The organism is Acinetobacter sp. YH12117 (genome assembly GCF_013418865.1).
Classification (GTDB): domain Bacteria; phylum Pseudomonadota; class Gammaproteobacteria; order Pseudomonadales; family Moraxellaceae; genus Acinetobacter; species Acinetobacter indicus.
This window is the reverse complement of sequence record NZ_VPBF01000001.1, coordinates 57,672-115,342: the sequence shown is the minus strand read 5'-3', so window position 1 is coordinate 115,342 and position 57,671 is coordinate 57,672. Positions and strand designations below refer to the sequence as shown.

The window sequence follows — 57,671 nt, the reverse complement described above, 5'->3', positions numbered from 1 at the left end:
CACGTCTTAAATGTAAATGCTCACCAACAAAGTCTAATGTATGTTGATTTATAAGTTTTGGTGACTGGGTAATTAATACAATGTCATAACCATTATGCCGATGGTAATCGAGATCCCAAGCAATATTGGCTATGTCTTCTGCCCTATCCTTTGGGTATTTTTTTAACATATCTCTCTTGGCAAATGCTGGGTGCTTTTGTGCTTCATCATAAAGAACGACAGAGCCATGATCCAATTTACGCCAATCAAATGGATTCTCTAAATCATCTTCAAATTTACGAACACCAGAGATATTAATGCCGTCAATGTTAGTCCATACATTGCGACCATCATTTAGAAAGTCGAAGATGATAGCTAAAGCCTTTAATGTCTTACCCGAACCTGGAGTTGCCGTAATCAGTGTTAGCATAGTACAAGCTCATCAAACCAATTGAAGTGATATATTCCCATTGCTCAATCCTCCTCATGCTTCGTCGTCATTCGCAATGGGATTCATTACATTTCTCTAGTTAATACAAATCTCATAGAGCGCAAATAAGTCACAGTGACAAATGTACCTAATACAATAGATAAATATTTATCAAAGCCAGCAAGCCCAAGAATGCCAAGTACAGCAGGAGGTAAACCTGTAACAGCATCTCTCATAGAATCAATCAAGGAAGAAGTAATTTCGTTTAAGAAATACATTGAGAAGATGCCAATACCAAAGGCAGATAAGGCTTGAAAGACTAGACCGGATGCAAACCAAGTTAATACACGTACTAATAAACCCGCCATTTTATGACCTCACGAAGCCAACGAAGATATAACAGGCATGCAGCCATGCTGCGAGAATCACAAATGGACGTATATCATTTGCAAATGAACAGAAGTAGTCATAAGGAAGTGATATTTGAGTAGATGCCATACCTAAATTTAAATTAAATGTTTTAGGTGCTGGGCAATTACCTCTAAAGTTAAATTCAGGTGAAGTCGGCAGTTTGTTTTTATCAAATTCACGGACTTCATATTTTTCAGGTTCAGGAATGGCAGAGTCGTCTTTAAACCAGTCGAGAAATGAACATATAGGCGTAGCCCAATTACAGAATTCAGGGATAGCAGTATTTGTCGTTGATGTTGTCTGATTACCTGTAGCTGTATCTGTTGTCGTTGTTGTAGAAGTTACATCAGTCTGTGAAGGATAAACCGCCTGTTGATCTAAGGCAGTCGAAATATCAACATAAGGCTCAAATGTAGATGGTGTTTCACCGTTTGCAACATCAGGTGTTAAGGCTTCAGGGATTGCAGTAGCCTGAGTATTTACAGCAGGATTAGTCAGGATGTCATCTAATATTTCAGGAGTTAATGTTGTAGGTTTAACTTCTTCATCTTCATTCGTAATTGTGCCTGTGTTCGTAATAACAACAGATTGTTGATATGACGGCAAATTAGGTGCGGTTTTGTCAAATACAACACGGACTTTCTCTTTATCATTTTCAATTGTATTGATCGCAAAGTCGTATGTAGGGTTTTGCTGTTGAAGCACACCAAGCATACAACTTGCATACGATGCTGGTGAATTATGTTGTATTCCACCGCATGTCCATACATATTTTTGACTGGCACCGATTACATATAGTCCTGTAAGCGTATCTAAATACCAACCTTTTGTATGTAAGAATCCAGCTACAGCAGCAACGCCTAATCCAGCAGTTCCAGCCATTAAACGACGATACATCGTTCGACCAATTAAGCCATTTTTAGGTTTGAAGTCTTTGATGGTTGAAGTAAGCGTTTTAGGTTGACCATTGACGGTAATATTTTTTGAGCCACTAATATTCGTTTTTTTTGATCCATCTTGTGTAACCGTATAGTTCCAAGAACCAGCAGTCGTAGCTGGCGAAGATGCATAGCTTTGATTTAACGTAATAAAAAAAGAAAGCATAAGCACATAACGATAAAATAAATCCACACGTCCACCCTATTACCTCATTCTAAATTTAGTCATGACTAAAAGCTTAGAACCCCATTACTGGATGTAATGGGGTTTTGTGAATTAACGAATTAACGCAATTACACGTTTAATGACCCAAACACCAGCAACAACACCAATGATGGCAATACCTACAGTTTGAAGTGTTCCTGAGCCACCACTAATTGCAGTAGTTGCTCCTGTTGCTAGATCACCCTCCGCAAATGCAGAACCAGCAGCAACCATCAGTCCAGTACCTAAAGCAACTGGTAGTGCCTTGTTTTTTTGTTGAACTTGAGTTTTCATATAAACCTCATTATTTGAGCAAGCTAATAACTTGCTTAACGATGAATACAACGGCAAGGCAACCCACGATTGCGATTAGTAATTCATTGGCTTGCTGTACCGTTAAATCAGGCAAGAATGATTTAATATCCTGCCACTCCAAGCATGTTTGCAGACCTGATTCATTTGGCTGTGATAAAGTCTTGCAAACGTGCATTTCTTAAATTCCTACATCCGTTCAGCTTGATGGTCTACTTTCCAAATCAATGTTTTTAAATCATTAATTTCATCATTTGTCGTAGTATCAATGCTTTGCTGTTCTTCTAAATAAAGATTAAGAATTTGCCTAATCTTTAAATAATCCTCTTTACGCAACTGCCCTACTTTTCTGTCATAAGTTGTTGTTCTGTAAATGGGATTTTTTCTATACATGATCAAATAACATCTTGTTCTGATACTTGAATATCTTTTAGAACTGGTTTTGGCGGTGTGCGAGTAAAATCGAACTCAAATTCGAGATCAAATTTACAAGGCAATTCAACATCTTTAAAACGATAGTAATTACCTGAACCTTTTAATTTAAATATCTGTTCCGACGATCCTTTAGCTTCCATATTCGCTTCGGGGAAAGGAATCGAAGCATAAATATTTAGGTTGTCATAAGGCTGTGGAATGCCTTTGTTTTTGCCATTTTCAGGGGTAAATTCACCGTGTGACATTTTTAAACCTGTGACGATAACAGTCTGTATTTGTGACATTTTTTAGCTCCTAAGCTATTTTGTAGTTAAATTGCGAGTTTGGCTCTACATACCATTCTGGCAATTGCTGGTTGAAATCAATCTCAATGAGCTTGATAAAAGGAATAATGTTGTTAGCTTTATCTGTATGTAGATTCTGTAAATAAGCTTTTGAGAAACCACATAAGCAAAGTTCAGCAATCAATCGATGAAATGAAGCTTTGGAATAATTTGTTTTCAATTCCTCAATGCCCTTTTCTCTGATCAGGCAGTACATTGCGAATAGATTTCTGACTTTGGTTGGTGAAGGCTTACCCGATTTAGTCATGACTACTTCTGACCGTTCGATAGCTTCAAGTACACTTAAATCGTCAGTTAATTTCATAGTTTGACCTCTAAGAGCTTCAAATATGCTGTGCGTGGCTTTTGTCCAAAGTGTTTGAAGTAAGTTAGGATTTTGTTTTTGGAAACGAATTAATTCGAATAGGTTAGTAGGAACATTATTTCGCTCTAACCAGCGTTTTTTTAAACGTGACTCAAAGCGTAAAAGCCCGATTGTCCAATCAATAAGTTTCTGATTAGACATGACCTCAACAACACGCATCGCTGATTTATCCATTTTTTTCGCAAGTTGTTGTTGTTCAGCAAATTGCGCCATGAACTCATCATGTTTTAAATAACATTTATGGTTGAGCAACCGAGAAGTTTCACCGCCCCAGTAGCGTGAAGTGTCATAAGCCTTTTTACTTACTCGTGTCTGACCATTACTAACATTCCCTAAATATTCGAGAACTTTTTTTGCTGTAGTTTGGTCTTTAAGACGAGTTGAGTAAGTCACATCAATATGTGACACCCATGCTTTTTGGAAATCGAGCATTCTTGCTAATAATGGATATGCTTCATACAAGAAGCCGATCATTTCCATAGCACCTTGCTCGATATTGTCTGATCCGAATACGTTATGCCCTTGTAATAGCTTTGCTGGACTCGCTTTGATCTGAACATAAGGCTCATAGTAAGAATCGAAAAAAACTTTAACGGCCATACCTGTGTAATGCGTTGGGACTGATTCGTACGGATGAAATAAGGCTGATGCTGAGATAGTCCCATCATCATTTTTGTGAACAGATCGTGACGCTAAAGGAATTTCAATACTGTGTAGATCAACATCAATGAAGAAATAACGTCCTTCAGCATCTACAGAATAGAAGCTGCTCTCAAAGGGCGCATTTATACAAAGATGATCCAACATAAAACGTAATATCGTTTATTTAAAACATTAATTCGTTTTATAAAACAATTTAACGTTTAAATCAATAAAATAATCCACTATTTCGTTTCAAATGCGAATAAAGTATATATATATGCATCTTTAGAACGGAATACTGGATTAAATGAGCGTTTCAGCAAACATTAGAAGGCTTTGTAAAGAGCTAAACATAAGTCAGAAAGACTTAGCTAAGTTAGCGAACTTGCCTGCCAGTACAATTAGCAGCGCATTAAAAGAAGGCAGTGATCCGAGAGCATCAACTATCAAAAATATAGTAATAGCCCTTGGAGTAAGTTCTGATATGGTTTTATTTGACGATGAAGAATTGGGTCTGAATGGCGACCTTAAAATCCTATTTCGTGAAGTTGAGCGTTTTGAAGGTAAAGAACGAGAGCAATTAAAAGATATGCTTCGCATGATGATTGTTCATAACAAAAGCAAAGAATTGATGAAGTAATTTTTGATAAAAGTCTTAAATTTGAGACTAGAGTCCACCATTAGAAGACGTGGACTCTTTTTTTACATTATTTAATTCTTTTGACTTTCCCACCCTTGCTATCATTAAATCTAAATGTGCCTAAATAAGTTGTTGTTGAAGATTCAGCTTGAGGTGCATCTTCCATATCTGGAATTTGACTTTTGAAATCTGAATCGCCCTCTTTCTCTGTTGATTTTTTTTCATATTTTAAAGATTTTTTAACAACTGATTTTAGTTTATTAAGCATGTCTACTATTGTCCTATTCTAGAGAAAATAAATAAAAGTATAGAAATGATAAAACTGATACCTGATAGTAATATAAAATTATAAGCTTTTTTTACAGATTGATATTTTATAACACCTATTTTTCTATAATCATCAACTAACCCCATGAAAATTTTAGAGGAATGAACATAAAAAGACGGTAAAGAAGATTTTTCAAAGGATACAATAAACTCTTTTTTTGAAGGTAGCCTATCAGTACCCATAATTTTAAGCCCCATAAACGTGTGATACCACGCAATACTAAATAGAACTATGGTTATTATAATTAATAAAATATTTAAATAGTAAAAACAATTACTTATACCACTATCGTTAAACAAATAAAACCTAATAAAAATAAAATAAGTTGAAGATAAAATAGCAAGAAAAGTTAAAAACTTTGTAGATTTATCCTCTAGTCTAGAATATCTAGATTTTTCATCTTCATATAAAAATTTGTAGTACTCATACAAAACTTTAAACTTATCTATTTTCTCCTTCAACTCTTCAGGAGATTCCTTTTCATCTTCGGCTAGTATATTTTTTAAAAAATTTTTCATTAATAAAAGTCATTCTGAAGTCGCATAACTTCATTTTATGTTAAATAACATCTCTACGACAGCACCCTAACTTAGTTGCGTTGCCGCAACCCATTTCAATTGTTGGTGCTGTGCTTGACAGCTTATGTAACCAGTGACATCGCTGTCAAGCATCTGTTAATGAACATAATATAAGTTATGCAGAAATCAGATCGCTACTCGATTTGCGTCCAAGCAAGCTTACGCAAATCTGCGTGGCTATGACATCAAGATAGTTATTGATAAGACCTGATCTCAGACATGATTTTTTGAATAGAAGTTCTATCGTGGATTTGTAAATGATCTCTTATGTAGATGAGTTTACTTATATTTTTTTGAAGTATTTCTTGTTGTTCAGAATCGGCTAATTTCGCCTGTCTACTTAATTTAAATATCAAGCTACAAATACTTTCCCTGACTATCTCATAGTCAATAATTTGATTATATTCAATATCTTGTTGATTTATTAGAGTCTTATCTAAATGATCTAAATTAAACTGAATGAGTTGCATGACATGATCTCAAGTTGAGGATCGAAACACTGGCGCGTCTGTACTTATGGTAACGATAGCAAATATTCCCCGTCCTTGCCTGCTCCTTAAGCCACTATAATTGTTAAAACCCTATCAATCACAGATTGATGGGTTTTATACAATTACATGCGTTTAAGCAGCTCAAATTACTATTGACCGAAGGTTAGAATGCGAAGTTGACGAACTTGTTTGGAAAGCTCCCGAAGAACAGGATCATTTTCAATATTTAGCTTTCGCTGCTCATGGATTTTGTCATAAAGCTGTTTAATAATATCTTGATTATCAATAGCAAGCTGCATCTTTAATGCTGTATCACTGCCTTTCAATTTGCTAAATTCAGAGTAAATAAAGCGGTAAACAGCATTGATTTTTAAATCCGTAATACCAAGCCAGTCTATCTCGCCATCAGTTATAGGGTTATCAATATCCATTAATCTTTTAGTTAAATATTGATAATCCTCAATTAAACTCTTAAATTCTGTTTCAATTGAACCAAGATCAGAGCCTAAAATATTGTACTCATTATTATCATATACAGGTTCAAAGCGTTTTTCAGTCATATTCACTCCTAGTGATTAAAGATTCGGATACGTTGGCGGTTTATAATCTATATTTTCATTACTATTTACAGAGACATTTTCTTGTAAATACTGTTCTTTTTTCACTTTAGAGAAAGACATCCTATTATTTTTCGTTGATAAAGCTCGGCATTCATTAATCGTAATATCAACAATGTCACCATAAGAGTTTTTGGCGTAACAATCAGTAGATGAATCTATAATCATGGCGATTCTTGATAATTCTTGTTGCTCCAAATCTACAGCTTTAACCTCTTTTTCCGTAGTTGATTTTACTGGGGATGTGTCAATTGGTGCTTGCGCTTTAACAGGCTGCTTTGAATCTTCTATGACCGTATTTTGACTATTTAATATTTTATCATCCTTCCACTTTGAATAAACATAACTGGGTATCCCTATAAATACAGCTATAAGAATAGCTATATATTTCAAAGGTATTTTGGTCTTGTGAGTATGCTGAGTAGCTGATTTATAGAACTTAAATAAGTGCTTGGGGAATTTAAATGTTTCTTTATTAATTGCTTCATCACGAACACTTCTTGTATTTGGATTTAGCTTATGTTCAGGGAAATGGAAGATTGTAGCCTGTTTTAAGCCAAAGACACGTCTTAAATGTAAATGCTCACCAACAAAGTCTAATGTATGTTGATTTATAAGTTTTGGTGACTGGGTAATTAATACAATGTCATAACCATTATGCCGATGGTAATCGAGATCCCAAGCAATATTGGCTATGTCTTCTGCCCTATCCTTTGGGTATTTTTTTAACATATCTCTCTTGGCAAATGCTGGGTGCTTTTGTGCTTCATCATAAAGAACGACAGAGCCATGATCCAATTTACGCCAATCAAATGGATTCTCTAAATCATCTTCAAATTTACGAACACCAGAGATATTAATGCCGTCAATGTTAGTCCATACATTGCGACCATCATTTAGAAAGTCGAAGATGATAGCTAAAGCCTTTAATGTCTTACCCGAACCTGGAGTTGCCGTAATCAGTGTTAGCATAGTACAAGCTCATCAAACCAATTGAAGTGATATATTCCCATTGCTCAATCCTCCTCATGCTTCGTCGTCATTCGCAATGGGATTCATTACATTTCTCTAGTTAATACAAATCTCATAGAGCGCAAATAAGTCACAGTGACAAATGTACCTAATACAATAGATAAATATTTATCAAAGCCAGCAAGCCCAAGAATGCCAAGTACAGCAGGAGGTAAACCTGTAACAGCATCTCTCATAGAATCAATCAAGGAAGAAGTAATTTCGTTTAAGAAATACATTGAGAAGATGCCAATACCAAAGGCAGATAAGGCTTGAAAGACTAGACCGGATGCAAACCAAGTTAATACACGTACTAATAAACCCGCCATTTTATGACCTCACGAAGCCAACGAAGATATAACAGGCATGCAGCCATGCTGCGAGAATCACAAATGGACGTATATCATTTGCAAATGAACAGAAGTAGTCATAAGGAAGTGATATTTGAGTAGATGCCATACCTAAATTTAAATTAAATGTTTTAGGTGCTGGGCAATTACCTCTAAAGTTAAATTCAGGTGAAGTCGGCAGTTTGTTTTTATCAAATTCACGGACTTCATATTTTTCAGGTTCAGGAATGGCAGAGTCGTCTTTAAACCAGTCGAGAAATGAACATATAGGCGTAGCCCAATTACAGAATTCAGGGATAGCAGTATTTGTCGTTGATGTTGTCTGATTACCTGTAGCTGTATCTGTTGTCGTTGTTGTAGAAGTTACATCAGTCTGTGAAGGATAAACCGCCTGTTGATCTAAGGCAGTCGAAATATCAACATAAGGCTCAAATGTAGATGGTGTTTCACCGTTTGCAACATCAGGTGTTAAGGCTTCAGGGATTGCAGTAGCCTGAGTATTTACAGCAGGATTAGTCAGGATGTCATCTAATATTTCAGGAGTTAATGTTGTAGGTTTAACTTCTTCATCTTCATTCGTAATTGTGCCTGTGTTCGTAATAACAACAGATTGTTGATATGACGGCAAATTAGGTGCGGTTTTGTCAAATACAACACGGACTTTCTCTTTATCATTTTCAATTGTATTGATCGCAAAGTCGTATGTAGGGTTTTGCTGTTGAAGCACACCAAGCATACAACTTGCATACGATGCTGGTGAATTATGTTGTATTCCACCGCATGTCCATACATATTTTTGACTGGCACCGATTACATATAGTCCTGTAAGCGTATCTAAATACCAACCTTTTGTATGTAAGAATCCAGCTACAGCAGCAACGCCTAATCCAGCAGTTCCAGCCATTAAACGACGATACATCGTTCGACCAATTAAGCCATTTTTAGGTTTGAAGTCTTTGATGGTTGAAGTAAGCGTTTTAGGTTGACCATTGACGGTAATATTTTTTGAGCCACTAATATTCGTTTTTTTTGATCCATCTTGTGTAACCGTATAGTTCCAAGAACCAGCAGTCGTAGCTGGCGAAGATGCATAGCTTTGATTTAACGTAATAAAAAAAGAAAGCATAAGCACATAACGATAAAATAAATCCACACGTCCACCCTATTACCTCATTCTAAATTTAGTCATGACTAAAAGCTTAGAACCCCATTACTGGATGTAATGGGGTTTTGTGAATTAACGAATTAACGCAATTACACGTTTAATGACCCAAACACCAGCAACAACACCAATGATGGCAATACCTACAGTTTGAAGTGTTCCTGAGCCACCACTAATTGCAGTAGTTGCTCCTGTTGCTAGATCACCCTCCGCAAATGCAGAACCAGCAGCAACCATCAGTCCAGTACCTAAAGCAACTGGTAGTGCCTTGTTTTTTTGTTGAACTTGAGTTTTCATATAAACCTCATTATTTGAGCAAGCTAATAACTTGCTTAACGATGAATACAACGGCAAGGCAACCCACGATTGCGATTAGTAATTCATTGGCTTGCTGTACCGTTAAATCAGGCAAGAATGATTTAATATCCTGCCACTCCAAGCATGTTTGCAGACCTGATTCATTTGGCTGTGATAAAGTCTTGCAAACGTGCATTTCTTAAATTCCTACATCCGTTCAGCTTGATGGTCTACTTTCCAAATCAATGTTTTTAAATCATTAATTTCATCATTTGTCGTAGTATCAATGCTTTGCTGTTCTTCTAAATAAAGATTAAGAATTTGCCTAATCTTTAAATAATCCTCTTTACGCAACTGCCCTACTTTTCTGTCATAAGTTGTTGTTCTGTAAATGGGATTTTTTCTATACATGATCAAATAACATCTTGTTCTGATACTTGAATATCTTTTAGAACTGGTTTTGGCGGTGTGCGAGTAAAATCGAACTCAAATTCGAGATCAAATTTACAAGGCAATTCAACATCTTTAAAACGATAGTAATTACCTGAACCTTTTAATTTAAATATCTGTTCCGACGATCCTTTAGCTTCCATATTCGCTTCGGGGAAAGGAATCGAAGCATAAATATTTAGGTTGTCATAAGGCTGTGGAATGCCTTTGTTTTTGCCATTTTCAGGGGTAAATTCACCGTGTGACATTTTTAAACCTGTGACGATAACAGTCTGTATTTGTGACATTTTTTAGCTCCTAAGCTATTTTGTAGTTAAATTGCGAGTTTGGCTCTACATACCATTCTGGCAATTGCTGGTTGAAATCAATCTCAATGAGCTTGATAAAAGGAATAATGTTGTTAGCTTTATCTGTATGTAGATTCTGTAAATAAGCTTTTGAGAAACCACATAAGCAAAGTTCAGCAATCAATCGATGAAATGAAGCTTTGGAATAATTTGTTTTCAATTCCTCAATGCCCTTTTCTCTGATCAGGCAGTACATTGCGAATAGATTTCTGACTTTGGTTGGTGAAGGCTTACCCGATTTAGTCATGACTACTTCTGACCGTTCGATAGCTTCAAGTACACTTAAATCGTCAGTTAATTTCATAGTTTGACCTCTAAGAGCTTCAAATATGCTGTGCGTGGCTTTTGTCCAAAGTGTTTGAAGTAAGTTAGGATTTTGTTTTTGGAAACGAATTAATTCGAATAGGTTAGTAGGAACATTATTTCGCTCTAACCAGCGTTTTTTTAAACGTGACTCAAAGCGTAAAAGCCCGATTGTCCAATCAATAAGTTTCTGATTAGACATGACCTCAACAACACGCATCGCTGATTTATCCATTTTTTTCGCAAGTTGTTGTTGTTCAGCAAATTGCGCCATGAACTCATCATGTTTTAAATAACATTTATGGTTGAGCAACCGAGAAGTTTCACCGCCCCAGTAGCGTGAAGTGTCATAAGCCTTTTTACTTACTCGTGTCTGACCATTACTAACATTCCCTAAATATTCGAGAACTTTTTTTGCTGTAGTTTGGTCTTTAAGACGAGTTGAGTAAGTCACATCAATATGTGACACCCATGCTTTTTGGAAATCGAGCATTCTTGCTAATAATGGATATGCTTCATACAAGAAGCCGATCATTTCCATAGCACCTTGCTCGATATTGTCTGATCCGAATACGTTATGCCCTTGTAATAGCTTTGCTGGACTCGCTTTGATCTGAACATAAGGCTCATAGTAAGAATCGAAAAAAACTTTAACGGCCATACCTGTGTAATGCGTTGGGACTGATTCGTACGGATGAAATAAGGCTGATGCTGAGATAGTCCCATCATCATTTTTGTGAACAGATCGTGACGCTAAAGGAATTTCAATACTGTGTAGATCAACATCAATGAAGAAATAACGTCCTTCAGCATCTACAGAATAGAAGCTGCTCTCAAAGGGCGCATTTATACAAAGATGATCCAACATAAAACGTAATATCGTTTATTTAAAACATTAATTCGTTTTATAAAACAATTTAACGTTTAAATCAATAAAATAATCCACTATTTCGTTTCAAATGCGAATAAAGTATATATATATGCATCTTTAGAACGGAATACTGGATTAAATGAGCGTTTCAGCAAACATTAGAAGGCTTTGTAAAGAGCTAAACATAAGTCAGAAAGACTTAGCTAAGTTAGCGAACTTGCCTGCCAGTACAATTAGCAGCGCATTAAAAGAAGGCAGTGATCCGAGAGCATCAACTATCAAAAATATAGTAATAGCCCTTGGAGTAAGTTCTGATATGGTTTTATTTGACGATGAAGAATTGGGTCTGAATGGCGACCTTAAAATCCTATTTCGTGAAGTTGAGCGTTTTGAAGGTAAAGAACGAGAGCAATTAAAAGATATGCTTCGCATGATGATTGTTCATAACAAAAGCAAAGAATTGATGAAGTAATTTTTGATAAAAGTCTTAAATTTGAGACTAGAGTCCACCATTAGAAGACGTGGACTCTTTTTTTACATTATTTAATTCTTTTGACTTTCCCACCCTTGCTATCATTAAATCTAAATGTGCCTAAATAAGTTGTTGTTGAAGATTCAGCTTGAGGTGCATCTTCCATATCTGGAATTTGACTTTTGAAATCTGAATCGCCCTCTTTCTCTGTTGATTTTTTTTCATATTTTAAAGATTTTTTAACAACTGATTTTAGTTTATTAAGCATGTCTACTATTGTCCTATTCTAGAGAAAATAAATAAAAGTATAGAAATGATAAAACTGATACCTGATAGTAATATAAAATTATAAGCTTTTTTTACAGATTGATATTTTATAACACCTATTTTTCTATAATCATCAACTAACCCCATGAAAATTTTAGAGGAATGAACATAAAAAGACGGTAAAGAAGATTTTTCAAAGGATACAATAAACTCTTTTTTTGAAGGTAGCCTATCAGTACCCATAATTTTAAGCCCCATAAACGTGTGATACCACGCAATACTAAATAGAACTATGGTTATTATAATTAATAAAATATTTAAATAGTAAAAACAATTACTTATACCACTATCGTTAAACAAATAAAACCTAATAAAAATAAAATAAGTTGAAGATAAAATAGCAAGAAAAGTTAAAAACTTTGTAGATTTATCCTCTAGTCTAGAATATCTAGATTTTTCATCTTCATATAAAAATTTGTAGTACTCATACAAAACTTTAAACTTATCTATTTTCTCCTTCAACTCTTCAGGAGATTCCTTTTCATCTTCGGCTAGTATATTTTTTAAAAAATTTTTCATTAATAAAAGTCATTCTGAAGTCGCATAACTTCATTTTATGTTAAATAGCATGTCGGGGATTGTGCCCTATACAAACTGTATGTTGGCACAACTTCACTGGAGAGATCCACCGATAGTTTAATCTCTCCAGTGAAGCATCCTAAGGAACATAATATACGTTATGCGGAAATCCGGGAGCTAAACTTATCCTGGCATGAATATATTCTTTTATCCTGGTGTGGATACAAACTTATCCTGGCATAAATATATATAAAAGCACCCTGTTGTTTTAATTTTGGTCAATCGTAACCCGCATATTATAGAACGCTACACCGGATTAAAGCCTATCAATTGTATGATCAAGTTTAGGGTCTGTTGACATTTCATAATGGTAGCCAAATAAAGATACAAGCTAAGGCAACAGAATTTTCATAGCTTTGCTTTAGCTTGTCATAGCGTGTGGCAATTCCTCTAAATTGCTTTAATCTAGCAAAAGTATTCTCAATTAAATGCCTGATTTTATAAAAATACCAATCCACATGATCATTATTTGAAAGTGTATTGGATTTCTTGGGAATATTAGCTTGAGTTCCCGTTTTTTCTATCTGTTCTCTCAAGGATTCAGAGTCATAACCCTTATCGGCACAGAGAATTTCTGTCTCGTGCAGGTCTATATTGTTAACTAATTTCGGTGCCACTTTTACATCATGGGTCGTACCATCCTCTATCAAAAACTGAACAGGGTTCCCATGAGAATCAACTGCCAAATGAATTTTAGAACTATTTCCACCGATACTTTTTGAGATAGCCTGATCCTTGATTCCTGTAGCATGCTGATGAGCCCTCACATGGCTAGCATCAATAAATACCCACTCTAGATCAGCATCAGATGAAATTAACTTAAATATTTTTAATAACTTATTATCTTTCGACCACCGGGAAAATTTCTTGAATATGGAGTTTGGCTTTCCGAAGGCAGCAGGTAAATCCCGCCACGGGCAGCCTGTACGGATTCTATAAAGAATAGCTTCAATAAAATTTCGAAGATTTTGTTTGAGATAAATACGAAAATTACGGAAAATGTTTTCTAACTTAGACCAGTGTTGATCAGTCAACATTGTACGAGGCATAGCGAGGAGTAGATTTGGTTTGGCGATTAAATTCTACTTTTTCGCTATTTTTTTTTGCACAGTAAATGTCAACAGACCCTAATATTTATTGTTCTATTTTTTAATTGAGGTAACCGACTTCTTCTAAGTAAATTAAGTAATCCAAATTGAACAGGAAGCTCCTTCTAAAGATAATTATTTAGATCATGAATCTGCTGAGAAGCATACGCTCTATAATCAAACCACTATTATGAGCGTATTCGTTATCTTCCAATTGCCTTCAGCTTAACCCAAACCCTTAACCAGAAAGAAACAGCCCACAATCACCAATAACACGGCGAAACATTTTTTCAGGATTTGTGGCGATAATGCATGTGCTGTTTTCGCCCCAAGTTTGGCAGTAAAGAAACTCATAATGCTAATACCAAGAAAAGCATAAATATGAACAAAGCCAATAGTATTGGGCACATTGACCTGCGCATGCATCCCAAAAATCATAAAGCCTAAAGCGCCAGCAACTGCAATGGGTAAACCACAGGCCGCAGATGTGCCTACCGCTTGTTGCATGACCACGCCATAACGGTTGAGATACGGTACGGTCAAGCTGCCACCGCCAATCCCAAAGATGGCTGAAGCAAAACCAATTCCTGAGCCTGCAGCGATTTGTTGACCGGTTGAGGGTAAGGTTTTCCCCTGCTCTACCGGCTTTTTGCTACCTATGAACATGGTATACGCTACCCAGATCAGAAAGATTCCTACCACAATCTGCAAATGTAAGCCTGAAATTAAACCGGCAATCCCTGCACCGAAAAAGCATCCAATGGCCATAGGCGGAGCTAGATGTCTAAAGACTGGCCACAGCACTGCCTCGTTCTTATGGTGCGCCATCAATGAACTGATAGAGGTGATCACAATAGTTGCTAGCGATGTACCTAAAGCCAAATGCATAATCACATCCGGGCTATAACCCATCTGCATAAACACGATATATAACAGTGGTACAATGATTGTTCCTCCACCGACCCCAAACAGCCCAGCGGCAAAACCTGCGCATGCCCCGATAATTAAAAAAATGATAATTTCCACGAAATACTGACTGAATAATTTGAAATTAAAGACAAGGCGCCTTAAGCAAGTTCCAGCTCACCAACCTGATGATAGGCACGATTAAAATACACCAGACCATGTCCTTGCTGACTGTGCTGAATGGCCAGCACACGGCACATAAAAATGCTATGCGTACCCACCTGCTGAATCTGCTCAATCTCGCAATCAAAGCTGGTCAAGGCATCTGTTAACACCGGCGCGCCGGTTTCCAGCTCAGTCCAGGTTCCATATTGAAAGCGCTCTTCAGACTTCATTTTGGAGGCAAAGACATTGGAGATTTGTTGATGCTGCGCGCCTAGCACATTCACGCTCAAGATTTTATTTTCAATAAAATGGGCGTGTGAGCGTGAAGCCTGATTCATGCAAACCAATAAGGTCGGTGGTGTATCGGTTACACTACACACGGCAGATGCGGTAAATCCATGCACACCAGACGCCCCTGCCGTGGTCACCACATTGACCGCGCTGCTGAGCAAAGACATGGCATTTCTAAAGTCTGCTGCTTCAATCATCACCGGATTCCTTCATTTTCTTGGGTTATGCTTGAAATGGTTGTTAAGCGGATGGGCCAGATGTTTTCCATCCATTCCCATCAGCTCTGCCACATGATGTGCCTGCGCGTTAAGCACTCAATTCTTGACGCACAATATCGGCGCCAGCGCTTAAAGCACGAAGTTTACCTTGCGCCACCTGACGCGATAACGGCGTCATACCACAGTTGGTCGATGGATAAAGCTTGTCGGCATCAACAAACTGCAAAGCTTTACGCAAGGTATTGGCCACTTCTTCTGCGGTTTCAATCTGGTTGGTGGCCACATCAATAGCGCCAACCATAACTTTTTTGCCGCGGATCAGCTCAATCAGGTCCATCGGTACGCGTGAGTTCTGACATTCCAGCGAAACAATATCAATTTTGGATTGTTGCAGTTTCGGGAACACGGCTTCATATTGACGCCATTCAGAGCCTAAGGTTTTTTTCCAGTCAGTATTGGCTTTAATGCCATAGCCATAGCAGATATGCACGGCGGTTTCGCATTTCAGACCTTCCAGTGCGCGTTCCAGCGTGGCCACACCCCAGTCATTGACTTCATCAAAGAACACGTTAAAAGCAGGTTCATCAAGCTGGATAATATCGACCCCAGCGGCTTCGAGTTCCCTTGCCTCCTGATTCAGGATTTTGGCAAATTCCCAGGCCAGTTTTTCACGGCTTTTGTAATGACCATCGTACAGGGTATCAATCATGGTCATTGGACCCGGCAAAGCCCATTTAATTGGCTGAGTGGTCTGGCTGCGTAAAAACTTGGCATCTTCCACAAACACCGGCTGTTTCCGGGCCACCTCACCGATCACCGAAGGTACGCTGGCATCATAACGGTTACGAATACGCACCGTTTCCCGTTTTTCAAAATCCACACCTTCGAGATGTTCAATAAAGGTGGTGACAAAATGCTGACGGGTCTGCTCACCATCGCTGACAATATCAATTCCGGCCAGTAACTGTTCATGCAGTGACAGGCTCAAGGCATCCTGTTTGGCTTCACGCAGTGCATCGCCTTCAAGTTTCCATGGCGACCAGAGTTTTTCCGGTTCTGCCAGCCAGGATGGTTTCGGTAAGCTGCCTGCGGTTGAGGTTGGGAGTAAAATGCTCATCTTTAATCTTCTATCTCTATACGTTGAATTAAGCAGCGTTGGTTGCTACGGCGTAGCTGGCAGCCCACTGTTCCAGAATGTGCTGATACGGTTTAATAAAGTGTTCTTCTGTCCATTTGCCCTGTTTTACGGCCAGCTGGCTACGCTCGACACGATCATAGACAATTTGCGTTAAGGAATAATCCGGGTACTCAAGACTAGGTTGATAGACCTGACCTGCAGTCGAGTTGGCATTATAAATTTCAGGACGATAAATCTTCTGGAAGCTTTCCATGGTGCTAATCGCGCTGATTAATTCAAGATCGGTATAATCCGCCAATAAATCACCGCTAAAATAGAACGCCAAAGGTGCAGCACTATTTTCCGGTTTAAAATAGCGAACAGTTAAACCCATTTTTGCGAAATAATGATCTGTTCTTGAGTATTCATTTTGCTGATATTCAACCCCTAACACCGGATGAATATTGGCGGTACGATAATAGGTTTTGGTGGTCGATACGCTCAGGCAGATCACCGGCTGTTTATTAAACTGTGACTGGAACGCCTCGGAATTCACCACGTACTGATACAGCTTGCCGTGCAAATCACCAAAGTTGTCAGGCATTTCCCCGGCTTTATGGCCTTGGGACAATAAAAGCACGCTAAAGTCATAATCACGTACATACGATGAAAAACTGTTTCCGATCATGCCTTCAATACGCTGATTGGTACGATGATCAACAATCGTTGATTTCAGCATTTCAATGGCTGGAAAGGCGTTACCATTGCCTTCGACATCAAGATCTGCAGACACAATATCAATTTCCAGTGAATAACGGTCACCCTTCGGATTATCCCAATGTGCCAAGGCATTAAAACGGTTATTGATCATGCGCAGCGTGTTACGCAGGTTCTGTTCACGGCTTTCGCCACGCGCCAGATTGGCAAAGTTGGTTGTTAAACGGGTACTGTCCGCTGGTTGATAGTTTTCATCAAAACGAATACGTTTAATTGAACATGCAAACTGTTGACTCATCTGTTCCACCGCTTTAAATATCTAAAAATAAAAATCTGAATGTCTTTCTGGTTTTAGTTATACGTGAACCCTAAGATGAATAAAAATGATTTAATCTAAGTTAATAGTGAATTAAATTCATGTTTTGATTTGAATAGCGTTATTTAAGGCGAAAATATAGAAAAATAGACTGCCCTATGAGTCATCAATCGAGTCCAATTTTTCTTGCTGGAAAAAGGCCAAAAAGCTAGATTTAGAATCAAAATAGATTTTTTTAATTTTAATAAAAACAATTATTTATAATTTTTATTGTAGCTAAATATCTTCACATTTTGTTGAAGAAAATGAGCTTCTTGATGGAATAAAAAATTGGCTCGCCTAAATATTTGGATCTGGTCTATTTAGGTCAAACGGCGCTTATATAAAAATGTCTATAAAAGCATCAACATGAATTTGGCTCAGTTGAAGATGAGGAAAAATCAAGGGGTTTAGCTTGTAAATGATCAGTGATTTACCTTCCTATTAAACGAATAGATGCAGTGATCTTCTGTAGCCCTATCTTCTTGAGAGGCGACTTAGCGACGCTCAGCCTCTATAAAAAATGAAAATTTAAACCGGCTCAGCTATACTACTTAAAATACAAGCAGAATATTAAGATCAGTAAAATAAGGAAATATCCGATGACTTTTCAAAAAACAATCTTAGGCCTAAGTTTAGGTTGTGTACTGACACTGTATGGCTGTGCCAAACCCACTTCTGATCAGGCTGAAACTGAAGTCAGTACTTCTGAAATCACATCAGATTCAAATGAAACTGCCAAAGCCAGCTCAGATTTTGATCTGAATAACATCCCCATTTCGACCGCAGTGCTTGGCGAGTTTCCTTATATTGAGTTACCACAGGGTTATCGCTATCAGAATGATGAAAATCGAAAGTTTGAACGTGTGCCGTTTTGGACAGGACATGACTTTCACTGGGTTGAAGGAAAACTGTTTAGTTCGGGTATTACCGCTAAATCAGATTATAAAGAAGGCAGTTATTTAGAAATACAGCGTAATCTTGATGCGGTAATTAAACAGCTTGGCGGTGTAGAAGTTGCCAATAGTCAAATCCCCAAAGAGCTTGCCAACAGTCTGCCTGATGCCATTCGGGTGCAACATGGTTCAGGTTTGGCTGATATTTATAATTACCCTGCGCAAACGTATGTGATTCGACAAGCGGATAAAAATATTTGGTTCCATTTGGCGCAATCTGGTCACTATATGGGTTTAATGGTAGCGGAAAGTCAGCCCTTAAATATCACTGCCAAAGCACTGACGTCGAGTGCACTGAAACAAAGTCTGGATCAGAACAGTAAAGTGAGTGTGCAAATTAACTTTGCCACAGATCAAGCCGATATTTTGCCAGACTCACAAGAACAAATAGATCAGATTATTGCTTTACTGAAAGATAACGATGATTTAAAACTTGGCATTTACGGACATACTGATAATACAGGCGATGCGGCGCATAATTTAAAATTGTCTGAGCAACGTGCGCAAGCTGTGGTGACTGCTCTAACCAAAGCAGGCATTGATACAAATCGTCTGACAGCCAAAGGTTTTGGGGATACTCAGCCTGTTGCAGATAATGCGACTGAAGATGGTAAGGCGAAAAACCGTCGGGTGGAGTTGGTGAAATTATAAAAGTCTAAATACTAAAAAGACCGCAATATAGCGGTCTTTTTTACATCTTTTTATAAATGGTGTCACGGCGGTCAACGTCTAAGACAAGCACCACAATTTTGGCGTCAATGACTTGATAGACTAAGCGATACGCGGTTTCAGCTTATCAAACTTTTAAGTGCGGTTTTTGTGAACTCGAACTCTTAAGTCAGCTAAAGTTATCCTGATAGTTTCTTCACTTTTCGCTTTTTCTGCTAGTTGTAATAAATAAACCTCATCCATAACACAATCTTTTAAGATTATTTTTGTATTTTCCAAAATGCGATTTTGACGATCAGGGCTACGACCTTCTAAAAATTCTGGTATTTTTTTTACCATATTTCATAAGCTCCAAATAGGATGTTCTTCCCAATTATCAGGAAAACCCATCGCAACACGCCAATTTTCATCTTTCACAATAGGTTTTAAGAGTTTATTCAATTGATAGCACCACTCTGAATCAAATCCTGTCGGTCTTAGCAAGGTTTTTAAGATTAAGAGTACATAGAAGATACGTTTATTCGTCGGTGTAATCGGTGATTGCCAATTTGGATCTTTGTCAGCTTTAGATTTAATTGCTAATTCTTTATTCCATAACCGTCCATGATGGGCACAAATATTTCTTACATAGGTCAATATATGCAACCATTCAGCTAATTTTTCATGATGCAAAGAAAAATACTGTGCGATTGCTTTCTTATCTTCTTTATTATTTGCCTTATTATTTATTAAACCACTATATAAAAATGACAATGAACCAAAAACTTAAAACTTCTGTCAGCATCCAAATTGGGATTTGAGGAAAACCATCATAATTTTGTTGAAAATGCTGAATGAAAGTATCTTTAGAGCGTCCAACTTCTTTGTTGCATGTTTCTAAAAATTTTCTATGGTTAAATTTGGGATAAAAATTTTGTGCATTGTAGATACCAAATGCACCATATTGATGACCGAGATAATACGTTAATTTCGTTCGTAAAAACGTTTCTATAATTTCGATAGCACCGAATATTTGTAATCGTAATTCAGTATCAAATTCATATAATTGCACAATTTTTTCAAACGAAGTGCCCGGCTTGAATCGATCTAAGACATTATTTCCTGACCTTATTCGGTAAGGATACCAATATGCACTTAAGCGATAATAACCATATTTTGCCAATATTCCTTCAGCCCAAGCAACATTATGAATACTCAATCCTTTAGACTGTAGATGATGCACTTGCTCAGCATATGATAAAGGCTTTTTATTATAAGGTTTTAACATAATTCACTAAAATCGAGGCATAAAAAACCGCCAAGGTTGCGCGGACTTCAAAAGAAGAACTAAGCGTGGCGGCTGTATTAAATACATAATAGCGACAATTGTCATTATTAGCAAGTTATGATCAAAAACTGCCCTTAGCGACGGTCTTTTTTATATCTAATCTCCTCTCCCCCCTATTTATTAAAGAGGTGAGGAACAGCATTCCGCAAGGGGAGAATTTTTAAGCCACAGGTGATAACCTAAACAACATCTGCCATTGTTCATGAACCTTTTACTTCTCAAAAATCTCTCTTAAATCCTCCGTCATCCCTTGGGCGGACTTAAACTCGCCTTGCTGGTTTTTCCACACCATTGACGGCGTGGCAAAGAAACCATATTTAGCCATCAGTTCCTGATTGGCATCTATTTTTGCAGCAATATCAGCAGGGATATTTTTGGTAATTTTTAACTTGTTTTGCCCTTTGTTGGCATTGTAACTGGTAAACACCTGCTGTGGATTTTTAGCCATCAGCATGGTCGCCACTTGCCCGCGACTCTCATCACGAATGACTGCCACCTGAATATGTCTAAGCTGTACCTTCCCCGCCTTCACCCACGGACGTGCCTTTTGCCAGAAGGTATGGCAATACGGACAATTCGGGTCTGAAAATACATATACAATCCGCGGCGCATCTTTTTGTCCGTCCTGAATCCAGGTGGAGTTTTCCAGACTTTTCCAGACATCATCCAGCACGGCGTCTTTGACATGGGTTTCAAGCGCTTTGATGGTCAGGTTCTCACCCTTGGCATTGTGCAAATCGCCAATAATGTAATATTTCTGGTCATTGGAAATAAACACGGTTGCCGGACTTTGCTGCATATGCCCGGCCCATCCGGTCATTTTTTCTGGCGCTTCAATCTGTTTGATAAATTTAAAGCCTTCCTGCTCAATCTGTTTTTTCAGATCAGTCTGGGCAAATGCTGTCGTATTTAACAGCAGCAGGAACAACGCAGCGGGATAGATCATTTTCATGAGAATTTCCTGTTATTTTGAAGATGGAGCAGAAAGATCATTGATATAGCGACGCAGCATCGGCTGGGTCAGTTCTCCCATATGCCGATGCACGAGCTGTCCTTGCGCATTAAAGAACAAGGTGCTTGGCAAGCCATACATATTCATCTGGGTGGCCATGTCACCTTGAGGATCAAACAGGACATGCTGGAAATTAAAACCATGCTGACGCAGATAATCCTGTACGGTGTCAGTCGTTTCGCCCTGATTCAGCATTACAAAATGAATGTCCGGATAATCCTGCTGGGCCTGATGTAAAACCGGCATTTCCCGGTGACACGGCGGACACCAGCTGGCCCACAGGTTGATGACGGTCGGTTTGCCAACCCAGTGCTGTAGCGGCACCTGTTGCTGCTGTAAATTTTGAAATTGCAGGTCAGGATACTGATTCTGCTGTGGCAAGACTGATTGAATACCCCAGTTCAGACAAAGCTGGATCGCAACAAATAGCGCGATCAATATCGCTTTAGGCAGATTGGCCAATGCCCGGTTTTTCCATAAAAACCACCCAATGCCGGCAATCAATCCACCATAAAAATGAAAGCCTTTGTCCTGAATCTTGATTATATCCAGTGGTGTCGCCAGATAATGATCGGCATGCATCAGCACAAAAACCAGTCGTGCGGCAATTAATCCCACCCAGAATGACGTCCACAAGCTGTCACTAAAGATGCGCCAGCTAGGTTCAGGCCATTGCTGTTTCTGTCTGAAATATCGCCCTGTCCCATACACCAGCACTAATCCGGTGAGCAGCAGCACAATCTGCCACGGCAACATCAGTGGGCCTATATGCAGCGCCGTTGCAGAAACCATCATGGTGTTTTTGCCTGCTGAAGTTGCTGTAAGCGCTGAATAAGTTGGGTCGCGCTAAAGGTACCAGTTAAACGTAAAGTACGCTGTTCCTGCTGCTGACTGTCCAGGAAAATCATGGTCGGTGGACCAAGAATCTGCCAGTCACGCAGTAATTCATCTTGAGATGGATGATACTCGGTTAAATCCAGTTTAATCCGTACCACATCCTGCAAGGCGGCCTGTACATCGGTACGGGGCAGGACTTCATTTTCTACCGGTTGACAGCCCACACACCAGTCGGCATAGACATCAATCACGATACTGCGTCCACTGTTTTGCTGTAGCAGCTGTGCCAGTTCCTGCTGGGTATGCACCTTTTGCCAGCTGAGTGTTTGTTGGGCATGGACTGCACCCATCTGCTGAAGGCCATGTTGAATATGCCAAATACCAATAGCGGTCATGGCCAGCGCCAGCACAATAACGCCAACACGCGAAATTTTCCCTTGCAGATGTCTGCGGATTAAATCGAAGCAGTAAATCGCCAGTGCCAGGAAAATAATGCCCATCAACAGGAAATAGGCCACAGTCGGCAGCAATGGGCGGGCGAAATAAACCGCCAGCGCCAGCATTAAAAAGCCGAAACTGAATTTCAACCGGTCCATCCACAAACCTGGTTTCGGTAAATATTTGGCGCCAAATACAGCGGCAATAAATAAAGGAATCCCGAGGCCCAGACCCAGTACAAACAGATAGGTCGCGCCGAGTACCGGCTGATCCAACTGCGATACGAACAGCAAAGCACCAGCCAAAGGCGCGCTCATACACGGACCTACAATCAGCGCGGAAATCATCCCCATTAACGCAGCACCCACCAGCGTACCGCCCTGCTGTTTTTGCTGCCATCGGTCCAGTCGTTGTAATAAACCTTGTGGTAAGGACAGCTGATACACCCCAAACAGGTTCAAGGCAAACAAGATAAATAGCACCGCAAAGATGCCAATAAAGATCGGGCTTTGGAACCAGCGCTGGAAACTATAGCCCAGTTGTGCAACCGCCAGTCCCATCACCGCATACACTGCGGCCATACCCAGTACGAAAGCCAGCGCAATCAACGCAGCACGATAACCACGATGACGCTGTACCAGAATGCCAGACAAAATTGGAATCAGTGGCAAAGAACAAGGTAAAAAGGCCAGTAAAATACCAAAACCTAAAAAAATCAGCAGATTAAAAAATAAATGATGTTCCGAGAGTAAATTGAAAAAATACTGGTCGTTGTTCCATTCAGATTGTAATGACGCGGCGGCTGCCGTTTGTGTCTCGCCTGCGATTTCACTGGCCGGCACCGGATTAGACGCTACGACTGAAATTTCTGAAGCCGCGACAGCATCAGTGAGTTTTGTCGGCTCTGTATTCTCTACTGCGGCAATCGACTCATTTTCAATGACTGCTTCTTCGGCGGCAGCAGATGTAGTTGTCAGTACTGTTTTTTCAGGTTTACTTGGTGCCGCTTCAATTTTAGCCGGTGCATCCAGCGCGACCGGTTTGGCGGCACTTAATAAACGCCGTTCGCTTGAAGGCGCATCTGACTGGGGCAACAAGCCTTGCGCATCGGTCTGAATGGTGGCGCGTTGCACCGGATAACATAAACCGCTTTCGGCACAGCCCTGCCACTGAATTTTAAATTGCTGGTTTGGCGCGACCGTAATCGTGGTCTTGACCTGATGATAATGCACCTTGGTCTGGCCAAAGGTCGGATCGTTCTTATCTTCCGGCACCGGCAGCTGTAATTTTAGCGCACCAGCATCGCTACGCACCTGTAGCTGATCATGATATAAATAATAATCTTCGGCGATGGTCCAGCGCAGTTCCGCCTGATCATCGCTAATAGAACGCGCCTGAAACTGAAACGCCTGATCGGATGGCAAGAACTCCTGCGCCTGTGACCAGACTGGCCAGAATGCACAAAGAACCACAAGCAAAGCACTTACACGCGTAATCATGACGTCCATTTTTCTGTAGAAAACCCGATTCATTATTAAAAAGATTAAATTAAGAGAACATTAACATAGCTCATTATTTATAAAATAGGATTTCAGGTGGAGAGTAACTATGTTTGTGGTTCTGGTCGAAGATGATCCTTATATTGCCCAAAGTATCTGTTCAGCGCTGGACTATTTAAATATTTCAGTCGAGCATGTGGCCACTGCGCGTGCTGCCGATTATTTTATCCGGCAAAGTGCGGTCGACCTGTGCCTGCTGGATTTGGGCCTGCCCGATCAGGATGGTCTGGAACTGCTGCAGCAGTGGCGTCAGGATAAAATTCATCTGCCGGTACTGGTTCTAACTGCCCGGCATCAAACCCGGCAATGTGTAGAAGCCTTAAATCTGGGGGCCGATGACTACCTGACCAAACCCTTTGAACTGGATGAGCTGATTGCCCGTATTCATGCGCTGGCACGGCGTAATCGAGGTTTTTCTTCCAATCTGTTACAACTGGGCGATTTGCAGTTAAACCGCGATACCCAGGAAGTGACGTTCCAGCAGCAGCCGGTGACTCTGTCACGGCGTGAATACAGCCTGCTGGAAACCCTGATGAGCCATCCCAACCAGATTTTAAAAAATGAACAGCTGCTCGATAAACTGTATGGCTATCAGGACAGTATCGAGAGCAACGCGCTGAATGTGCATATTTATCATTTACGCCAGAAACTAGAGCCGCAGCTGATTCAGACCATTCGTGGTGTGGGCTATATGTTTAAAGTGCCGGAAACCGAGAGCTGAATATGCAGAACTACAGTTTAAAATGGCGGCTGGTTAGCATGTTTATGGTGGTGTTTCTTAGCCTGTGGAGTCTGGTGTTTTGCTGGCTATATTATGATTTGCAGCAGCGGCTGCAAGATACGCTGGATCAGCGCCTGTTTGCCTCTGCACAAATGGTGGCGCGGCTGATTCAGCATTTGCCGCTCCAGGAAATTAATCCCGATTCCTTAAAACAGGTGGCCGAACAGTATCATGCGCAAAACCTGATTGCCTGTGAGGTGTCGGTGTTTAGCTCGGATATTACCTTGGGGCCGTATGTGGTGGCTCGCACCCGCGGTGCGCCGGCGCAGCTAACCGGACAGCAACCGGGCTTTAGTACCTGGCAGGAAAATGGTGTGGAATGGCGCAGTTATGTGCTGCGTAAAGGTGATATTCAGGTGGTGGCCGCAGAACGGCTGGTGCTTAGAGCGTCGTTATTGCAACAGATTCTGCAATCGGTGCTGATTCCGCTGGTGTTATCGCTACTGATCTGTATGGCGCTGGTGATTCATATTCTGCGTAAAGAATTCCGCCCTTTAGATGATATGGCCCAGCAACTGGCAGATAAACAGCATTCGCTGTCAGATGCGGCGCATTATCTGCAACATCTAGATGCGCGTAAAATTCCCAAAGAAGTCCAGCCCTTTGTCGATAATTCCAATCAGCTGATTCAGAACCTGCACCATAGTCTGGAAAATGAAAAACTGTTTACCGCCTATGCCGCGCATGAACTGCGTAGCCCTTTAACCGCAATTAAAACTCATGTACAACTCAGCCGGATGATGGTTGAACAGAATCCGGCGCAGGCCAGCAAGCTGATTGAAAACCTGAAACAGGCCGAAAACAGTATCTGGCGCTATCAGCAGTTGCTGGAACAGTTGTTATTACTGAGCCAGACCGATCATGACGCTGCGCAAGCCGCCCCAGATTCGGAAACCACCGAAGTCGCACCAGTTTTGAGGCAAGTGATGGAAGAATTAAGTCTGGTTTATCCACATTTAAACACTATCTTGCAGGTCGATTGGGAAAGTCTGCAGACCCTGCAACTACCACCGCTGAGCTTGCAGACGATTCTGAAAAATCTGCTGGAAAATGCCCTGCTACATGCCCAAGGCTTAAGCCGAATTGCAATTACCATGCATAATCAGCAACTGCTGGTACAAGATGATGGTCAGGGGCTGACTGCCGCTGAACTGACCCAGATGACCCTGCGCTTCTGGCGTAAATCTGCCCAGCAACAGGGACATGGTTTAGGGCTGGCTTTGGTCAAAGCGCTGCTCCAGCATCATCACTACCAGATGGATTTAAGCCTGAACCCGCCTCAGGGTTTAAGCATTCGCATTCGGCCGGAGCAGCCCTCTTCCACGCTCAATTAAAGGGTTGATGCTTGGGGACTAGATTAGAAGCTATATCTTAGGCCCCAAACCGCCTGATTTTTCTGTTTGATTTTACTGCGGTCATAGCCACCCAGAATGAAGTCGGAAAAGACATTCACATTCGGCGCAACTGCATAATCCAGCCCGACCGAGGCAAAACGAAAAGCAGTATCGGTCTGGGTATCTAAAAATTCCTGGCCTTCATATTTGCCGGAGTCATTAAAATAGGAACCGGCAACGGCCAGATTTCCAGTTAATTTGTCGCTGAGCTGATGGGCATAGTTCAGGCTGACATAGGTATCACCCTGATTCATATACACCACATCATATAAATAGGTCGACACGCCGAAGGTTAGTGTAGCTTGCTCATTCAGGTTTTTACTGACACGCAGGCCCAGTTCATTGGAGGTGGTGCTGTCCCCACCCGGATAATAATAGGTCGCATTCCACAGATCCCAAGTGAGGCCTTTAAAATCTGACACATGCCCGACAATAAAATCATGTTCCATTTTATCGGTGCTGTATTGCCGGCCTTGTTGTAAATCGCGGTATGAATAACCCAGTGTACTGCCCCAATAAGCAGCATAAAAATTTCCGTAACCCAGGGTTAAAGAGGCCTGCAAAGCCAGGTCTTCATTTTCTGGTGCATTGGTCAGACCGCGCGACACATATTTAGATACTGCGGTCAGCTGACCAGACACATCAATAGAGGAAGACGATGCATCATTGGCCCAGCTGGACATGCTGATACATGACAGACACCCGGCGGCGACCACCGTTCTTGTAAATGGAATCATTGTTTTAAAATTTAACCTGATTAAATGTAAAAAATCCCAGCCAACCATCGGACCGTGAGCTGTGCGGATGGTTGGGTATCTGGTTTTAACTAAGAAAAAGGATGTGTATAAAAATGCACATCAAAATGATCTAAGAGATCAAAGCGTTCTGTTGCGGCTAGATTGACCGGACTGGCGTATTGGCCCGGTAAAATGGCGCCGTAGATTTGGCCAGCGCCGGTTTGGCACGAATATGATCGGCCAGTTTTTCGGCCATCATAATGGTGGTGGCATTCAGGTTGCCGGTAATAATCAGCGGCATGATGGAAGCATCAATCACTCGCAGGTTTTGCAGTCCATGTACCCGCCCGTAGCCATCGACCACGGCCATATCATCTTCACCCATTTTGCAGCTGCAAGATGGATGGAACGCAGTTTCAGCGTGGTTACGGATAAATTCGTCCAGCTCGGCATCACTTTGTACCTGTTTGCCCGGGCTGATTTCTTCGCCGCGATAGGCATCTAAAGCCGGTTGATGCATGATGTCCCGGGTAATGCGGATGGCATCACGGAACTCGCGCCAGTCCTGTTCGGTACTCATATAATTGAACAGGATACTTGGATGCTGAAACGGATCTTTGGAGCGCAGTTTGACCCGACCGCGGGATGGAGAGCGCATGGAACCGACATGCGCCTGAAAACCATGCTGCTGAATGGCATTACTGCCATTGTAGTTAATGGCGACCGGTAAAAAGTGATACTGGATATTCGGCCAGGCAAACTCATCGGAGGTGCGGATAAAGCCACCGGCTTCAAACTGGTTACTGGCACCCACACCCTGACCTAAAAACAGCCATTCTGCGCCAATTTTTGGCTGGTTATACCATTTTAAGGCTGGATATAAGCTGACCGGTTTTTTGCACTGATACTGTAAATACATTTCCAGATGATCTTGCAGGTTTTCGCCCACGCCCGGTAAATCATGAACCACCGGAATCTCCAGGCTTTTTAGATGCTGGGCATTACCGACACCGGAACGCTGCAGAATTTGCGGGGAAGCAATGGCACCCCCACAGAGCAGCACTTCTTTTTCAGCAAAGACTTGGAGTGGCTGCGCGGTACTTTGTCCCTGAAAATATTCGACTCCCACCGCCTGCTTGCCATGAAATAGAATTTTATTGGTCATGGCATGGGTGCGAATGGTTAAATTCGGGCGCTGTCTGGCCATATCCAGATAACCACGCGCCGTGCTGGAACGGCGTCCCTGTGGGGTTACGGTACGGTCCATCGGGCCAAATCCTTCCTGCTGATAGCCATTTAAATCATCGGTACGTGGATAGCCAGCCTGTACCGCAGCATCGACCATGGCATGAAACAGCTCGTTATTTCCGGCTTTCGGGGTGGCGACCTGTACCGGACCACTGTCGCCATGATAGTCATTGCCGCCAATATCACGGGTTTCGGCCTTTTTATAATAAGGCAGGCAGTCGGCATAGCTCCAATGTTCCAGTCCTTTCAAACTGGCCCATTGTTCCAGATCCATCGCATTGCCGCGGATATAACACATGCCGTTAATCAGGGAGGAACCGCCCAAGCCTTTACCGCGACCACATTCCATACGGCGGTTATTCATATACGGTTCCGGATCGGTCAGATAGGCCCAGTTATAACGCCGGCCCTGTAAGGGATAAGCCAGCGCGGCAGGCATCTGGGTACGAAAATCCAGCCGGTAGTCCGGCCCACCTGCTTCCAGGAGCAACACCGTCGTGTCCGGATCTTCGGTTAATCGAGCCGCCAGCACATTCCCGGCAGAACCTGCGCCAATAATAATATAGTCATAATTCATGCAGCATGATCCTCCCTTAAGCTGAAAATACAGATTGGAAAGGACTCAGTTCCACCTGAACCGATTTGGTCTGGGTATAGTGCTGTAAGGTCACCAGACCATTTTCACGGCCAACACCGGACTGTTTATAGCCACCAACCGGCATTTCTGCCGGAGATTCGCCCCAGGTATTCAGCCAGCAAATCCCCGCCTCAATCTGATGAATAATGCGATGGGCACGGCTTAAATCCGGACTGACCACACCAGCAGCCAGACCATAGGTGGTGGCATTGGCTCTGCGGATTACTTCATCTTCGCTGTCATAACTTAAAATACTCATAACCGGGCCAAAAATTTCTTCCTGAACAATGCACATTTCATCATGACAATCAGTAAATACTGTGGGTTCGACAAAAGCCCCGTGTGCAAATTCAGCTGCCGCTGCGCGCTGCCCGCCTGTTAACAGACGAGCGCCCTGCTGTTTGCCCAGCTCAATGTAATGCAATACTTTTTCCATATGGGCAAAGCTGGATAGTGGCCCGAAATTAGTGTTCGGGTCTAAAGGCTGACCCATGCGCACATAGGGAATGCGCTGCAGAATCTTTTCTTCAAAAGCGGCTTTTAATGCACTAGGAATGAACACCCGGGTTCCATTGGTACACACCTGTCCAGAACTGTAGAAATTGGCCATCATGGCAATATCGGCAGCCAGATCCAGATCGGCATCTTCACAGATAATTAACGGTGATTTTCCACCAAGTTCCATGGTGACTTCTTTTAAGCTGGACGCCGCCGCCTGTGCCATTACTTTTTTACCGGTACTCACACCGCCGGTAAAGGATACTTTGGCAATCTCTGGATGCTCAGTGAGGTAGCTACCCACATCGCCACCACCGGTCACCACATTAAAGACGCCGTCTGGTACTCCGGCTTCACTATAAATTTCGGCCAGTTTTAACGCGGTCAGTGGGGTAATTTCACTGGCTTTAAACACCATGGCATTGCCTGCGGCCAAGGCCGGTGCAGATTTCCATAACGCAATCTGGATTGGATAATTCCAGGCGCCAATACCGGCCACCACACCAAGCGGTTCACGGCGGGTATAAATAAAAGAACTTTCTCTTAACGGAATTTGCTGGCCTTCGAGTGCTGGTAAAATGCCGGCATAATATTCCAGCACATCGGCCCCGGTTACAATATCAACGCTCCGGGTTTCACTTAAAGGCTTGCCACTGTCCAGGCTTTCAATTTCCGCCAGCTCATCATTGCGTGCCCGTAAAATGGCTACGGCCTGATTTAAAATGCGGGAACGCTGCATGGCGGTCATGACTGCCCAGACTTTTTGTCCCTGTTTGGCAGACTGTACTGCCCGATCAACATCGGCCTGGTTACATGCCTGAATGGTGGCCAACACCTCAGCATTGGCCGGATTAATACTTTGGAATGTTTCAGAGGATGAAGCATCGACAAACTGACCGTGAATATAAGGTCGTTGTGTATTGAATTGCATCAATCGGTTCTCCTCGTAATTTAATGAATATTGAGTTGCTGACGGATATAGTCGGCACAAATCTGAATAGGTAAATCGGCATCCAGTTCAGTGGTCATTAAGGAACCGCGTAACCAGAAACCGTCAATCAGTGCGGCCAGACCCTGTGCGGCGCGTTCGGCCTGATCGCGGTCCAGCTGTTTGGCAAACTCATGCTTGATATTGGAATGCAGGCGGTAATGGTTAACCTGCTGCAAACGATGCAAGTCAGGTTGATGCATACTGTTGGCCCAGAATGCCAGCCAAGTTTTCATGGCCGCTTTGTCAGTCTGTTCGGCCGAGAAATTGGCACGCACAATTGCAATCAGGCGCTGCTCCGGCGTGTTTTCTGCGGTATTTAAACTGGCCGAAATGGCATCGCCCAGCTGTTGCAGCAAATAACGCATGGTCGCTTCAATCAGGCCATGCTTGCCCTGAAAATAATGACTGATGATGCCTGTAGACACACCTGCCCGCTGGGCAATCTGGCTGATAGATGCTTCAGCAAAACCCAGTTCATTAATGGCAGATAAGGTGGCATCAATCAGCTGTTGACGACGAATCGGTTGCATACCAACTTTAGGCATAAGATCGACCTGACTAATAAAAATCATGCACAAGACAAGGTAACATATAAAAACGTTATTTTAATTGAACGTTCAATTAAAATAAATTATAGTCCCGTCTGCTTCCTGATGTACAGCTCAGTTTGTTTTTCATTTGCAAATGTTTGTAATGAGAACCATGCCTATAGAGTCTGGTTAAGCCAAAACACACTGCGCTGTAGATCCGAATTAAAAAAATATGGTCACAGATTTATGCAAAAGAAAACTGAACAGACGACCGATAGTCTGAACAAAGTTGTCTTTTTTCTTTCGGCAACACTCATCCTGCTGTTTTCGCTGGTTACGATTTTATTTAATGACCAGGCGAATCAGCTCATTACCCAAATCTTGAACTGGGTCAGCCGGACCTTTAGCTGGTATTACCTGCTGGCGGCCACCTTATATCTGGTCTTTGTACTGTTTATTGCCCTGTCGCGTTATGGCGACATCAAATTAGGTCCCAAACATTCCAAGCCGGAATTTAGCCTGCTGAGCTGGTCGGCAATGCTGTTCTCGGCCGGAATCGGGATTGACCTGATGTTCTTCTCGGTGGCCGAACCGCTGTCTCACTATATGAATCCGCCTGTCGGCGAAGGCCAGACTTTTGAGGCTGCGCGCCAGTCAATGGTCTGGACCCTGTTCCACTATGGATTAACTGGCTGGAGCATGTATGCCTTGGTTGGCGTGGCTTTGGGTTATTTTAGTTATCGTTATAACCTGCCGCTAACCATCCGCTCGGCGCTTTATCCGATTTTTGGCAAGCGTGTTAATGGCTGGATTGGACATAGTGTTGATACCGCGGCCGTTTTGGGCACCATTTTTGGTATTGCCACCACCTGCGGGATTGGTGTGGTTCAGCTCAACTACGGCCTGCATGTACTGTTTGATGTGCCAGAAAACCTGCTGATCCAGTCGGCGCTGATTGCCGTTGCAGTCATTATTACTGCAATTTCAGTGGCTTCTGGGGTAAATAAAGGCCTCCGGATTCTGTCTGAAGTCAATATTTATGTGTCGATTGGTCTGCTGCTGTTTATTCTGGTGATGGGCAATACCGAGTTTTTACTGGCAGCGTTAATCCAGAACTTTGGCGACTATATTAGCCAGTTCCCGCAACTGTCCTTAACCAGTTTTCCGTTTCAGCAACCGAAAGAATGGATGAACAGCTGGACCCTGTTTTTCTGGGCCTGGTGGATTGCCTGGTCGCCATTTGTCGGCCTGTTCCTGGCGCGAATTTCCCGTGGCCGAACCATCCGTGAATTTGTGGCCGGTACCTTAATTATTCCCCTGCTGTTTACCCTGACCTGGCTGTCAATTTTTGGAAATAGCGCCCTGCACAGCGTAATTTTTGATGGCAATACCCAGCTGGCCACCACCGTATTGGCCAATCCGGCACATGGTTTCTATGACCTGCTTGCCCAATATCCGTGGTTCCCATTTCTGGCCGGCGTCGCTACCATTACCGGTTTGCTGTTTTATGTGACTTCTGCCGATTCAGGCGCACTGGTACTGGGGAATTTCACCACCAAATTTAGCAATATTGAACATGATTCGCCGCGCTGGTTAAGTGTCTTCTGGGCACTGGCGATTGGTTTACTGACTTTGGCCATGCTGATGGCCAATGGCGTGACTGCACTGCAAAACACCACCATTATTATGGGGCTGCCTTTTAGCTTTGTGATTTTCTTTGTGATGGCGGGTCTGTACAAGTCATTAAGACTGGAAGATTTCCGTCAGGCCAGTACCAGCATGAATGCGGCACCCGTGGTCGGCAATGTCGACATCTTTAACTGGAAAAAACGCCTCAGCCGGGTAATGCTGCATGCCAATTTATCGCAAACCCAGCAAATGCTGGAAGAGGTCTGTAAACCGGCAATGCATGCGGTGGCCACAGAATTCATCAACAAAGGCATTCAGGTCGATCTGGCGGAAAAAGCCCTGGATGATGAACCGGAACTGTCACATCTGGATTTAACCATTCAGCTGGATGAAGAAGAAAACTTCGTTTACCAGATCTGGCCAATCCGTTATGACACACCCAACTTCAGTTCACGCGGCAAACGCACCAAGAAATACTATTACCGTCTGGAAACCTATCTGTTTGAAGGCTCGCAAGGCAATGATCTGGTGGGTTATAGCAAGGAACAGGTCATTAACGACATTCTGGATAAATACGAGCGCCATTTGATGTTCTTGCACATCAACCGGATTAGTCCAGGCAAGCGCCCGCTCTTTCCAGACCCGGATCAATAAGGAATCTGTAGGATGTCTGAATCGCTTCACGCCTTTGCACTGTTTTTCTCATTATTAAACCCGTTTTTAATGAGTATTTATATGCTCGGCATTATCCGTAATTCCGAGGCCCGAGTGTTTAATCGCGCCCTGATTCAGGGCAGTCTAATCAGCTTTGTGGTGTTTATTATTTTCGCCAAAACCGGTGAAGCCTTTTTTCATGATGTCCTGCATGTCCGTTTTGAATCTTTCCAGATTTTTGGCGGGATTATTTTTCTGGTGATTGGTTATCGCTATGTGTTTGAAGGCGCCGATACCATTGGGGTGATGCGCGGTGCGCCACATCATTTGGCCGGCACCATTGCCATGCCGTTTATGATTGGCCCGGGAACCATCAGCGCCGCGGTCATTACCGGAATTCAGCTAAGCCTGTGGCAACTGGTGCTGGTGATTTTTGTGACGCTATTTCTGACCTGTAGCCTGCTTATTTTAATGAAATATGCGCATGATCATTTGCAGCATAAACATTCCAATTATATTGATTTGTATGTCGATATTGTCGGGCGTCTGGCTGCCTTGCTGATTGGGACCATTGCCATTGATATGATTGTGACCGGTGTCAGCGGAATTATGCAGAGCTAAAATAACCTGAGTTCGATGAAATCCACTTAGCCTTTTAGCATATTTTGGAAAGTTGGCTTATTGGGGTTCAAACAATAAAGCAGATTTCCAGAATGGAACGATCATTTGGCAATAAAAATATTTGAAGAATCTAAAACCGGATTGATGAAATAAAATGACAATGGTCATTTCTTCAGACAAGCTTAAAGCTGACTTTTTCAACCTGGTTTTTTGGTGGTGTTTCAAAAAGTATGCTGAAAAAAACAGGTTGGCTTTTGATAAGATAGTGAGATGCAAATAACACTAGAAATCAAATGTCCAACCTGTCTAAGTGACAGTATAAAGAAAAATGGCCTCAAACTATATGGCAAGCAAAACTATCAATGTGAATAGCCACCAAAATTCTAGACACACATAATCATCTTTTGATGGGCCTTTTCATAATCTAATGGAGAACGCTGACCATTGGAACCATATCTGCGTTTTGAATTATAGAACATCTCAATATATTCAAAGATATCCGACCTTGCTTCAGTCCTGGTCGCATAGATTTTCTTTTTAATTCGTTCCCGCTTTAATAGCTGGAAGAAGCTTTCTGCAACAGCATTGTCATAGCATGAGCAGTGTACTGCGCAAGTCGACGACTCATACTACTTTCAAGATTATGATGCTTGAGAAATGTCTGCCATTCATGACTGGTGTATTGGCTGCCTTGGTCAGAATGGATTAGGACTTTGTTCTTTGGGTTTCTTCGCCACAAAGCCATCAATAACGCATCTAAAACCAGATCTGCCGTGATTCTGGATTTCATAGACCAGCCAACAACAAGACGTGAAAACAGGTCAATCACAACTGCGAGATATAGCCACCCTTCATAAGTGCGGATATAAGGGTGAGATTCCTTTGGTCTACTCACCCCTATATTCAAACAAATTCAGGCTGGGTCTATACCGCCTTTATTATTGATGTGTTCTCACGAGCAATTGTTGGATGGAAAGTATCTACACGGATGAATACAGATATGGTGCTCGATGCATTAGAGCAAGCCTTGCACGATCGAGGCATGCCAAAGAATGTGATTCATCATTCAGATAGAGGTGTTCAATATCTTTCTATTCGCTATACCAATCGTTTAGAAGCTGCAAATTTACGAGCATCAGTCGGTACAACTGGTGATTCATACGATAATGCTCTGGCTGAAACGGTGAATGGCTTATACAAAACAGAGGTGATTGAATATTTAAAAGCAGATTGGCAAGGTTTAGCAGATGTACAACTTGCGACACTAAACTGGGTAGATTGGTTCAATAAAAAGCGTGTACACAGTGCACTGGGTTATGTATCGCCTTTTGAGTTTGAAGCAATGTACTATGATAAGATTAACCCGTTAGGTCAGGTGGCCTAACTTAAATAAAAAAGTCTCCGACAAACCCGGTACGGTTCAGATAGGCTTGTGCAACAAAGCCATACAGATGTAAAAGAAACAATACTATAACTTTACACTAGTTCTATCTGCGGACCTTTGATTTATACTAGCGGGATAACATTACCGGCTTTAAATCAGTTTAGCGACTTTATGAACTTAAAGAAAAATAAAAGACAGCTTGTCTGGGGTTTAAATCTGCTTGCATCTATGATGTATGGCAGCTTTGCTCATGCACAGAGCATCAGCTTTCAGGATGCTGAACGTCAGTTGTTGCAAAATTCTTATAGCAGCCAAGCCTATCAAAGTCTGGAACAGGCTTCAAAACTTGAAGCTGAAGCAGTGAAAGGTATAGGTCTGCCACGAGTCGACCTGAATGTTCGTGCCTATGCCTTTCACAGTGAAGTCGATATTCCATTAAAGCAATTTAAAAATAATCTGGAGAATTCACTCTCTCAAGGCGTGAATGGCCGGCTTAATGAGTGGGAGGCCAGTAATGGCGTGGATCTACCTGCAGGTATTACCGATCCACTGCGTGATGGACTTAACAATACTATTCATAGCGGAGTTGGTCTGATTCCGGATACGTCTAATGTCATCCTTGAAGATCAGGTGATTCGCCCCACTGTTTCCGTGATTATGCCAATATATACTGGAGGCCTCACCCGTAGTGCCAAAGAAATTGCCAATATTCAGGTCGGTCGTAGTCAGCTCAGCAACAAACAGCAGCAAGATACGCAGCGTTTTGAACTGATTCAAAGTTATTTTAATGTACAGCTCCAAAAGCAATTGCATGCAGCTGCGCTGTTTAATCTGAATGCCATGCAGCAGCATTATCGCAATGCCTTAAAAATGGAACAGCAAGGTTTTATCAGTAAAGGCCAGCGTATGCAATTTGAAGTGGCACGTAATAATGCCGAGCGCAGCCAGCAAAATACGCAGGCCAATTTGAATGCTGCCCTGTTCCAGCTGAATAATCTGCTTCAGGAAAGTAGCATCACCGAACTTTCGACGCCTTTATTTGTCAATAAAACCGAGCCACAGGCCTTAAATCATCTGCTGAAAACCTTTAGTCAGAACTCTGCGCTGATTCAAAAAATGCAGCTGGATACTCAATTAGCTCAAGCCAATGTCAAAGCCCAGCAAGCAGCGAAAAAACCGAATGTTTTTGCTTTTGGTGAATATAGTCTGGATCAAAATGAAAACTGGATTGTCGGAGTTGCCGCACGCTATAACCTGTTTTCTGGGATCGATAAAAACAAAAATATTCAGGCTGCCGAACTCAAACGCTCTGCCACAGAACTGCTCACTGCACGCACCCAGCAGGAAATTGAAAATCTGATTTATAAATCTTATAGCGAAGCACTCAGCGCACAGCAAAGTGATGCACTTCTGGCACAAAATTTGAAAGCCGCACAGGAAAATTTACGCATCCAAGAATTGTCCTTTAAAGAAGATATGGGCACCGCCATACAGGTCATCGATGCACAAAATATGCTGAGCGGACTACGAGCCGAAACTGCCTTGAATGCTTACAAATATGTGATGTCACTGGCCACACTATTACAAAGCCATGGCTCGATTGCAGAATTTCCGAACTACATCCAACATACCAACACTCACTATATTCGCTAATGGAGCCGAACATGAACGAAGATCAAAAACCCAATGATCCTGTGAATGAAGCGGCTTCATCCAGCGATACAGAAAAATCGCCTGCGCAACAGGTAGAAACAAAAACTGAAATAGAAAACAACGCGACGACTTCGACCGAGCAACAACAAGCTCCTGAAATCGCTAAAAAGAAAAAATATTTATTGCTCGCCCTGATTCCAGTTCTGCTGGCAGTCATCGCATTTGGATTATGGAAAAGCTACCAACCGGCTCCGCTTGAATTGCAGGGTCGTGTAGAAGCTGAAACAGTTCAGGTGGCGACCAAAGTGCCAAGCCGTATTGAAGAAATTTATGTAGAAGAAGGTCAGCGAGTCAAAAAAGGCGATGTGCTGGTGCGCTTAAACAGCCCGGAAATTCAGGCCAAAAAACAGCAAGCCGCAGCGGCTTTACAATCTGCGCTGGCCTTACAATCGACTGCTGAACGTGGCTCGCAAGAAGAAAATATCGCCAGCCTGTATGCCAACTGGCAATCGCTGAAAGCACAGCAAAATTTAGCCAAAGTTTCTTATGAGCGTGGTGCAAATTTATTTAAGGAAGGTGTGATTTCACGCCAGCGCCGTGATGAATTGTATGCAGCCAGTCAATCAGCGGCACAAATGACAGAAGCAGCGTATCAGCAATACGCACGTGCCAAACGTGGCAGCACCTCGCAGCAAAAGAGTTCTGCCGATGCACAAGTAGATATTGCCCAGGCTGCGCTGGATGAAGCCAATGCATTAGAGGCAGAAACCCAATTAGTAGCACCTGTAAACGGAACGGTGTCTAAAACCTATGGCAAAGTCTCGGAGCTGGTAGCCACCGCAGTCCCTGTGGTCAGCCTGATTGAAGATCAAATGTGGGTGAGCCTGAATATTCGTGAAGACCAATATGCCCCGTTTCAGAAAATGAGCAGTATTGAAGGTTATATTCCCGCCCTAGATAAAACCGCCACTTTTAAAATCAAGCAGATCAGTGCTGAAGGTGAATTTGCCACCATTAAGACCACACGCCAAACCGGCGGTTATGATGTGCGCAGTTTTAAGCTGCATCTTGTGCCCACACCAGCGATTCCTGAACTGAAAGTTGGGATGAGCGTGTTATTTAAACTGAAAGAGACCCGATAATGTGGACGGGTATATGGCGCGAACTGCGCTATCTGCTCCGCGAAAAATGGGATCTGTGTCTGGTCACGCTCGCACCTGCACTGGTGATTATTTTATTCAGCAGCATGTTTGCTCAAGGGAAACCGGATCATTTACCGATTGCGATTATTGATCAAGACCAGAGTGCGCTGAGTCAAAGCATTTATCAGCATGTGGCGCTGAATCATACTCTTAAAATTGCTACAGTGTCGGAACAAACAGCTGAAATTGAGCGCCTGTTAAATCAAAATAAAATTTGGGGTTATATCCATATTCCCAGCGGTGCCGAGCAACGTCTGGTTCGTGCCCGGGATGCTGACATCAGTATTGCCTTTAACCAGAGTTATTTCAGTATCGGAAATACCATTTCCTCTGCCATGCTGGTCAGTACCCTGCAAGCACTGGCTGAATTTAGCGGACAGCAATATCTGGGCAACCGGCTGCCCTCTCTCGAAGCACCGTCACCGCATATCAAAATATCGCCACTGTATAATCCGCAGCTGAATTATGAATTCTATCTGGAACCCTATGTCATTCCGGCAATTCTGCATTTACTACTGTGTTGTTGTATGGCATTTTCCGTCGGTCAGGAACTGAAGCGGCAGACCTTAACAAGCTGGATTAGCAACTCATCCATCTGGATGGCATTACTGTCTAAGAACCTGGTCTATGTGGCTATTTTTAGTCTATGGACCTGGATCTGGATGTTCTGGCTGATTGAAATTCGCGGCTGGTTTGTTGCCGGCTCGCTCGCTCTGATTCTATCGGCACAATTTCTGCTATATAGCGCTTATACATTTTTAAGCAGTGCAGTGGTTCTGGCGACCAAAGATTTAAGTAAATCTTTTGGCATCATTGCGGTCTATGGTGGTTCATCTTTGAGTTTTGCAGGTGTGACCCTCCCTTTAAATAATGCGCCCCTGTTCACCCAGTTTTGGTCCAATATTATTCCGTTTACGCCCTATGCCAAATTACAAACTGAACAATGGGTGATTGGTAGTCCATTGCATATTTCACTGCAAGCTGGATTAATGCTGCTGATCTATGCCCTAGTCTACGCTCTGCTGGCTTATCTGTTTCTTAAAAAAATAGCTAAAGGAGCAGTCCAATGAAATCCCTCTGGTTTTACTATCTGCAAGGCTTCAAGGATATTGTCAGTCACGGCGCGATCTTTACCACGCTGATTCTATCCGTCTTATTTTACAGCTTTTTTTATCCAACCGCTTATCAGGCACAGCAGGCTGAAGCCTTACCGATTATTATTGTCGATGAAGAACAAAGTAACTTAAGCACCCGTATTATTGGTCAGGTGGCACAAAGCCCCAATGTGGAAATTGAGGCGATTACCGGCAATTTTGCCGAAGCTAAACAATGGGTTGAATCTCAAAAAGCCGATGGCATTTTACTGCTACCGGACAATTTATCGCAAAGCTTAAGGCATGGTGAAACAGGCGGCATTGGCCTGTATTTAAGCACAGCCAACTTTTTAGTGACCAAACAAATTGGTCTGGGCTTAGCCACATCGGTTGAGCAAACTTTGGCAGACTATACTGAACGCTTTGGCGAGGTCTCGGACTTTTCACCTGCCCTTTCTGTGCATCAAATTCCTTTATTTAATCCGCTATCCGGCTATGGCAGTTATGTCTTTCCTGCGGTTGCACCTTTAATTATCCACCAAACTATTCTTCTGGGTTTGAGTATGCTGATTTTGGTATATCGGGAAAGAAAAATAGAATTAAACACAAATGCATTGATTGGGATGTGTTTAGCGGTCTTTACTATTGGCTGTCTGGGATGTTTCTATTTATTCGGCTTTAGCTTCTGGCTATTTGATTATCCACGTGGTGGCAACCTGTTCGGGATGCTACTGGCTGTTCCGGTTTTTATCTATACAATAATTGGCATGACCTGCCTATTCGCCAGTTTTCTAGATCTGCCGGAACGTGCGGGTCATGTAATTGTATTCACTTCCATTCCACTGTTCTTTTTATCTGGTGCGGCCTGGCCGCATGCTGCAATGCCTATCTGGATGCAAGTCGTTGGCGAAATCCTGCCTTCCACCCAAATTGTGCAGATGTTTATTCAACTCAATCAGATGGGTGTACCTACAGAGCTAGTCTTGCCTAAATTGCTTTATCTCGGAATGATCGGCAGCTTGTGCTTTTTCTTGGCTTATCGACGTTTAATTTCAAACTGTGGAACTTTCTAGCTTGTATATTATTGAACCTGTAAATAATTTTATGTAATTGCTTTTGATAAATTTAAAGGTGATTGCTTCACTGGTCACCGAATTCAATAATAAATCGGCTCATGGCTAAACGCCAGTCACGAATATAGGAATAGAATCTGGCTATCTATTTGCGTGATACTGGTCTGATTCTTTTTAGTAAGATGTGGCTCAAATGTACCGTCACGATCTCATGGTGTGGTGGTTCTTAATCTCCCCCATGACCGCTATATTAACCAAGGGGGTCAGTTTTACACTGCCGCTAACACGAATTACCCAAATATGTAAGGTAATTCCGGTGAATCAGAACGAAGCTTCTGGCACATTTACCCAATCCTGAAGACGTTATGAATAACTCTTCACTTTAATTTTGTAGGTAATCCCAGTTCCTTCGGGAGCTGGGATTAATACATTTTAAGCGCGGATTTCATCATCAAAATGGGGCTGTATTGAAACGACAATCGCTGAGCCAAGTGGCTCTGATTTTATAATCAGTCCAGCATTTAAAAATCACTGATTTAATTTAAACACTAAACATCAACGCCAAAGACAACAGCAAGCATAAAAATAACATAGCTGAAACCGCCTGCCAGAATCTAACAGGATTTTTATCCAGCAAGGAAGAATGAACCGGCTTTAAAAAATACCGGTTAGGATGCTTAAGGTCATACAGAAATTCTGACAATACCTCATAACGTTCATTTGGCATCAGGGCCAAGGCCTTATGCAAGGCTCCATCAACCCACACCGGAATATCTGGCCGATATTCTAAAATTGAATGATAACGCACCGTTTTTAGCTGTTTAAGCGTCTGACAACGCGCCAGTTCGGTGCCATAGGGTAACTGTTTGCTAAGTACATAATACAGTACCACGGCCAGTGAAAACTGGTCTGAACGGGTGGAAACCGGCCGCGAGCAAAAATATTCCGGCGCCATAAAGGCCAAGGTGCCCAAAGCCGCGGCATGTTGCGGCTGTGATTCGGAAATCCCCTTGACCAGGGTCGCACCAAAATCAATCAGTTTTAGCTCTAACTGTGCATTCAGCATGATATTTTCAGGGCGAATATCCTGATGCAGCATGTCCAGCCGGTGAAAAGCCTGCAAGCCTTTAATGATCTGTTCCGTAATCTGGATGGCGGTTTCAAGCGCAATCGGCTGGCGTTGCTGATGCAACCATGTATTTAAGGTCTGGCCAGATAAATATTCATAGGTTTGAAAATAATAAGATTTACTGCGCTGATGCGGATAGGCCGCTAACACCTGTGGATGCTGAATCCGTTTTGCTACCCACTCTTCCAGTAGAAAACGCTCCAGCGCTTGTGCATCCTGAGTTAAGTCCAGTGACGGAATTTTAATGACCAGTTGCTGCTGCCGCGTCTCATCCCAGGCCAGATATAAACGGCTACGATGGTTCTGGTGCAGTACATTTTGAATCCGGTAGCCTTCAAACTGCTGACCTATGCTTAAATCCGGGGCCAGACTTAGCTGGTTGTGACTTGGCTGAAATTGTGACTGGGCCTGCTGTGGCAGCTGCTGTACCTGCACAATTTGCAGGGTTAAATTATCAGGACTGCCCTGCGCATCGGCCAGATGGACCAGCGTTTCTGCTACCTGGTCAAGATCTAAAGTTTCGGGACTGTGAAGTGCCTCGATAATTTGGCTGTCCGACAGATATTCATATACACCATCGGTCATCAACAGGAAAATATCATCCTGTGCCAACGGCAGACTTAAATAATCCATCTCTACTTTCTGCGCCACGCCCAAAGCCCGGCTTAAATAGCTTTCCCGGGAAGATAACCAGACCCGATGGTCAACACTGAGCTGTTCCAGCTGTTGCTCACGCAAGCGGTAAATACGCGCATCACCAATATGAAACAGATGTACAGTTTCATGTTTGAATACCAGCGCGCTAAAAGTGCAGACATAGCCGCGGTCTTTATCGACACGGCCCTGACTTTGCTGGGTCTGAGCATAGAGCCAGGAATTGGTGGCACGAATCACCCGGTCGACCGAAGTTTTGACGCTCCAGGAATCGGGCGTCGAAAAGTAATCGGCCAGAAAACTGGACACTGCGGTTTCACTGGCGATATGACTGACATTGCTACTGCTGATACCATCGGCAATGGCGCAGGCAATGCCCTTTTGCTGTGCCAGATAGCCCTCCGGAACGGCCGCGCCATGAAAATCCTGATTGCTCTCTTTGCGGCCGGCAGCACTATATTGCCCAAGCCGAATTTGAAGTGAAGTCTGGTGTGAAGATGGCAAAGTGGACATGCGCTGATCTCAACTGGCTGGAATCTTCCCTGATTCCTGAATTCATCCTGTGTGCTTAAAACTTAGAACTCACGTTTTGGTGCAGTGCGAACATGCGTGGTATAAAGCGCAAGACCAGTTAAAGCCAAACCACCTACCAGGTTCCCCAGCGCTACCGGTAACTCATTCCAGATAAAGTAGTCCATCACCGAGAAATCGCCGCCCATCATCATCGCAAACGGGAACAGGAACATATTCACCACCGAATGTTCAAAGCCCATGGCAAAGAACAGCATGATCGGCATCCACATCGCAATAAACTTGCCGCTAACGGTGGTCGACATCATCGCACCAATCACGCCAAGCGACACCATCCAGTTACAGAGCATGCCGCGAATAAAAATCGTGATCCAGCCAGCTACGCCATATTCTTTGTAGCCCAGCGTCCGGTCTTCACCAATATGTGCAATCGCCAGACCGACCTTGTTCGGTTCGGTCGAAAAGCCGTAGGTATAGACCGCGGCCATCATCACCGCCACAATCAGGGCGCCAGTGAAGTTACCGACAAAGACCACGCCCCAGTTTTTCAGGATTCTGGCCCAGGTCACGCCCGGACGTTTATCTAGCCAGGCCAATGGTGTCAGGACAAATACCCCGGTCAGCAGGTCATAGCCCAGCAGATACAGCATACAAAAGCCCACTGGGAATAATAATGCACCAATTAAAGGCACGCCGGTTTGCACTGCAATGGTGACCGCAAAAACCGCTGCCAGCGCCAGAATAGCCCCGGCCATGGTGGCGCGGATCAGCACATCACGGTTTGCCATATGTAGTTTCGATTCACCGGCATCCACAACTTTGGTTGCAAATTCGGAAGGTGCAAGATAAGCCATTGCGAGTACCCCTCAACGATTAAAATTTAGCAGTGAGATGATTTGCAAATAAAAAGCGCCCAAGACGACTTTCACGTCTTAGGCGCCTTTGCCTGAATCATCCAACATGTTTTAAAAAATTTATGGCGTCGTTGCCATCAGTTCAGTGGAGATACAGCAAGGAACGTACCAACTTTGTGTGAAAGATGAATTTACGCCATAGGCAGATTCAAGATCTGAGCTGATTTTAAGCTGGCATACATTGTGCTTTTCCCTTGTCAGTGTTTTAGCCATAAGCAGTTGAGGAAATAGATATGATTAGCCACCGCCAACAAGTGACAGACATGATTTTATCTGCCAAGGTGCTGAACAATATTCAGTGGTCCAGCGTGGCGCAGGAAATTGGGTTATCCAAAGAATGGGTAACGGCAGCCTGTTTGGGGCAAATGGCATTGAACAAGGAACAGGCCGAAAAAATTGGTCAGATATTTAACCTGAGTGATGAAGCCGTGGCCTGGCTGCAAATTGTGCCGTATAAAGGCTCCCTGCCGACCAGCGTTCCGACCGATCCTTTAATTTACCGCTGGTATGAAGTGGTGAATGTCTATGGTTCTACCATTAAAGAGCTGATTCATGAAGAATTTGGCGACGGGATTATGAGCGCGATTGATTTTAGTATGGATATTCAACGTGAAAGCCATGAAAATGGCGACCGGGTAAATGTGATGCTATCCGGGAAATTTTTGCCCTATAAATCCTATTAAGATGAGTTTGTGTTGAGCTTAAAACTCTAAGCAATCACAAAAAATCTGCGCTTACCTTATTCATAAAGATGATCAAGTAAAGATCAAAACCACATTCATTCACCCATAAAAATAGGCCTAATCTTCCCGGACAAAAACGATTGCTGTTTTATCCGGTCAGATTAAGCCTATGTTTTTAGCAAGCTGTACTATTCCGAGGTAAAGCGTCCATAGCAGTCGCGTTTACGCGTGCCCGAAGATGAGCTACGACCACGGCGATCATCGTCGTCATCATCGTCATCGCGGCTACGACCACGGCGATCGTCGTCGTTTATATGACTTCTGGCGCCGGCACGACGTGCTTCTTCTGACGTAAACTCATGTGCATTATGGGCTGCGCGGCCGGCTTCACGCGCTTCTTCGGATGTAAATTCATGCGCATTGCCGCTGGCATGGGCTGCACGCCCACCACGACTGGCAATTTCTCTTTGTTCATCTGGATCCATACTCGCAAATCCACGATTTGAAGTACCCTCATTACGTGTATTGGCCATGATTCACCCTTCCTGTTATTTATTTTGATTGTCTATGTTGCGACTCTTTTAAGATAAGAGTGAAAATTAAAATAAACAGCTAGGCTTTGTTTCAGATCATTGGAATGTAGCAGGTCTTTTTTATTTTGAAAAAATTAACAGGCTGTATTTAAAATAGTAAAATTTTATTCTTTTAAATATCTTTTTTAATTTTTTACCATCTTTATATTTCAGCCGTTTTTATTTACAAAATGAAATAATAGACGCGTTAAGATGAGGTGGTTTATTTTCTTAATAATAAAAAATATTTAAATAGAGTCCATAATTTTTAAATATATTCTTTAGTCCCGTGATTTCACTTTCATTGTCTTATGAATTGCGGCTTAAATATAAAAAAAGCCAGTCAGTGAGCGCTGACTGGCGAAAAGGAAGACACAGATAAGTAGCTGAATGTCCGATTTAGTCGACCTGGGTAAAGCGATTTAAAACAGCAATCGACAGCAGCAATAAAGCCACCAGCGCAAAGACGGTGCTCAGGCCAATGGCTTCACTTAGGAAACCGACCAGCGCCGGGCCACTTAATGAACCGCTATAGGCAATGGTCGATACCAGCGATAAAGCAGCTGCTTTAGGCATAATATTCTGACGTCCGACACGGGAGAACATCACTGGCACAATATTGGAACAGCCAAAACCGAGTAAGGCATAACCCAGCAGGACCACCGCCCAGTGCGGCGCCATCACAATAATGCCTAGACCCAAGGCCGCACACAGCGCGCTATAGGTGATGATGTTTTTCTCGCCCCACATTCTTAGTAAGCGACGTCCAGAAAAACGGCCGATGGTCATGGTAATGGCAAAGAAGGTATAGGCCAGACCGGCAAAAGAAGCGTCCATCCCAAAGTTGCTGACCAGATAAATCCCGCTCCAGTCCATTGCCGAGCCTTCCGATAAAAAGGCAATAAAACAGACCAGACCAATTAACAGGATCATCGGACTTGGACGAAATTTCTGCTTCGCTGGTGGTGCGGTGTCTTCTGTGGCTGTGTCTGATTTTTTCTCAATTTCAGACAGGCTGTTGGGAACGGCCAGAATGGCAATAAAGGCCAGCACCGCGCTCATGATTAAAGCACTCATTAGCGGTGAAACACCCAATGACAGCAGCACAGTCACAGTCAGCACACCAAGTAAACCGCCCAGACTGCACATACCATGGAAGCTGGACATCATATTTTTCAGGCTGTTCTTTTCAACAATCACCGCCTGTAAATTAATGGCCACACCAAATGCACCCACCGCGGTCCCAAAGATAAACAGCACAATTGCCATGCTTAAGGCAGTACCAAATACCGTCAGTAACGGCAAAATGATCATCGCTGCAACCAGCGCAATCCCGATTAAAATACGGCAGCCAATACGCTGGATTAACAGACCAGCCGCAGGCATGGCCAGCATCGATCCAATCCCCATACAGAGTAGCAACAGGCCAAAGTCTGCATGGTTTAAAGAAAGACGTTGTTGTGCAAATGGAATGAGCGGTGCCCAAGATGCCGTACTTAAACCCAGACCAAAAAAGCTGAGTTTGGTTGCCAGACCTTGTGCATTGAGCTGGGCAGATGCATCGACGACTGTGGTTTTGGAAAACAACATGTATGTGCCACCTTCTAAAAACAGGGCATCCCATTCCAAAAAATTGTCCATAGAAAAACCCCTGCACACTTATAGAAAAATCTATAAACTTGCAGGGGCTTTTGTTGGCGGAATTATACACAATTCACAGCACTGTACAGCCCTTTTTTGTCTATTTTACAAACAATTTTGTAATGACAAAAAGTACTTCATTTTTCTCGTTTTTTTGAAAAATTCCAGCTGCAATATTTTTATATAATCATTTAAAAACAAATGCTTAATAGGTTGATTGTTTTATTCAATCAGTTTAATGAGTTTTAGTGATTGCCTGAAAATTGGCTTACATACAGATACACAGCCCTGCCCTTTCAGTTTTGATTATTCCGACCGCTCAACCAGCTAGCTGTTTCAGGATTAAGCGTTTAAACCAATAAGTAGCTAGAGATCTTCTGTAGTTTATAATTTTTATTTAAAAAATAATAAAATGAGATTTATAAATATATGATTTTTGATTATCTCAACTCATCTATTTCAATATAACAATAGCTTTAATTATTTAAATTTAGCCTCAATCATTTAGATATTTCATAATGTGTAATATATATCTGCATGTAGTGAATTGTTATACTCTATGGCGGAGTTGTTTCGATTTTAAATAAAGCTATTTTTATCTCTTTGAGGCGTTTAAATTAAATAGAGATATTTATTTCATCTGAATTGGAGTAATAAAAATGGCTGATATTAATTTAAATAACATTCAGAAACATAGCGAAGTTATTGCCTCATGCGGCACCCATGTCGGTACGGTCAATCATCTGGAAGGCAGCGATAAAATCAAACTGACCAAGCAGGATTCTGGCGATGGGATGCACATTACATTCCGATCTCTTGGGTGGAAGAAATTCGTGGCAACCAGATTATCCTGAACAAGAATTCTGAAGAAGTCACCCGTCAGTGGGAAGCGGTATAACTTCTAAAAAGCACGATCTGCCCAGACTCGTGCTTTTTTATCGCTAACGATTTCATCTGATTGAGCAAAACAATAAATCGACCCTAAAATTTGGAGAACTCCATGAATCATTATCCTGACAGCCCATCTCCGCAAGAGAAACAGGAGCATCAGCCCGGTGTGCAATATAAAATGACGCCCGAACCTGAAATTATTAAAAGCAATTATCAGGGCAGTCAAAAACTCAAAGACAAGGTGGCCTTAATTACCGGCGGTGATAGCGGCATCGGCCGCTCCGTGGCAGTGCTGTTTGCCCGCGAAGGTGCCAATATTATTATTCCCTATTTAGAAGAAGATCAGGATGCGCAAGACACCAAGCGACTGGTTGAGCAGGAAGGTCGTCAATGTCTGCTGATTCAGTGTGACCTGCGCCAACATGCGGCAGTGCAGCAGATGGTCGATCTGGCTTTGCAGCAGTTTCCGCATATTAATATTCTGGTCAATAATGCTGCTGTGCAATATCCACAAAAAACCATTGAAGATATTAATCCCGAACAGCTGCATAAAACCTTTGAAACCAACCTCTACCCGCTGTTTTATGTGACCCAGCTGCTGATTCCTCAAATGCAGGCCGGTGACAGTATTATCAATACCACCAGTATCACCAGCTATCAGGGCCATAATGAGCTGATTGATTATGCCAGCACCAAAGGGGCAATTACCGCTTTTACCCGTAGCCTGTCGACCAACCTGCTAAAAAATAAAACCGGGATTCGGGTGAATGGTGTCGCACCCGGCCCAATCTGGACGCCGTTAATTCCAAGCAGTTTTGATGAAGAACAGCTAAAAGGTTTTGGTGAAGATACCCCCATGGGCCGCATGGGTCAGCCAAGTGAAGTTGCGCCGGCTTATCTGTTTTTAGCCTCCGATGAAGCCAGCTATATTTCCGGTCAGGTGATTCATGTTAATGGCGGTACTATTGTCAATGGTTAACGGCATTTAAAGGCACACAAGTAATGTAGATAACATTTTGAGTTTTATTGAAACATGCAGATCTATACAGGAGTGAAACTGATGTCTAGAGGTGATAAGTCGGCCTATACCGACAAGCAGAAACGTCAGGCCCGCCATATTATTGAATCGGAAAAAGAGCGAGGCCATTCCGAAGAAGAAGCAGAACGCATTGGCTGGTCTACCGTCAATAAACAGGATGGCGGCGGTAAAAAGAAATCTCACTAAATGCCCTTCTGTTCTGCTGGAACCCTTTTAAACTTCTATAAAAATGCCAATCCTTAGGATTGGCATTTTGTTAGGTGATGACAAGTAGATCATCAGATTTTATTGAATCTGCTGCAGCGCCTGCGGGAATAAAAACTGGGTCAGTTGACGCGTGGCCCATAAACCAGTGGGATTATGATGCTGATGCGGCGCCAAGTAAGGCAACAGCAGATTGATTTTTTCTTCCGCGTTACGCGCCAGCTTCAGTTGTTGCTGCATGGCCTGCTGTTCGCTGGAATTGAAATAATCGACAATATAATCATCGGCCTGCTGCACTGGCGTTATGGCTTTGAACGGCGCACGGCGTTCGGTATAGGCTTGAGCAATCCAGTCATAAATAATCTGCTGTTCAGCGACTGAAAATACACCGAACATTTTGCCTTCTTCATTGTGAATCAGCTGCCAGAAGCGGCTTTCACTCGGATGCTGGCCGCGTTTAATCCACTGTTTATCCTGTAATACCTGAAGGAACTCGACCACTTTCTGGTCATTGCTGAGCCATTCATTCACCGATGCTTGAGCAAAGCGGCAGCGGTTATTATGAATCAGCTTGCCGACCACGGCTTTTTTCTTGAAAATCTTTTCAATCAGCGGGGTTAAATCACTGTTTTTAATAATTTCAGTCGAGCCTAGGCCAACATCATTCAGAGCATAGCCGCGTTTCAGTTTGTCAATAAACTCTGTTTTATTGGCGGCCTGACTATAGCCATATTCCAGTGCGGCGACTGAACGATGCGCGTGACCATTGTCCAGGTTATCAATGGTAATGTGCACATTAAAATACTGATGATCCAGCCCCAGTTCAGCCAGTTCATAATTACTGATCAGCAAATGCAACGGCAACTGTTCATAGCCTAAATTAAAACCAATCACTTCCGGCAGATATTGCTGCGGCGCATAGGCCAGCGCCAGTTGTACCACGGGCTGATAATAGTATTCATCTTCCAGTCCTTCGACCAGATCTTGCAGATTCAGACTGCTGAGCAATTGCTGATACATCGACACGTGATTGGCTTTGGCTGAACCGAGGCCCAGCTCTTCCAGATAAATCATGATCAGATGCTGAAAATTCGGATCAGACCAATGTTTTAAGGTGCTATACAGCCAGGAACCATCGACATATTTTACTGGCGCGACTTTCACCAGAAAGTCATAGGCTGCTGCTACATGCTGAAAGTATTCACGCTGACCACCAGCCTGACGCCGGCTTAAATACTGTTGATAGCGTTCACAATTCTGCATATTCTGCTGAAAAAGCCAGTCTTTGATCTGGACTGGCTCATCGGGTAAAGGAATAGATGGGGGATCTATCTGGTGAAGCTCGCGCTGTAAAAGCTGGGCCGAAAGCTTTTCTTTTTCTGGTGCTGGCGTGCTTTCATCCAGAAAGAAATGAAACAGCTCCCGATAGCTTTTTTGTCGTTCGAGTTTTAAGGGGCGATAACTGTTCTGAGAGACAACTGACATCTTGTTATTTTCCATTATTTTTCACTCAAACCAGCTTAGGAGATTCGCCAAAATCACCATAGTTCAGTTTTGTTAAACCACGTTAACTTGCCGGCTGCTCAAAAATAAAGCGCAGAGATATCAGAAATTTATAAAGATAATTCAGTTACATAATCGGCAAGTCCGGGCATTTTTTCTGTAAAAATAGCTCATCCTCCTGTAGCGCTGTTGCACTCAAGTTTGAGTCTTGAGTAAAAAATGCAGCAGTTGTGCAAAATAAAAAAGACCAAAAGACATCTTATCTTCTGGTCTTATAAAAGCTGGCTAAAGTCTGCTGTTACTGGAATTTGGCTTTCAGCTGGGCCAGACCGGTACGAATCAGGTTGCTGCCCTGCCCGATTTTGTCATGCCAGTGATTTGGCACCGAACACCTGGCCAGACGCACCCAGACACTGGAAAACTGCTTGATAAAATTGGCTTCATTATAATGAATACCATATTCTGCACATAGCGCCTTAATTTTTGGTGCCACTTCAGCATAACGGTTGGCCGGCATATCCGGAAATAAATGGTGCTCAATCTGATGGCTTAAATTTCCACTTAAAATATGCAGCCACTGGGTGCCACTAAAATTACTCGAACCGCGAATCTGGCGGATATACCATTCAGCCCGGCTTTCATTTTCGGTGTTGTCGGCTTCAAAATTTTCTGCATCTTCAGTGAAATGGCCATTGAAGATGACTGCAGATGCCCACAGGCTGCGAATCACATTGGCGACAGCATTGCCGGCAAAAACCGGAATGGCATTTGGCCCAGCAAGCAGCGGGAAAAAGACATAATCTTTGACCACCTGACGGCGCATTTTCTTTCTTAAACCGGCCGCTTCATCCCAGACCTGTTTCCAGGTTTTGGTTTTATAAACCAGTACATCTTCTAAATGCAGACGTTGCAGCCCCACATACCATTCAAAAAATACCATCAGCTGAATGGCCAGCGGAATATTCATCAAAAAACGCGGTTCCCATTTTTGTGCTTCGCTAACCCGTAGCAAGCCATAGCCGACATCGTGGTCTTTGTCGACAATATTGGTATAGGTGTGATGAATATAGTTATGGGTATATTTCCAGTCGTCTCCGGTGGCAATGGTGTCCCAGTCATAACTGGCACCGTTCAGGGTCGGATCATTCATCCAGTCAAACTGGCCATGCATGACGTTATGACCCAGCTCCATATTTTCAACAATTTTGGATAATCCGAGTAAACCAGTCCCCAATAACCATACTGGCGGAATCCAGCCGCCAAACATCAGCATCCCACGTGAGGCAATTTCACTATAGCGGACAAAATTACGGATTTTATAAATATACTGGGCATCTTTTTCCCCCAGATCGTCCATGACTTCACGGCGGATGGCTTCCACTTTGACACCAAATTCCTGAATCTGAGCCTCGGTTAAATATTTTGACTTGCTGTTCGGATGTAACGCGGCAGGCATATTCATGTGATGTTCCCTCCAGATTATAAGTTAATCACGACAGGACTGATTGCCTGCGTCACACAAAGTTTGATTTGGGTATTATGGTTATGGTCAATTTCACCAGTCAGCAGATTACGCACGCTGCCCCTGACTTTGGTACAGGAACAGGTATTGCAAATACCCATGCGACAGCCATGGGCCGGTCTTAACCCGGCGGCTTCGGCACTGTCCAGCAAAATTGCTGTTGGCCTGAAAATCCTGCTGCGAGCGCAAGAACTGCACCGGCTGCGCCTCCAGAGTTTCATCTACGGTCATTTGAAAATACTCGGAATGAAACTGCTCGCTTAAATCCAGCTGCTGACAAATCTGCTGGGCGGCCTGCATCATCGAGGCTGAACCACAAGCATAAATATGTCGCTCACCCAGTTGCTCGACCGTGTTTTGCAGTAAGCTCAAAGACAGATGCTGATGCTGTTCTACAGTATTAAAATGATGATATTTAAAATGCGGATACATCAGCGCCAGGGTTTTAATTTCGGCATGGAAGGCATCATCCCGGGTGAAATACAGCAGGTCTATCGGCTGGGTCGAGCTGACCACGGCTTTTTGTAATAAGGAATAAATGGCGGTAATCCCACTGCCCGATGCAATAAAACATAAGGATGGAACTGGTGCCGGCAGTACAAAATTGCCCTGCGGCTGGGACAGCTCCACCACAGCCCCTGCCGGTAACCGGGTCAAAGCATTGGACATTTTACCTTGTCGTTTGATGGCCAGAATCACATCGCCGTTATCGAGCAAAGTGACAATGGAATAGCTGCGCTGCTGGCGTACCCCATTCATCGCCAGCGTGACCAGAATACTTTGTCCGGCCTGAAAACGCTGTGCCTGAAAATTCTGGTTGGGACGTAAATGAATTTTATAAAAGTCTGGACTTAATGCCTGAATTTCAACAACGCAGGCTTTGACCTTTTTCAATGCCCAGACTGGATTTATTTTTTCTGCAATAAAATCAATAAAATCTTCTCGAATCCACTCGGGCTTATACTCTACAGAAGTGCTCATAGCGGCCTCATGATTTTTTCAGTGAACGGATGTTCTTTTTTTAATGTTCATGCCCACTATATAGATTCATAATCTCGATTCCATGTGAATGCAGGACAAAACTTGTCTTTCCCTTAGGTTTTAGCTGGTTTTGTCTGACAAGATTCTGCACTTTTTCGGTTCCAACTTCGATGGGAGAAGTTTTATTGTTCTGATTTGCTTTTGTGCAGGCGCAGGATTTTTCATGAAAATGTCGTATGCTTTTGTCAGACTCGGTGAAAATGCCTGATATTTTTGCTGTAATTGTCCCCACATTAGACTTAAGTCCAAAAAGTCTAAAAACAAAAAAAGCCAGAAGTGTCCTTCCGGCTTTTTTAATCTATAGCGTGTAATTAGAAGTTATAGATGGCCACCATATTAATACGGTTGTCTTCACCTGTTTTGCTGCCATTGGCCGCAGGGACTACTGCTTCACGCTCACCATAGACATATTCCAGACCTAAGCTAACTGGCTTGATCGGGCTATAGAAGACATTGGCCCATGCCTGCCATAAGTCTTTGTTAACGCCAGTTCGTTTATCTGCTGGAGTCGCTGCCAGATAATCAGCATCCTGATCAAAGCTCATATAGCCATAACCCACTGTGCCGCGCAGTTTTTCATTAAACTTCTGGGTCAGACCGACCGTAATCGAATCAAACTCGCTTTGCTCCAGACCGTTCGCGCCCCGGATGGTGCCGGTATTGGCAAAAGACACAAAGCTGCTATCACCCTTCACATGGTAGTAGTCTGCTTTTAAAGTCGTGCTTGGGGTCACATCATATTTAGCGCCCAAGCCAACGCCCCATGCCATTTCTTCATCAGAATTGATACGTTTTTCATGGCCCATGGCACGTGCGCTCACGCTCATGTTATCGGCGAACTGATGATTTAAGCGCGCAGTTAAAGCCGGTAAACGCTGGGTGATGCTGTTATCTTTTGGGTCTTCAGCAGCCACCACCAGATTGGTTTGCGGGCTGAATTTCGCGGTATAACGCACTTGCGGGGTACGTTTAACTGCGCCACCGGCATAGGCCAAAGCATCGACTGTTTCCGGCATATAATCCGGTACCGCAAAGTTAGACCAGGTTTGACCAATTAACCAGTTGCCATAATTTAAGTAAGCATGACGAATACGTAAGTTATCAAAATTTGAACCGCCCAAGAAGTCGACTTCAATTTTACCTTTTACGTCTTGATCACCCACAGGGCTTTTGAAATCCAAACCTAAACGTGTAGCAGAAAGCGTTGATCTTAAACGATCACTACTTTCATTATTGCCTTCTAACGCTACGGCATTAATATGGTTATATGGCAAATCTCGGCTACTGCCCTCAACCTGATAAGAACCATCCATACGGACGTTTCCATACAGGTTAAATTCAGCATTACCCAGCGTCATACCCAAGCCGCGCTTTTCAGTGCTGGCTTTTTGTGCAACAGGTGATTGTACCGCAGTATTGGCAAGTTGGTTTAAATTCGCTTGAACCGTTTGATTTTGTTGAGCATATTGATGAACAAGTGCTTTCAGTTGTTGCACTTCCTGACGAAGCTGCTCAACTTCCTGGCTGCTTTGCGCATTGGCCATTACACTCATTGTTAAACCGACAGCAATTACTAAAGGTTTGATCATCATTGTTTTCATGGGCACACTTATCCTGTGACTATCCGTTTTTGTCGTTCCTGACAAAGTTTCATTGTTTTAAAGTTTGGCTAGCCTGAAGAACTCAAGCTAGCGGTTTGCTCAGAGATTAATGTGCAGAGCTTTTGACTGCTTTGACATTGCTGTTGGCGAAGCTTTCCTGCTTGGCTTTGGCACCATCTACCGAGACTTTCAGATTTACCATAAAGATCGCTACGGCTGCAATTAGACCAGGGATGGCAATCATCATGAAATTCATCTGGTGTGGCAGGTTTAAAGTCAGCAGTGCACCGGTCAGCACAGGCCCGACAATCGCGCCGATCCGGCCAATTCCAGAGGCCCAACCCATACCGGTTGAACGTACTGTAGTCGGGTAAAACTGTGCGACGAAAGTATATAGTAAAATTTGTGATCCAATGGTGGCTGCACCGGCAATGGCAATTAAGGTATACAGCACTGGCTGTGGACTGTTAAAGCCAAGCAGGATTAGCGCAATTGCCCCCACGGTGAACATAATGGTCAATACCGGTTTCAGATGGAAACGATCTGACAAGGCACCGCCACCAATTGCACCGACCATACCGCCAATATTCAGCGCGAACAGGAACAGCATACTTGCACCGAGTGAATAACCGGCCTGAATCATCAGTTTTGGTAACCAGCTGCCCAATGCATAGACCATTAACAGACACATGAAGAACGCAACCCAGAACATTAAGGTACTGAAGGTACGACCTTGCTGGAACAGTGCACGTAATGGGGCTTCATCACCGGCCATCACTTCATTCAGCACAAACTGGGTATTTGGCGCAATATTCTGTTCTGGAGCAATTTTCTGTACAAAGGTGCGGACCTGTTCTGTTTCACCTTTTTTAGTGAGGAACATCAGGGATTCTGGCAAGAATTTCCACAGCAGCGGTAACAGCAATAATGGTGTACCGGCTAGGTAGAACATGATTTTCCAGCCATAATCTGCCACCAGCCATGCACCTAACAAGGCAGAGGTCATCCCGCCAATGGCATAGCCACTGAACATCACGGCAACCAGAGTACTCCGAATCCGTTTTGGTGCGTATTCGGTCATCAGTGCCACCACGTTTGGCATCACACCGCCAATGCCTAAACCGGCAAGGAAACGTAAAATACCAAACTCAATCGGGTTACTGGCAAAAGCACCGAGGAAGGTAAAGCCACTGAAAATGGCCACACAGATCATAATGGTCTTTTTCCGGCCCAGTTTATCGGAGAGCGTTCCGAAACTCATGGCACCGAACATCATCCCGAACAGCGCGGTACTGGCCAATAGCCCTGCCTCTACCGCACCAAGTGACCATTCCTGCATCAATAGTGGTAAAGCCACCCCGTAAATAACCAGGTCATAGCCGTCGAAGATAATAATTAATAAACACCATAAAAGTACGCCCCAGTGAAATGGCGTAAATTTCGCGTTATCAACCACCGTATTGATGTTTACTGAATCTGTTGTATTCACGATAAGCCTCCTGCTTGTGAAACCGTCCAAATTTTTGTAAACAATGACCCAATGCGTTATTTTTGTCCAAAACCGATTGCATATATATTCATACCTAAAAAGTTAGGCGGAAAAATTAGTTTTATAAACAATTGTTTATGTTTTAAACAATCTATCTTCATATAAGAAATATAAATTAAAGTTTATTTTTAAGCTGTGAAACATAAAAAAAGGTCTGAACAAAAGCGCGCCGTTCAGACCTGTTGCAACTTTATCTATATAAAGGATGGAAAGAGCTAAACTTCAACGCCCTTAAATTACAGTACGATCATATTTAATCGCTTCCAGATCATAGACCTGATAAATACTGTCAAACAGCGAGCGGATATCTTCGCTTTCATCCATACTGCGAATCGCCAGGAAAATCGGGCTTTTAGCAGCATCATCGAGTAAAGGAATATAGTTCAAATGCGGCAACTGTATGGTACGCGCGCTTTCCGGGACTATGCACATGCCTTCACCAGCAGCCACCAGCCCCAAAGCCAGCTGAATTTCACGCACTTCTTTTAAACTGCGTGGCTCCAGACTGTATTCGGAAAACAGGCCGCGCACCTGGGTCGAAAAATTCGGTTTGGGATGGTTTGGATAGAGAAAAATATTTTCTTCGACAATATCTGAAAGGTATATACCCTGCCGCTTTGTTGCAAATATATGACTGTCATGCACTGCCACCATGAGCGGTTCTTCACGTAATAAAATACGTCGAATGGCCGGATCGGAAATGCGTAAACGACCAAATCCGACATCTATACGACCTTCCTTTAAGGCCTGAATCTGGTTGGTGGTAGTCATTTCAACCAGTTCTATCTTTAAATTAGGATGTTGTTGGCGGAATAAATAGACTATTCTGGGGAGTAAACCATAAAGTAAAGAGCCCACAAAACCAATGGTCACGGTTTTCTCGACCATTCCCACCCGCTTGGTCATGGTTTTGATCTCTTCCGCATTAGACAAAAGTTTTACGGCATGCTGATAGAAAAATTGGCCTGCCGGAGTGGTCTGTAATGGGCGGCTACCGCGCTCAAATAGCTGAATTCCAAGCTCACTTTCCAGATTTTGGATCTGACGGCTTAAAGGTGGTTGCGCAATAAACAGTTTTTCAGCTGCTTTGGTAAAACTCTGTTCTTCTACCACAGCAACAAAGTATCTGAGATGTCTAAGTTCCATACCCTTTCCATACCTTTAGAATATAATAAAATGCCAAAATGATCTTCGACAGTGCGTTTCTATTCTTTTAAGGTATATCACATCAGATACACAACGCAAGATTGCGAAGAGTAAAGTGATGTATAAATCCATTGAAACCATGCTTGTCGAGATTCCGACCATTCGTCCACACAAAATGGCGGTGGCGACAATGCAGACGCAAACCCTGGTATTGGTAAAGATCTCCACAGACGATGGTTTTGTGGGCTGGGGCGAAGCAACCACAATTGGTGGATTAGGCTACGGTGAAGAAAGCCCAGAAAGCGTAAAAACCAATATTGATACTTACTTCGCACCTTTACTAAAAACATTGGCTGGTTTGAACTTTGCACAAACCATGCGCGCCCT

The 57,671-nt window shown here is 42.8% G+C and carries 58 protein-coding genes and 7 pseudogenes (2 of these 65 cut by a window edge); 18 read left to right on the top strand and 47 right to left on the bottom strand.

The annotated features are described in order from the left end of the window. The 7 genes from FTU55_RS00570 to FTU55_RS00540 form a co-directional block, all read right to left on the bottom strand. A protein-coding gene (locus FTU55_RS00570) for a zonular occludens toxin domain-containing protein (RefSeq protein WP_180045831.1) crosses the window boundary here: on the bottom strand, positions 1-409 show its start. It extends 605 nt beyond the left edge of the window; the window shows 409 of its 1,014 coding nt (coding positions 1-409); it begins with the start codon at positions 407-409; the stop codon falls past the left edge of the window. Positions 410-495: 86 nt separating this feature from the next. Then, a complete protein-coding gene (locus FTU55_RS00565) occupies positions 496-777 on the bottom strand; it encodes a DUF2523 family protein (protein WP_081403454.1) in 282 nt (93 codons plus the stop codon). Position 778: 1 nt separating this feature from the next. After that, positions 779-1,951 (bottom strand): virulence factor TspB C-terminal domain-related protein, encoded by a 1,173-nt coding sequence (locus FTU55_RS15285; protein WP_180045829.1) that lies wholly within the window; start codon positions 1,949-1,951, stop codon positions 779-781. 84 nt (positions 1,952-2,035) lie between these two features. Continuing rightward, on the bottom strand, positions 2,036-2,257 hold the full coding sequence (locus FTU55_RS00555) for a major capsid protein (protein WP_180045827.1): 222 nt from the start codon (positions 2,255-2,257) through the stop codon (positions 2,036-2,038). Positions 2,258-2,464: 207 nt separating this feature from the next. Beyond that, positions 2,465-2,668 carry a hypothetical protein gene (locus FTU55_RS00550; RefSeq protein ID WP_180045824.1) on the bottom strand — a complete coding sequence of 68 codons (204 nt, stop codon included), beginning with the start codon at positions 2,666-2,668 and terminating at the stop codon, positions 2,465-2,467. 2 nt (positions 2,669-2,670) lie between these two features. Beyond that, positions 2,671-2,994, bottom strand: coding sequence for a hypothetical protein (locus FTU55_RS00545; protein WP_180045822.1), 324 nt, complete (start codon positions 2,992-2,994; stop codon positions 2,671-2,673). 10 nt (positions 2,995-3,004) lie between these two features. After that, positions 3,005-4,225, bottom strand: coding sequence for a phage/plasmid replication protein, II/X family (locus FTU55_RS00540; protein ID WP_180045820.1), 1,221 nt, complete (start codon positions 4,223-4,225; stop codon positions 3,005-3,007). 142 nt (positions 4,226-4,367) lie between these two features. Between FTU55_RS00540 and FTU55_RS00535 the strand changes: the two genes are divergently transcribed. Beyond that, entirely contained in the window at positions 4,368-4,700 is a 333-nt protein-coding gene (locus tag FTU55_RS00535) for a helix-turn-helix domain-containing protein (protein WP_180045818.1), read from the top strand. A 67-nt stretch (positions 4,701-4,767) separates the two neighbouring features. On the opposite strand, the gene FTU55_RS00530 is transcribed toward FTU55_RS00535, so the two are convergent. From FTU55_RS00530 to FTU55_RS00480, 11 genes are all read right to left on the bottom strand, one after another. Then, on the bottom strand, positions 4,768-4,968 hold the full coding sequence (locus tag FTU55_RS00530; RefSeq protein ID WP_180045816.1) for a hypothetical protein: 201 nt from the start codon (positions 4,966-4,968) through the stop codon (positions 4,768-4,770). A 5-nt stretch (positions 4,969-4,973) separates the two neighbouring features. After that, on the bottom strand, positions 4,974-5,546 hold the full coding sequence (locus FTU55_RS00525; protein ID WP_180045814.1) for a hypothetical protein: 573 nt from the start codon (positions 5,544-5,546) through the stop codon (positions 4,974-4,976). A 254-nt stretch (positions 5,547-5,800) separates the two neighbouring features. Continuing rightward, a complete protein-coding gene (locus tag FTU55_RS00520) occupies positions 5,801-6,076 on the bottom strand; it encodes a hypothetical protein (protein ID WP_180045835.1) in 276 nt (91 codons plus the stop codon). Between the two features lie 170 nt (positions 6,077-6,246). After that, positions 6,247-6,657, bottom strand: a complete 411-nt coding sequence (locus FTU55_RS00515) for a hypothetical protein (protein WP_180045833.1) — start codon at positions 6,655-6,657, stop codon at positions 6,247-6,249. A gap of 15 nt (positions 6,658-6,672) precedes the next feature. Continuing rightward, positions 6,673-7,686, bottom strand: a complete 1,014-nt coding sequence (locus FTU55_RS00510; protein WP_180045831.1) for a zonular occludens toxin domain-containing protein — start codon at positions 7,684-7,686, stop codon at positions 6,673-6,675. 86 nt (positions 7,687-7,772) lie between these two features. Further along, a complete protein-coding gene (locus FTU55_RS00505; protein WP_081403454.1) occupies positions 7,773-8,054 on the bottom strand; it encodes a DUF2523 family protein in 282 nt (93 codons plus the stop codon). Between the two features lies 1 nt (position 8,055). Next, positions 8,056-9,228: a virulence factor TspB C-terminal domain-related protein gene (locus FTU55_RS15280; RefSeq protein WP_180045829.1), complete on the bottom strand. Its 1,173-nt coding sequence runs from the start codon at positions 9,226-9,228 to the stop codon at positions 8,056-8,058. An 84-nt stretch (positions 9,229-9,312) separates the two neighbouring features. Next, entirely contained in the window at positions 9,313-9,534 is a 222-nt protein-coding gene (locus tag FTU55_RS00495) for a major capsid protein (RefSeq protein ID WP_180045827.1), read from the bottom strand. A 207-nt stretch (positions 9,535-9,741) separates the two neighbouring features. Then, positions 9,742-9,945 (bottom strand): hypothetical protein, encoded by a 204-nt coding sequence (locus tag FTU55_RS00490; RefSeq protein WP_180045824.1) that lies wholly within the window; start codon positions 9,943-9,945, stop codon positions 9,742-9,744. Positions 9,946-9,947: 2 nt separating this feature from the next. Continuing rightward, positions 9,948-10,271, bottom strand: a complete 324-nt coding sequence (locus FTU55_RS00485) for a hypothetical protein (RefSeq protein ID WP_180045822.1) — start codon at positions 10,269-10,271, stop codon at positions 9,948-9,950. Between the two features lie 10 nt (positions 10,272-10,281). Then, a complete protein-coding gene (locus FTU55_RS00480) occupies positions 10,282-11,502 on the bottom strand; it encodes a phage/plasmid replication protein, II/X family (protein ID WP_180045820.1) in 1,221 nt (406 codons plus the stop codon). 142 nt (positions 11,503-11,644) lie between these two features. Here FTU55_RS00480 and FTU55_RS00475 point away from each other — a divergent pair, with 142 nt between their 5' ends. After that, positions 11,645-11,977: a helix-turn-helix domain-containing protein gene (locus FTU55_RS00475; protein ID WP_180045818.1), complete on the top strand. Its 333-nt coding sequence runs from the start codon at positions 11,645-11,647 to the stop codon at positions 11,975-11,977. 67 nt (positions 11,978-12,044) lie between these two features. Here FTU55_RS00475 and FTU55_RS00470 read toward each other — a convergent pair whose 3' ends face one another. The 7 genes from FTU55_RS00470 to FTU55_RS00440 form a co-directional block, all read right to left on the bottom strand. Beyond that, entirely contained in the window at positions 12,045-12,245 is a 201-nt protein-coding gene (locus FTU55_RS00470) for a hypothetical protein (protein ID WP_180045816.1), read from the bottom strand. A gap of 5 nt (positions 12,246-12,250) precedes the next feature. Then, positions 12,251-12,823, bottom strand: a complete 573-nt coding sequence (locus tag FTU55_RS00465; RefSeq protein WP_180045814.1) for a hypothetical protein — start codon at positions 12,821-12,823, stop codon at positions 12,251-12,253. 362 nt (positions 12,824-13,185) lie between these two features. Beyond that, positions 13,186-13,932, bottom strand: coding sequence for an IS5 family transposase (locus FTU55_RS00460; RefSeq protein WP_180045812.1), 747 nt, complete (start codon positions 13,930-13,932; stop codon positions 13,186-13,188). Between the two features lie 264 nt (positions 13,933-14,196). Beyond that, positions 14,197-14,997, bottom strand: a complete 801-nt coding sequence (locus FTU55_RS00455; protein WP_180045810.1) for a sulfite exporter TauE/SafE family protein — start codon at positions 14,995-14,997, stop codon at positions 14,197-14,199. Positions 14,998-15,038: 41 nt separating this feature from the next. Next, positions 15,039-15,530, bottom strand: coding sequence for a flavin reductase (locus FTU55_RS00450; protein ID WP_180045808.1), 492 nt, complete (start codon positions 15,528-15,530; stop codon positions 15,039-15,041). Positions 15,531-15,639: 109 nt separating this feature from the next. Continuing rightward, positions 15,640-16,668, bottom strand: coding sequence for a methionine synthase (locus tag FTU55_RS00445; RefSeq protein WP_180045806.1), 1,029 nt, complete (start codon positions 16,666-16,668; stop codon positions 15,640-15,642). 28 nt (positions 16,669-16,696) lie between these two features. Next, positions 16,697-17,683 carry a DUF1852 domain-containing protein gene (locus FTU55_RS00440; RefSeq protein WP_016658148.1) on the bottom strand — a complete coding sequence of 329 codons (987 nt, stop codon included), beginning with the start codon at positions 17,681-17,683 and terminating at the stop codon, positions 16,697-16,699. 659 nt (positions 17,684-18,342) lie between these two features. Here FTU55_RS00440 and FTU55_RS00435 point away from each other — a divergent pair. Further along, positions 18,343-19,347 (top strand): OmpA family protein, encoded by a 1,005-nt coding sequence (locus FTU55_RS00435; protein WP_180045804.1) that lies wholly within the window; start codon positions 18,343-18,345, stop codon positions 19,345-19,347. A 153-nt stretch (positions 19,348-19,500) separates the two neighbouring features. Here FTU55_RS00435 and FTU55_RS00430 read toward each other — a convergent pair whose 3' ends face one another. From FTU55_RS00430 to dsbD, 6 genes are all read right to left on the bottom strand, one after another. Further along, positions 19,501-19,704, bottom strand: coding sequence for a hypothetical protein (locus tag FTU55_RS00430; RefSeq protein WP_127801575.1), 204 nt, complete (start codon positions 19,702-19,704; stop codon positions 19,501-19,503). Between the two features lie 3 nt (positions 19,705-19,707). Then, the gene (locus tag FTU55_RS15060) at positions 19,708-20,118 is read right to left on the bottom strand and encodes an Abi family protein (protein ID WP_257223310.1); all 411 of its coding nucleotides are present in this window, start codon (positions 20,116-20,118) and stop codon (positions 19,708-19,710) included. Next, a complete protein-coding gene (locus FTU55_RS15055) occupies positions 20,102-20,632 on the bottom strand; it encodes an Abi family protein (protein WP_257220530.1) in 531 nt (176 codons plus the stop codon). Before FTU55_RS15055 ends, FTU55_RS15060 begins: the two co-directional genes overlap by 17 nt. Before the next feature lie 271 nt (positions 20,633-20,903). After that, on the bottom strand, positions 20,904-21,644 hold the full coding sequence (gene dsbG, locus FTU55_RS00420; protein WP_075175219.1) for a thiol:disulfide interchange protein DsbG: 741 nt from the start codon (positions 21,642-21,644) through the stop codon (positions 20,904-20,906). A 12-nt stretch (positions 21,645-21,656) separates the two neighbouring features. Beyond that, positions 21,657-22,499, bottom strand: coding sequence for a TlpA disulfide reductase family protein (locus FTU55_RS00415; protein WP_180045802.1), 843 nt, complete (start codon positions 22,497-22,499; stop codon positions 21,657-21,659). After that, complete coding sequence (gene dsbD / locus FTU55_RS00410) at positions 22,496-24,478, bottom strand: protein-disulfide reductase DsbD (RefSeq protein WP_180045800.1); 1,983 nt, start codon at positions 24,476-24,478, stop codon at positions 22,496-22,498. The genes FTU55_RS00415 and dsbD overlap by 4 nt, the downstream gene beginning before the upstream one ends. A gap of 109 nt (positions 24,479-24,587) precedes the next feature. Here dsbD and FTU55_RS00405 point away from each other — a divergent pair, with 109 nt between their 5' ends. Together FTU55_RS00405 and FTU55_RS00400 are read left to right on the top strand one after the other, a co-directional pair. Beyond that, positions 24,588-25,259 (top strand): response regulator transcription factor, encoded by a 672-nt coding sequence (locus FTU55_RS00405; protein ID WP_171431915.1) that lies wholly within the window; start codon positions 24,588-24,590, stop codon positions 25,257-25,259. 2 nt (positions 25,260-25,261) lie between these two features. Continuing rightward, positions 25,262-26,653 (top strand): ATP-binding protein, encoded by a 1,392-nt coding sequence (locus FTU55_RS00400; protein ID WP_180045798.1) that lies wholly within the window; start codon positions 25,262-25,264, stop codon positions 26,651-26,653. Positions 26,654-26,676: 23 nt separating this feature from the next. On the opposite strand, the gene FTU55_RS00395 is transcribed toward FTU55_RS00400, so the two are convergent. The 4 genes from FTU55_RS00395 to betI form a co-directional block, all read right to left on the bottom strand. Further along, positions 26,677-27,450, bottom strand: coding sequence for a hypothetical protein (locus FTU55_RS00395; RefSeq protein WP_152342388.1), 774 nt, complete (start codon positions 27,448-27,450; stop codon positions 26,677-26,679). Positions 27,451-27,607: 157 nt separating this feature from the next. Next, the gene (gene betA / locus FTU55_RS00390; protein ID WP_127801582.1) at positions 27,608-29,275 is read right to left on the bottom strand and encodes a choline dehydrogenase; all 1,668 of its coding nucleotides are present in this window, start codon (positions 29,273-29,275) and stop codon (positions 27,608-27,610) included. Between the two features lie 16 nt (positions 29,276-29,291). Further along, complete coding sequence (betB, locus tag FTU55_RS00385) at positions 29,292-30,767, bottom strand: betaine-aldehyde dehydrogenase (protein ID WP_180045796.1); 1,476 nt, start codon at positions 30,765-30,767, stop codon at positions 29,292-29,294. A gap of 17 nt (positions 30,768-30,784) precedes the next feature. Beyond that, on the bottom strand, positions 30,785-31,369 hold the full coding sequence (gene betI, locus FTU55_RS00380; RefSeq protein WP_168406553.1) for a transcriptional regulator BetI: 585 nt from the start codon (positions 31,367-31,369) through the stop codon (positions 30,785-30,787). A gap of 231 nt (positions 31,370-31,600) precedes the next feature. Here betI and FTU55_RS00375 point away from each other — a divergent pair, with 231 nt between their 5' ends. Together FTU55_RS00375 and FTU55_RS00370 are read left to right on the top strand one after the other, a co-directional pair. Continuing rightward, the gene (locus FTU55_RS00375; RefSeq protein ID WP_180045794.1) at positions 31,601-33,637 is read left to right on the top strand and encodes a choline transporter; all 2,037 of its coding nucleotides are present in this window, start codon (positions 31,601-31,603) and stop codon (positions 33,635-33,637) included. A gap of 12 nt (positions 33,638-33,649) precedes the next feature. After that, positions 33,650-34,258, top strand: coding sequence for a MarC family protein (locus FTU55_RS00370; RefSeq protein WP_005177911.1), 609 nt, complete (start codon positions 33,650-33,652; stop codon positions 34,256-34,258). 78 nt (positions 34,259-34,336) lie between these two features. Here FTU55_RS00370 and FTU55_RS15275 read toward each other — a convergent pair. After that, positions 34,337-34,474 (bottom strand): annotated as a pseudogene (locus FTU55_RS15275) (IS982 family transposase); the annotation flags it as partial. 54 nt (positions 34,475-34,528) lie between these two features. On the opposite strand from FTU55_RS15275, the pseudogene FTU55_RS00365 reads away from it, so the two are divergent. Beyond that, positions 34,529-34,627 (top strand): annotated as a pseudogene (locus FTU55_RS00365) (IS1 family transposase); the annotation flags it as partial. A gap of 14 nt (positions 34,628-34,641) precedes the next feature. Here FTU55_RS00365 and FTU55_RS00360 read toward each other — a convergent pair. Beyond that, positions 34,642-35,126: pseudogene (locus FTU55_RS00360) on the bottom strand (IS3 family transposase); the annotation flags it as partial. A 27-nt stretch (positions 35,127-35,153) separates the two neighbouring features. Here FTU55_RS00360 and FTU55_RS00355 point away from each other — a divergent pair. The 5 genes and pseudogenes from FTU55_RS00355 to FTU55_RS00335 form a co-directional block, all read left to right on the top strand. Next, positions 35,154-35,642: pseudogene (locus FTU55_RS00355) on the top strand (IS3 family transposase); the annotation flags it as partial. 171 nt (positions 35,643-35,813) lie between these two features. Then, a complete protein-coding gene (locus tag FTU55_RS00350) occupies positions 35,814-37,295 on the top strand; it encodes a TolC family protein (protein ID WP_180045792.1) in 1,482 nt (493 codons plus the stop codon). Between the two features lie 11 nt (positions 37,296-37,306). Next, positions 37,307-38,437, top strand: a complete 1,131-nt coding sequence (locus tag FTU55_RS00345; protein WP_005177920.1) for an HlyD family secretion protein — start codon at positions 37,307-37,309, stop codon at positions 38,435-38,437. Continuing rightward, complete coding sequence (locus tag FTU55_RS00340; RefSeq protein WP_180045790.1) at positions 38,437-39,567, top strand: ABC transporter permease; 1,131 nt, start codon at positions 38,437-38,439, stop codon at positions 39,565-39,567. The genes FTU55_RS00345 and FTU55_RS00340 overlap by 1 nt, the downstream gene beginning before the upstream one ends. Next, positions 39,564-40,664, top strand: coding sequence for an ABC transporter permease (locus tag FTU55_RS00335; RefSeq protein ID WP_127800767.1), 1,101 nt, complete (start codon positions 39,564-39,566; stop codon positions 40,662-40,664). Before FTU55_RS00340 ends, FTU55_RS00335 begins: the two co-directional genes overlap by 4 nt. Before the next feature lie 541 nt (positions 40,665-41,205). On the opposite strand, the gene FTU55_RS00330 is transcribed toward FTU55_RS00335, so the two are convergent. Both FTU55_RS00330 and FTU55_RS00325 read right to left on the bottom strand, forming a co-directional pair. After that, positions 41,206-42,960 (bottom strand): bifunctional protein-serine/threonine kinase/phosphatase, encoded by a 1,755-nt coding sequence (locus FTU55_RS00330; RefSeq protein WP_180045788.1) that lies wholly within the window; start codon positions 42,958-42,960, stop codon positions 41,206-41,208. 62 nt (positions 42,961-43,022) lie between these two features. Then, on the bottom strand, positions 43,023-43,832 hold the full coding sequence (locus FTU55_RS00325; RefSeq protein WP_005178046.1) for a formate/nitrite transporter family protein: 810 nt from the start codon (positions 43,830-43,832) through the stop codon (positions 43,023-43,025). Between the two features lie 293 nt (positions 43,833-44,125). Here FTU55_RS00325 and cynS point away from each other — a divergent pair, with 293 nt between their 5' ends. Next, positions 44,126-44,575, top strand: coding sequence for a cyanase (gene cynS, locus FTU55_RS00320; RefSeq protein WP_127801684.1), 450 nt, complete (start codon positions 44,126-44,128; stop codon positions 44,573-44,575). Between the two features lie 230 nt (positions 44,576-44,805). On the opposite strand, the pseudogene FTU55_RS00315 reads toward cynS, so the two are convergent. Together FTU55_RS00315 and FTU55_RS00310 are read right to left on the bottom strand one after the other, a co-directional pair. Beyond that, a pseudogene (locus FTU55_RS00315) lies at positions 44,806-45,108 on the bottom strand (KGG domain-containing protein); the annotation flags it as partial. A gap of 438 nt (positions 45,109-45,546) precedes the next feature. Further along, a complete protein-coding gene (locus FTU55_RS00310; protein WP_168384807.1) occupies positions 45,547-46,788 on the bottom strand; it encodes an MFS transporter in 1,242 nt (413 codons plus the stop codon). A 659-nt stretch (positions 46,789-47,447) separates the two neighbouring features. Here FTU55_RS00310 and FTU55_RS00305 point away from each other — a divergent pair. From FTU55_RS00305 to FTU55_RS00295, 3 genes and pseudogenes are all read left to right on the top strand, one after another. Then, positions 47,448-47,686: pseudogene (locus FTU55_RS00305) on the top strand (DUF2171 domain-containing protein). A 90-nt stretch (positions 47,687-47,776) separates the two neighbouring features. Beyond that, positions 47,777-48,658 carry an SDR family oxidoreductase gene (locus tag FTU55_RS00300; RefSeq protein WP_228127888.1) on the top strand — a complete coding sequence of 294 codons (882 nt, stop codon included), beginning with the start codon at positions 47,777-47,779 and terminating at the stop codon, positions 48,656-48,658. An 81-nt stretch (positions 48,659-48,739) separates the two neighbouring features. Further along, a complete protein-coding gene (locus tag FTU55_RS00295) occupies positions 48,740-48,904 on the top strand; it encodes a hypothetical protein (protein WP_016658124.1) in 165 nt (54 codons plus the stop codon). Positions 48,905-49,003: 99 nt separating this feature from the next. Here FTU55_RS00295 and FTU55_RS00290 read toward each other — a convergent pair whose 3' ends face one another. The 6 genes and pseudogenes from FTU55_RS00290 to FTU55_RS00265 all read right to left on the bottom strand — a co-directional run bounded on the left by FTU55_RS00290 (position 49,004) and on the right by FTU55_RS00265 (position 57,284). Then, positions 49,004-50,407 (bottom strand): iron-containing redox enzyme family protein, encoded by a 1,404-nt coding sequence (locus tag FTU55_RS00290; protein WP_257223307.1) that lies wholly within the window; start codon positions 50,405-50,407, stop codon positions 49,004-49,006. A 316-nt stretch (positions 50,408-50,723) separates the two neighbouring features. Further along, the gene (locus FTU55_RS00285) at positions 50,724-51,887 is read right to left on the bottom strand and encodes a fatty acid desaturase (protein WP_373686109.1); all 1,164 of its coding nucleotides are present in this window, start codon (positions 51,885-51,887) and stop codon (positions 50,724-50,726) included. A 17-nt stretch (positions 51,888-51,904) separates the two neighbouring features. Beyond that, positions 51,905-52,928, bottom strand: a pseudogene (locus FTU55_RS00280) (ferredoxin reductase). 371 nt (positions 52,929-53,299) lie between these two features. After that, a complete protein-coding gene (locus tag FTU55_RS00275; RefSeq protein ID WP_180045782.1) occupies positions 53,300-54,589 on the bottom strand; it encodes a DcaP family trimeric outer membrane transporter in 1,290 nt (429 codons plus the stop codon). 106 nt (positions 54,590-54,695) lie between these two features. Continuing rightward, positions 54,696-56,078 (bottom strand): aromatic acid/H+ symport family MFS transporter, encoded by a 1,383-nt coding sequence (locus FTU55_RS00270; RefSeq protein WP_005178072.1) that lies wholly within the window; start codon positions 56,076-56,078, stop codon positions 54,696-54,698. 291 nt (positions 56,079-56,369) lie between these two features. Next, entirely contained in the window at positions 56,370-57,284 is a 915-nt protein-coding gene (locus FTU55_RS00265) for a LysR family transcriptional regulator (RefSeq protein ID WP_104473128.1), read from the bottom strand. A 118-nt stretch (positions 57,285-57,402) separates the two neighbouring features. Between FTU55_RS00265 and FTU55_RS00260 the strand changes: the two genes are divergently transcribed. Further along, on the top strand, positions 57,403-57,671 hold the 5' end (the start) of the coding sequence (locus FTU55_RS00260; RefSeq protein ID WP_016658119.1) for a muconate/chloromuconate family cycloisomerase. The gene runs 841 nt beyond the window's last position; only the first 269 of its 1,110 coding nucleotides appear in the window; its start codon is at positions 57,403-57,405; its stop codon lies beyond the right edge, outside the window.

Bases quoted from the DNA above. Each gene is read 5' to 3' on its own strand.
- betA (WP_127801582.1), bottom strand. From the start codon at position 29,275: ATGAATTATGACTATATTATTATTGGCGCAGGTTCTGCCGGGAATGTG.
- FTU55_RS00340 (WP_180045790.1), top strand. From the start codon at position 38,437: ATGTGGACGGGTATATGGCGCGAACTGCGCTATCTGCTCCGCGAAAAA.
- FTU55_RS00375 (WP_180045794.1), top strand. From the start codon at position 31,601: ATGCAAAAGAAAACTGAACAGACGACCGATAGTCTGAACAAAGTTGTC.
- cynS (WP_127801684.1), top strand. From the start codon at position 44,126: ATGATTAGCCACCGCCAACAAGTGACAGACATGATTTTATCTGCCAAG.
- FTU55_RS00310 (WP_168384807.1), bottom strand. From the start codon at position 46,788: ATGGACAATTTTTTGGAATGGGATGCCCTGTTTTTAGAAGGTGGCACA.
- FTU55_RS00290 (WP_257223307.1), bottom strand. From the start codon at position 50,407: ATGTCAGTTGTCTCTCAGAACAGTTATCGCCCCTTAAAACTCGAACGA.
- FTU55_RS00405 (WP_171431915.1), top strand. From the start codon at position 24,588: ATGTTTGTGGTTCTGGTCGAAGATGATCCTTATATTGCCCAAAGTATC.
- FTU55_RS00475 (WP_180045818.1), top strand. From the start codon at position 11,645: ATGAGCGTTTCAGCAAACATTAGAAGGCTTTGTAAAGAGCTAAACATA.
- FTU55_RS00460 (WP_180045812.1), bottom strand. From the start codon at position 13,932: ATGCCTCGTACAATGTTGACTGATCAACACTGGTCTAAGTTAGAAAAC.
- FTU55_RS00490 (WP_180045824.1), bottom strand. From the start codon at position 9,945: ATGTATAGAAAAAATCCCATTTACAGAACAACAACTTATGACAGAAAA.
- FTU55_RS00285 (WP_373686109.1), bottom strand. From the start codon at position 51,887: ATGAATATGCCTGCCGCGTTACATCCGAACAGCAAGTCAAAATATTTA.
- FTU55_RS15055 (WP_257220530.1), bottom strand. From the start codon at position 20,632: ATGTTAAAACCTTATAATAAAAAGCCTTTATCATATGCTGAGCAAGTG.
- FTU55_RS00350 (WP_180045792.1), top strand. From the start codon at position 35,814: ATGAACTTAAAGAAAAATAAAAGACAGCTTGTCTGGGGTTTAAATCTG.
- FTU55_RS00465 (WP_180045814.1), bottom strand. From the start codon at position 12,823: ATGAAAAATTTTTTAAAAAATATACTAGCCGAAGATGAAAAGGAATCT.
- FTU55_RS00445 (WP_180045806.1), bottom strand. From the start codon at position 16,668: ATGAGCATTTTACTCCCAACCTCAACCGCAGGCAGCTTACCGAAACCA.
- FTU55_RS00450 (WP_180045808.1), bottom strand. From the start codon at position 15,530: ATGATTGAAGCAGCAGACTTTAGAAATGCCATGTCTTTGCTCAGCAGC.
- FTU55_RS00480 (WP_180045820.1), bottom strand. From the start codon at position 11,502: ATGTTGGATCATCTTTGTATAAATGCGCCCTTTGAGAGCAGCTTCTAT.
- FTU55_RS00470 (WP_180045816.1), bottom strand. From the start codon at position 12,245: ATGCTTAATAAACTAAAATCAGTTGTTAAAAAATCTTTAAAATATGAA.
- FTU55_RS00395 (WP_152342388.1), bottom strand. From the start codon at position 27,450: ATGATTCCATTTACAAGAACGGTGGTCGCCGCCGGGTGTCTGTCATGT.
- FTU55_RS00520 (WP_180045835.1), bottom strand. From the start codon at position 6,076: ATGCAACTCATTCAGTTTAATTTAGATCATTTAGATAAGACTCTAATA.
- FTU55_RS00325 (WP_005178046.1), bottom strand. From the start codon at position 43,832: ATGGCTTATCTTGCACCTTCCGAATTTGCAACCAAAGTTGTGGATGCC.
- FTU55_RS00495 (WP_180045827.1), bottom strand. From the start codon at position 9,534: ATGAAAACTCAAGTTCAACAAAAAAACAAGGCACTACCAGTTGCTTTA.
- FTU55_RS00555 (WP_180045827.1), bottom strand. From the start codon at position 2,257: ATGAAAACTCAAGTTCAACAAAAAAACAAGGCACTACCAGTTGCTTTA.
- FTU55_RS00265 (WP_104473128.1), bottom strand. From the start codon at position 57,284: ATGGAACTTAGACATCTCAGATACTTTGTTGCTGTGGTAGAAGAACAG.
- FTU55_RS00400 (WP_180045798.1), top strand. From the start codon at position 25,262: ATGCAGAACTACAGTTTAAAATGGCGGCTGGTTAGCATGTTTATGGTG.
- dsbG (WP_075175219.1), bottom strand. From the start codon at position 21,644: ATGAAAATGATCTATCCCGCTGCGTTGTTCCTGCTGCTGTTAAATACG.
- FTU55_RS00525 (WP_180045814.1), bottom strand. From the start codon at position 5,546: ATGAAAAATTTTTTAAAAAATATACTAGCCGAAGATGAAAAGGAATCT.
- FTU55_RS00295 (WP_016658124.1), top strand. From the start codon at position 48,740: ATGTCTAGAGGTGATAAGTCGGCCTATACCGACAAGCAGAAACGTCAG.
- FTU55_RS00330 (WP_180045788.1), bottom strand. From the start codon at position 42,960: ATGTCCACTTTGCCATCTTCACACCAGACTTCACTTCAAATTCGGCTT.
- FTU55_RS00435 (WP_180045804.1), top strand. From the start codon at position 18,343: ATGACTTTTCAAAAAACAATCTTAGGCCTAAGTTTAGGTTGTGTACTG.
- FTU55_RS00440 (WP_016658148.1), bottom strand. From the start codon at position 17,683: ATGAGTCAACAGTTTGCATGTTCAATTAAACGTATTCGTTTTGATGAA.
- dsbD (WP_180045800.1), bottom strand. From the start codon at position 24,478: ATGATTACGCGTGTAAGTGCTTTGCTTGTGGTTCTTTGTGCATTCTGG.
- FTU55_RS00550 (WP_180045824.1), bottom strand. From the start codon at position 2,668: ATGTATAGAAAAAATCCCATTTACAGAACAACAACTTATGACAGAAAA.
- FTU55_RS00345 (WP_005177920.1), top strand. From the start codon at position 37,307: ATGAACGAAGATCAAAAACCCAATGATCCTGTGAATGAAGCGGCTTCA.
- FTU55_RS00275 (WP_180045782.1), bottom strand. From the start codon at position 54,589: ATGAAAACAATGATGATCAAACCTTTAGTAATTGCTGTCGGTTTAACA.
- FTU55_RS00370 (WP_005177911.1), top strand. From the start codon at position 33,650: ATGTCTGAATCGCTTCACGCCTTTGCACTGTTTTTCTCATTATTAAAC.
- FTU55_RS00515 (WP_180045833.1), bottom strand. From the start codon at position 6,657: ATGACTGAAAAACGCTTTGAACCTGTATATGATAATAATGAGTACAAT.
- FTU55_RS00485 (WP_180045822.1), bottom strand. From the start codon at position 10,271: ATGTCACAAATACAGACTGTTATCGTCACAGGTTTAAAAATGTCACAC.
- FTU55_RS00540 (WP_180045820.1), bottom strand. From the start codon at position 4,225: ATGTTGGATCATCTTTGTATAAATGCGCCCTTTGAGAGCAGCTTCTAT.
- FTU55_RS00510 (WP_180045831.1), bottom strand. From the start codon at position 7,686: ATGCTAACACTGATTACGGCAACTCCAGGTTCGGGTAAGACATTAAAG.
- FTU55_RS00530 (WP_180045816.1), bottom strand. From the start codon at position 4,968: ATGCTTAATAAACTAAAATCAGTTGTTAAAAAATCTTTAAAATATGAA.
- FTU55_RS00565 (WP_081403454.1), bottom strand. From the start codon at position 777: ATGGCGGGTTTATTAGTACGTGTATTAACTTGGTTTGCATCCGGTCTA.
- FTU55_RS00335 (WP_127800767.1), top strand. From the start codon at position 39,564: ATGAAATCCCTCTGGTTTTACTATCTGCAAGGCTTCAAGGATATTGTC.
- betI (WP_168406553.1), bottom strand. From the start codon at position 31,369: ATGCCTAAAGTTGGTATGCAACCGATTCGTCGTCAACAGCTGATTGAT.
- FTU55_RS00535 (WP_180045818.1), top strand. From the start codon at position 4,368: ATGAGCGTTTCAGCAAACATTAGAAGGCTTTGTAAAGAGCTAAACATA.
- FTU55_RS00545 (WP_180045822.1), bottom strand. From the start codon at position 2,994: ATGTCACAAATACAGACTGTTATCGTCACAGGTTTAAAAATGTCACAC.
- FTU55_RS00505 (WP_081403454.1), bottom strand. From the start codon at position 8,054: ATGGCGGGTTTATTAGTACGTGTATTAACTTGGTTTGCATCCGGTCTA.
- FTU55_RS00430 (WP_127801575.1), bottom strand. From the start codon at position 19,704: ATGGTAAAAAAAATACCAGAATTTTTAGAAGGTCGTAGCCCTGATCGT.
- FTU55_RS00415 (WP_180045802.1), bottom strand. From the start codon at position 22,499: ATGATGGTTTCTGCAACGGCGCTGCATATAGGCCCACTGATGTTGCCG.